Annotated in this window: 60 protein-coding genes and 1 tRNA gene (1 of these 61 cut by a window edge); 29 read left to right on the top strand and 32 right to left on the bottom strand. The window is 70.1% G+C overall.

Features of this window, described 5'->3' with window-relative positions:
- Nucleotides 1-766, bottom strand: the 5' end (the start) of a protein-coding gene (locus tag ABD841_RS24510; protein WP_344976269.1) for an ATP-binding protein. The gene continues 2210 nt to the left of window position 1, outside the view; only the first 766 of its 2976 coding nucleotides appear in the window; it begins with the start codon at nucleotides 764-766; its stop codon lies beyond the left edge, outside the window.
- Between the two features lie 433 nt (nucleotides 767-1199).
- The gene (locus ABD841_RS24505; RefSeq protein ID WP_344976267.1) at nucleotides 1200-3137 is read right to left on the bottom strand and encodes a hypothetical protein; all 1938 of its coding nucleotides are present in this window, start codon (nucleotides 3135-3137) and stop codon (nucleotides 1200-1202) included.
- A gap of 220 nt (nucleotides 3138-3357) precedes the next feature.
- Here ABD841_RS24505 and ABD841_RS24500 point away from each other — a divergent pair, with 220 nt between their 5' ends.
- On the top strand, nucleotides 3358-3681 hold the full coding sequence (locus ABD841_RS24500) for a hypothetical protein (RefSeq protein ID WP_344976265.1): 324 nt from the start codon (nucleotides 3358-3360) through the stop codon (nucleotides 3679-3681).
- Between the two features lie 57 nt (nucleotides 3682-3738).
- On the opposite strand, the gene ABD841_RS24495 is transcribed toward ABD841_RS24500, so the two are convergent.
- The gene (locus tag ABD841_RS24495; protein ID WP_344976262.1) at nucleotides 3739-4299 is read right to left on the bottom strand and encodes a TetR/AcrR family transcriptional regulator; all 561 of its coding nucleotides are present in this window, start codon (nucleotides 4297-4299) and stop codon (nucleotides 3739-3741) included.
- Between the two features lie 59 nt (nucleotides 4300-4358).
- Between ABD841_RS24495 and ABD841_RS24490 the strand changes: the two genes are divergently transcribed.
- Complete coding sequence (locus tag ABD841_RS24490) at nucleotides 4359-5687, top strand: DsbA family oxidoreductase (RefSeq protein WP_344976259.1); 1329 nt, start codon at nucleotides 4359-4361, stop codon at nucleotides 5685-5687.
- A gap of 157 nt (nucleotides 5688-5844) precedes the next feature.
- On the opposite strand, the gene ABD841_RS24485 is transcribed toward ABD841_RS24490, so the two are convergent.
- The 9 genes from ABD841_RS24485 to ABD841_RS24450 all read right to left on the bottom strand — a co-directional run bounded on the left by ABD841_RS24485 (nucleotide 5845) and on the right by ABD841_RS24450 (nucleotide 10616).
- A complete protein-coding gene (locus ABD841_RS24485) occupies nucleotides 5845-6141 on the bottom strand; it encodes a DUF1416 domain-containing protein (protein ID WP_344976256.1) in 297 nt (98 codons plus the stop codon).
- Complete coding sequence (locus ABD841_RS24480; protein ID WP_344976253.1) at nucleotides 6141-6980, bottom strand: sulfurtransferase; 840 nt, start codon at nucleotides 6978-6980, stop codon at nucleotides 6141-6143. The genes ABD841_RS24485 and ABD841_RS24480 overlap by 1 nt, the downstream gene beginning before the upstream one ends.
- 18 nt (nucleotides 6981-6998) lie before the next feature.
- Entirely contained in the window at nucleotides 6999-7397 is a 399-nt protein-coding gene (locus ABD841_RS24475) for a DUF4395 domain-containing protein (protein WP_344976250.1), read from the bottom strand.
- Between the two features lie 61 nt (nucleotides 7398-7458).
- Nucleotides 7459-7542 carry a putative leader peptide gene (locus ABD841_RS40910; RefSeq protein WP_425582033.1) on the bottom strand — a complete coding sequence of 28 codons (84 nt, stop codon included), beginning with the start codon at nucleotides 7540-7542 and terminating at the stop codon, nucleotides 7459-7461.
- A gap of 91 nt (nucleotides 7543-7633) precedes the next feature.
- On the bottom strand, nucleotides 7634-8050 hold the full coding sequence (locus ABD841_RS24470) for a TlpA family protein disulfide reductase (protein WP_344976247.1): 417 nt from the start codon (nucleotides 8048-8050) through the stop codon (nucleotides 7634-7636).
- Between the two features lie 115 nt (nucleotides 8051-8165).
- Complete coding sequence (locus tag ABD841_RS24465) at nucleotides 8166-8957, bottom strand: zf-HC2 domain-containing protein (protein WP_344976340.1); 792 nt, start codon at nucleotides 8955-8957, stop codon at nucleotides 8166-8168.
- A gap of 17 nt (nucleotides 8958-8974) precedes the next feature.
- Complete coding sequence (locus tag ABD841_RS24460; protein WP_344976244.1) at nucleotides 8975-9487, bottom strand: sigma-70 family RNA polymerase sigma factor; 513 nt, start codon at nucleotides 9485-9487, stop codon at nucleotides 8975-8977.
- Nucleotides 9488-9535: 48 nt separating this feature from the next.
- The gene (locus tag ABD841_RS24455) at nucleotides 9536-10216 is read right to left on the bottom strand and encodes an LmeA family phospholipid-binding protein (RefSeq protein WP_344976241.1); all 681 of its coding nucleotides are present in this window, start codon (nucleotides 10214-10216) and stop codon (nucleotides 9536-9538) included.
- A gap of 148 nt (nucleotides 10217-10364) precedes the next feature.
- Nucleotides 10365-10616, bottom strand: coding sequence for a MoaD/ThiS family protein (locus ABD841_RS24450; RefSeq protein WP_344976239.1), 252 nt, complete (start codon nucleotides 10614-10616; stop codon nucleotides 10365-10367).
- A 206-nt stretch (nucleotides 10617-10822) separates the two neighbouring features.
- Between ABD841_RS24450 and ABD841_RS24445 the strand changes: the two genes are divergently transcribed.
- Nucleotides 10823-11536, top strand: a complete 714-nt coding sequence (locus ABD841_RS24445; RefSeq protein WP_344976236.1) for a winged helix-turn-helix transcriptional regulator — start codon at nucleotides 10823-10825, stop codon at nucleotides 11534-11536.
- Between the two features lie 355 nt (nucleotides 11537-11891).
- Here the strand turns inward: ABD841_RS24445 and ABD841_RS24440 are convergent, their stop codons facing one another.
- Nucleotides 11892-13688: a bifunctional metallophosphatase/5'-nucleotidase gene (locus tag ABD841_RS24440; protein ID WP_344976232.1), complete on the bottom strand. Its 1797-nt coding sequence runs from the start codon at nucleotides 13686-13688 to the stop codon at nucleotides 11892-11894.
- A 131-nt stretch (nucleotides 13689-13819) separates the two neighbouring features.
- On the opposite strand from ABD841_RS24440, the gene mshD reads away from it, so the two are divergent.
- Complete coding sequence (mshD, locus tag ABD841_RS24435; RefSeq protein ID WP_344976229.1) at nucleotides 13820-14812, top strand: mycothiol synthase; 993 nt, start codon at nucleotides 13820-13822, stop codon at nucleotides 14810-14812.
- A 160-nt stretch (nucleotides 14813-14972) separates the two neighbouring features.
- On the opposite strand, the gene ABD841_RS24430 is transcribed toward mshD, so the two are convergent.
- The 3 genes from ABD841_RS24430 to dcd all read right to left on the bottom strand — a co-directional run bounded on the left by ABD841_RS24430 (nucleotide 14973) and on the right by dcd (nucleotide 17718).
- Nucleotides 14973-15977 carry an inorganic phosphate transporter gene (locus ABD841_RS24430; protein ID WP_344976226.1) on the bottom strand — a complete coding sequence of 335 codons (1005 nt, stop codon included), beginning with the start codon at nucleotides 15975-15977 and terminating at the stop codon, nucleotides 14973-14975.
- On the bottom strand, nucleotides 15978-16595 hold the full coding sequence (locus ABD841_RS24425) for a DUF47 domain-containing protein (protein ID WP_344976224.1): 618 nt from the start codon (nucleotides 16593-16595) through the stop codon (nucleotides 15978-15980).
- A gap of 547 nt (nucleotides 16596-17142) precedes the next feature.
- Nucleotides 17143-17718 carry a dCTP deaminase gene (gene dcd / locus ABD841_RS24420; protein ID WP_344976222.1) on the bottom strand — a complete coding sequence of 192 codons (576 nt, stop codon included), beginning with the start codon at nucleotides 17716-17718 and terminating at the stop codon, nucleotides 17143-17145.
- Nucleotides 17719-17825: 107 nt separating this feature from the next.
- On the opposite strand from dcd, the gene ABD841_RS24415 reads away from it, so the two are divergent.
- The 3 genes from ABD841_RS24415 to ABD841_RS24405 all read left to right on the top strand — a co-directional run bounded on the left by ABD841_RS24415 (nucleotide 17826) and on the right by ABD841_RS24405 (nucleotide 18629).
- Nucleotides 17826-17896 (top strand) — tRNA-Gly (locus ABD841_RS24415).
- 137 nt (nucleotides 17897-18033) lie between these two features.
- Nucleotides 18034-18264, top strand: a complete 231-nt coding sequence (locus ABD841_RS24410; RefSeq protein WP_344976219.1) for a DUF433 domain-containing protein — start codon at nucleotides 18034-18036, stop codon at nucleotides 18262-18264.
- Nucleotides 18261-18629, top strand: coding sequence for a DUF5615 family PIN-like protein (locus ABD841_RS24405; protein WP_344976217.1), 369 nt, complete (start codon nucleotides 18261-18263; stop codon nucleotides 18627-18629). The genes ABD841_RS24410 and ABD841_RS24405 overlap by 4 nt, the downstream gene beginning before the upstream one ends.
- Nucleotides 18630-18901: 272 nt before the next feature.
- Here ABD841_RS24405 and ABD841_RS24400 read toward each other — a convergent pair whose 3' ends face one another.
- Both ABD841_RS24400 and ABD841_RS24395 read right to left on the bottom strand, forming a co-directional pair.
- Nucleotides 18902-19201 (bottom strand): helix-turn-helix domain-containing protein, encoded by a 300-nt coding sequence (locus tag ABD841_RS24400; RefSeq protein WP_344976214.1) that lies wholly within the window; start codon nucleotides 19199-19201, stop codon nucleotides 18902-18904.
- Between the two features lie 5 nt (nucleotides 19202-19206).
- Nucleotides 19207-19551, bottom strand: coding sequence for a type II toxin-antitoxin system RelE/ParE family toxin (locus ABD841_RS24395; RefSeq protein WP_344976211.1), 345 nt, complete (start codon nucleotides 19549-19551; stop codon nucleotides 19207-19209).
- A 128-nt stretch (nucleotides 19552-19679) separates the two neighbouring features.
- Between ABD841_RS24395 and ABD841_RS24390 the strand changes: the two genes are divergently transcribed.
- The 7 genes from ABD841_RS24390 to ABD841_RS24360 all read left to right on the top strand — a co-directional run bounded on the left by ABD841_RS24390 (nucleotide 19680) and on the right by ABD841_RS24360 (nucleotide 22907).
- Nucleotides 19680-19985: a hypothetical protein gene (locus ABD841_RS24390; RefSeq protein ID WP_344976208.1), complete on the top strand. Its 306-nt coding sequence runs from the start codon at nucleotides 19680-19682 to the stop codon at nucleotides 19983-19985.
- A gap of 408 nt (nucleotides 19986-20393) precedes the next feature.
- Nucleotides 20394-20726, top strand: coding sequence for a DUF6247 family protein (locus tag ABD841_RS24385; protein ID WP_344976205.1), 333 nt, complete (start codon nucleotides 20394-20396; stop codon nucleotides 20724-20726).
- Nucleotides 20727-20972: a hypothetical protein gene (locus tag ABD841_RS24380; RefSeq protein WP_344976202.1), complete on the top strand. Its 246-nt coding sequence runs from the start codon at nucleotides 20727-20729 to the stop codon at nucleotides 20970-20972.
- Between the two features lie 95 nt (nucleotides 20973-21067).
- Nucleotides 21068-21430: a transposase gene (locus ABD841_RS24375; protein ID WP_344976199.1), complete on the top strand. Its 363-nt coding sequence runs from the start codon at nucleotides 21068-21070 to the stop codon at nucleotides 21428-21430.
- Nucleotides 21427-22005: an IS3 family transposase gene (locus tag ABD841_RS24370; RefSeq protein ID WP_344976196.1), complete on the top strand. Its 579-nt coding sequence runs from the start codon at nucleotides 21427-21429 to the stop codon at nucleotides 22003-22005. The genes ABD841_RS24375 and ABD841_RS24370 overlap by 4 nt, the downstream gene beginning before the upstream one ends.
- A gap of 216 nt (nucleotides 22006-22221) precedes the next feature.
- Entirely contained in the window at nucleotides 22222-22584 is a 363-nt protein-coding gene (locus tag ABD841_RS24365) for a type II toxin-antitoxin system RelE/ParE family toxin (RefSeq protein WP_344976193.1), read from the top strand.
- Nucleotides 22584-22907: a helix-turn-helix domain-containing protein gene (locus ABD841_RS24360; protein ID WP_344976190.1), complete on the top strand. Its 324-nt coding sequence runs from the start codon at nucleotides 22584-22586 to the stop codon at nucleotides 22905-22907. Before ABD841_RS24365 ends, ABD841_RS24360 begins: the two co-directional genes overlap by 1 nt.
- 435 nt (nucleotides 22908-23342) lie before the next feature.
- Here the strand turns inward: ABD841_RS24360 and ABD841_RS24355 are convergent, their stop codons facing one another.
- On the bottom strand, nucleotides 23343-23699 hold the full coding sequence (locus tag ABD841_RS24355; RefSeq protein WP_344976187.1) for a tyrosine-type recombinase/integrase: 357 nt from the start codon (nucleotides 23697-23699) through the stop codon (nucleotides 23343-23345).
- Nucleotides 23700-23866: 167 nt separating this feature from the next.
- On the opposite strand from ABD841_RS24355, the gene ABD841_RS24350 reads away from it, so the two are divergent.
- Nucleotides 23867-26977 (top strand): ATP-binding protein, encoded by a 3111-nt coding sequence (locus ABD841_RS24350; protein WP_344976184.1) that lies wholly within the window; start codon nucleotides 23867-23869, stop codon nucleotides 26975-26977.
- Between the two features lie 6 nt (nucleotides 26978-26983).
- Here the strand turns inward: ABD841_RS24350 and ABD841_RS24345 are convergent, their stop codons facing one another.
- Both ABD841_RS24345 and ABD841_RS24340 read right to left on the bottom strand, forming a co-directional pair.
- Complete coding sequence (locus ABD841_RS24345) at nucleotides 26984-27835, bottom strand: ABC transporter permease (protein WP_344976182.1); 852 nt, start codon at nucleotides 27833-27835, stop codon at nucleotides 26984-26986.
- On the bottom strand, nucleotides 27832-28803 hold the full coding sequence (locus ABD841_RS24340; protein WP_344976180.1) for an ATP-binding cassette domain-containing protein: 972 nt from the start codon (nucleotides 28801-28803) through the stop codon (nucleotides 27832-27834). Before ABD841_RS24340 ends, ABD841_RS24345 begins: the two co-directional genes overlap by 4 nt.
- Before the next feature lie 544 nt (nucleotides 28804-29347).
- Between ABD841_RS24340 and ABD841_RS24335 the strand changes: the two genes are divergently transcribed.
- The 3 genes from ABD841_RS24335 (at nucleotide 29348) to ABD841_RS24325 (ending at nucleotide 31423) form a co-directional block, all read left to right on the top strand.
- Complete coding sequence (locus tag ABD841_RS24335) at nucleotides 29348-30229, top strand: GNAT family N-acetyltransferase (protein ID WP_344976177.1); 882 nt, start codon at nucleotides 29348-29350, stop codon at nucleotides 30227-30229.
- A 501-nt stretch (nucleotides 30230-30730) separates the two neighbouring features.
- The gene (locus ABD841_RS24330) at nucleotides 30731-30946 is read left to right on the top strand and encodes a DUF6980 family protein (protein WP_344976174.1); all 216 of its coding nucleotides are present in this window, start codon (nucleotides 30731-30733) and stop codon (nucleotides 30944-30946) included.
- Nucleotides 30947-30991: 45 nt separating this feature from the next.
- Nucleotides 30992-31423 carry a hypothetical protein gene (locus ABD841_RS24325; protein WP_344976171.1) on the top strand — a complete coding sequence of 144 codons (432 nt, stop codon included), beginning with the start codon at nucleotides 30992-30994 and terminating at the stop codon, nucleotides 31421-31423.
- 1 nt (nucleotide 31424) lies between these two features.
- On the opposite strand, the gene ABD841_RS24320 is transcribed toward ABD841_RS24325, so the two are convergent.
- A complete protein-coding gene (locus ABD841_RS24320) occupies nucleotides 31425-31556 on the bottom strand; it encodes a hypothetical protein (protein ID WP_344976168.1) in 132 nt (43 codons plus the stop codon).
- A 622-nt stretch (nucleotides 31557-32178) separates the two neighbouring features.
- On the opposite strand from ABD841_RS24320, the gene ABD841_RS24315 reads away from it, so the two are divergent.
- Nucleotides 32179-32460 carry a hypothetical protein gene (locus ABD841_RS24315; protein ID WP_344976166.1) on the top strand — a complete coding sequence of 94 codons (282 nt, stop codon included), beginning with the start codon at nucleotides 32179-32181 and terminating at the stop codon, nucleotides 32458-32460.
- A gap of 563 nt (nucleotides 32461-33023) precedes the next feature.
- Here ABD841_RS24315 and ABD841_RS24310 read toward each other — a convergent pair.
- From ABD841_RS24310 to ABD841_RS24300, 3 genes are all read right to left on the bottom strand, one after another.
- Nucleotides 33024-34199, bottom strand: coding sequence for an alpha/beta hydrolase family protein (locus ABD841_RS24310; protein WP_344976163.1), 1176 nt, complete (start codon nucleotides 34197-34199; stop codon nucleotides 33024-33026).
- Nucleotides 34200-34527: 328 nt separating this feature from the next.
- Nucleotides 34528-34731 carry a hypothetical protein gene (locus ABD841_RS24305; RefSeq protein WP_344976160.1) on the bottom strand — a complete coding sequence of 68 codons (204 nt, stop codon included), beginning with the start codon at nucleotides 34729-34731 and terminating at the stop codon, nucleotides 34528-34530.
- A gap of 45 nt (nucleotides 34732-34776) precedes the next feature.
- Complete coding sequence (locus tag ABD841_RS24300; protein ID WP_425582031.1) at nucleotides 34777-35517, bottom strand: GNAT family N-acetyltransferase; 741 nt, start codon at nucleotides 35515-35517, stop codon at nucleotides 34777-34779.
- 423 nt (nucleotides 35518-35940) lie between these two features.
- Between ABD841_RS24300 and ABD841_RS24295 the strand changes: the two genes are divergently transcribed.
- Together ABD841_RS24295 and ABD841_RS24290 are read left to right on the top strand one after the other, a co-directional pair.
- Nucleotides 35941-36555 (top strand): hypothetical protein, encoded by a 615-nt coding sequence (locus ABD841_RS24295; RefSeq protein WP_344976155.1) that lies wholly within the window; start codon nucleotides 35941-35943, stop codon nucleotides 36553-36555.
- 410 nt (nucleotides 36556-36965) lie between these two features.
- Entirely contained in the window at nucleotides 36966-37256 is a 291-nt protein-coding gene (locus ABD841_RS24290; RefSeq protein WP_344976152.1) for a hypothetical protein, read from the top strand.
- A 90-nt stretch (nucleotides 37257-37346) separates the two neighbouring features.
- Here the strand turns inward: ABD841_RS24290 and ABD841_RS24285 are convergent, their stop codons facing one another.
- A complete protein-coding gene (locus tag ABD841_RS24285; protein ID WP_344976149.1) occupies nucleotides 37347-37937 on the bottom strand; it encodes a hypothetical protein in 591 nt (196 codons plus the stop codon).
- Between the two features lie 440 nt (nucleotides 37938-38377).
- Between ABD841_RS24285 and ABD841_RS24280 the strand changes: the two genes are divergently transcribed.
- Complete coding sequence (locus ABD841_RS24280) at nucleotides 38378-38758, top strand: ATP-binding protein (RefSeq protein ID WP_344976147.1); 381 nt, start codon at nucleotides 38378-38380, stop codon at nucleotides 38756-38758.
- A 47-nt stretch (nucleotides 38759-38805) separates the two neighbouring features.
- Nucleotides 38806-39390, top strand: a complete 585-nt coding sequence (locus tag ABD841_RS24275; RefSeq protein WP_344976144.1) for an STAS domain-containing protein — start codon at nucleotides 38806-38808, stop codon at nucleotides 39388-39390.
- Here ABD841_RS24275 and ABD841_RS24270 read toward each other — a convergent pair.
- Both ABD841_RS24270 and ABD841_RS24265 read right to left on the bottom strand, forming a co-directional pair.
- Complete coding sequence (locus ABD841_RS24270; protein WP_344976141.1) at nucleotides 39368-40324, bottom strand: anti-sigma factor RsbA family regulatory protein; 957 nt, start codon at nucleotides 40322-40324, stop codon at nucleotides 39368-39370. The two genes, ABD841_RS24275 and ABD841_RS24270, sit on opposite strands and share 23 nt — an antisense overlap.
- The gene (locus ABD841_RS24265; RefSeq protein WP_344976138.1) at nucleotides 40321-41133 is read right to left on the bottom strand and encodes an MEDS domain-containing protein; all 813 of its coding nucleotides are present in this window, start codon (nucleotides 41131-41133) and stop codon (nucleotides 40321-40323) included. Before ABD841_RS24265 ends, ABD841_RS24270 begins: the two co-directional genes overlap by 4 nt.
- A 305-nt stretch (nucleotides 41134-41438) precedes the next feature.
- On the opposite strand from ABD841_RS24265, the gene ABD841_RS24260 reads away from it, so the two are divergent.
- Both ABD841_RS24260 and ABD841_RS24255 read left to right on the top strand, forming a co-directional pair.
- Nucleotides 41439-42122 (top strand): hypothetical protein, encoded by a 684-nt coding sequence (locus ABD841_RS24260; RefSeq protein WP_344976135.1) that lies wholly within the window; start codon nucleotides 41439-41441, stop codon nucleotides 42120-42122.
- Nucleotides 42123-42173: 51 nt separating this feature from the next.
- A complete protein-coding gene (locus ABD841_RS24255; protein WP_344976132.1) occupies nucleotides 42174-42824 on the top strand; it encodes a thymidylate synthase family protein in 651 nt (216 codons plus the stop codon).
- A gap of 203 nt (nucleotides 42825-43027) precedes the next feature.
- Here the strand turns inward: ABD841_RS24255 and ABD841_RS24250 are convergent, their stop codons facing one another.
- Nucleotides 43028-44059: a hypothetical protein gene (locus ABD841_RS24250; RefSeq protein WP_344976337.1), complete on the bottom strand. Its 1032-nt coding sequence runs from the start codon at nucleotides 44057-44059 to the stop codon at nucleotides 43028-43030.
- Nucleotides 44060-45190: 1131 nt separating this feature from the next.
- Nucleotides 45191-47764: a GcvT family protein gene (locus ABD841_RS24245; protein ID WP_344976129.1), complete on the bottom strand. Its 2574-nt coding sequence runs from the start codon at nucleotides 47762-47764 to the stop codon at nucleotides 45191-45193.
- Nucleotides 47765-47839: 75 nt separating this feature from the next.
- Here ABD841_RS24245 and ABD841_RS24240 point away from each other — a divergent pair, with 75 nt between their 5' ends.
- The gene (locus ABD841_RS24240; protein WP_344976127.1) at nucleotides 47840-48790 is read left to right on the top strand and encodes a phosphotransferase; all 951 of its coding nucleotides are present in this window, start codon (nucleotides 47840-47842) and stop codon (nucleotides 48788-48790) included.
- Nucleotides 48791-50323: an amino acid permease gene (locus ABD841_RS24235; RefSeq protein ID WP_344976124.1), complete on the top strand. Its 1533-nt coding sequence runs from the start codon at nucleotides 48791-48793 to the stop codon at nucleotides 50321-50323.
- A 48-nt stretch (nucleotides 50324-50371) separates the two neighbouring features.
- Here ABD841_RS24235 and lipB read toward each other — a convergent pair whose 3' ends face one another.
- The gene (lipB, locus tag ABD841_RS24230) at nucleotides 50372-51010 is read right to left on the bottom strand and encodes a lipoyl(octanoyl) transferase LipB (RefSeq protein WP_344976121.1); all 639 of its coding nucleotides are present in this window, start codon (nucleotides 51008-51010) and stop codon (nucleotides 50372-50374) included.
- Nucleotides 51011-51060: 50 nt separating this feature from the next.
- The gene (locus ABD841_RS24225) at nucleotides 51061-51249 is read right to left on the bottom strand and encodes a PspC domain-containing protein (protein ID WP_344976119.1); all 189 of its coding nucleotides are present in this window, start codon (nucleotides 51247-51249) and stop codon (nucleotides 51061-51063) included.
- A 216-nt stretch (nucleotides 51250-51465) separates the two neighbouring features.
- On the opposite strand from ABD841_RS24225, the gene ABD841_RS24220 reads away from it, so the two are divergent.
- Together ABD841_RS24220 and ABD841_RS24215 are read left to right on the top strand one after the other, a co-directional pair.
- A complete protein-coding gene (locus tag ABD841_RS24220) occupies nucleotides 51466-53034 on the top strand; it encodes a M28 family metallopeptidase (RefSeq protein WP_344976116.1) in 1569 nt (522 codons plus the stop codon).
- A gap of 99 nt (nucleotides 53035-53133) precedes the next feature.
- A partial coding sequence (locus ABD841_RS24215; protein WP_344976114.1) for a M28 family metallopeptidase occupies nucleotides 53134-54181 on the top strand: 1048 nt, incomplete at its 3' end.

Below are 54181 nucleotides of genomic sequence, written 5' to 3'. Positions count from 1 at the left end.
TGCGCAGGCGGTAGGGGTGGTGGCTCATCTCCGCGGAGCCGACCAGCACCGGGGCGATCTGGCGCAGCTCCTCGGGCCCGGCGGCTCCGGCCAGCACCCGGACGTTCCAGAGCCCGGCCTCCCGGAAGGCGTCCAGCTCCTGCATGCGCCGTTCGGCCCGCTCGGCGTCGTAGCGGGAGCGCTCGGAGGCGTCACCGTACTGCCGGAGCACGTTGAGCTGGGTCCGCAGGTGCGCGACCTCGGCGTCCAGCAGGTCGGTCTGCTCGGCCACCACCAGCCAGGCGAACGGCCGGGACATGAGGGTGACCAGCGTCGACTCGAAGAGTGTGGGCCGTCTGACCCCGTCGGCGTCCGGCTCGCGGCGACCGCCGAGCGGCGGAGCCTGCCGCCCCGGGCAGACGGTCCAGGCGAGATCCGACAGGTCGCGCAGCCATTCGTCGCCGATCCGGACACCCCGGGCGCCGGCCGGGAACAGCAGCGGCTCGGGACCGCCGGGGCCGTGGTCGGTCTCGGTGGCGGCCCGGCGCGGCGGGCGCGGCGGGGTCAGCGGCCCCGCGTTGGTGATCAGCTCCAGCGGGGCGCCGGAGCCTCGCGAGAGCCAGCCCGCCACGAAGGGCCGCTTGCGCTGCGCCGCGGAGAGCACGGCGGGCAGGACCGTGACGAAGTCCCACTCGGCGGATGAGCTGCGCGAGGGTGCCGTGATCGCCTGGATCCTGTACCAGGGACCGGTCAGAGTATGGGGCGGACGGGACACACTTGGCTGCATTTGGTCTCCACCCGGGGGACCCGGCTCCAGGCCGGAGGGTTGACGCTTCACGGATCGCTCAGCCGTACCGGCCGACGGGGAATCGGGGGTGGGTCACCCCCGCGACCACGGTCGAACCTGCCCAGGGGATCGCACATCCGCATTGACCATCCCCTTACGACAAACGGACACTCCGTTGGCGCCCGCGCCGGCGTGGCCCCCGGAACGGTCTTCCCCGCCCCGGCCGGCGCACCCGGCCCCGGCACGGTCTTCCCCGGCGCGGTCCGCGCACCCGGCCCCGGCACCGCCGGGCCGGGCGGCGGGGCAAGCCCGACGGGCACGGTGAGTACGGCGGCTCCGGCAAGCCTGAGAGGCGCGGTGAGTACGGCGGGTCCGGCGAGCCCGGCAGGCACCGCAGACACGGCGGACACGGCCGACGCGACGCGCATGGCCGTCACTGGCGCCGACGCCAGTCGAGCCGGGCCGGAGGCGGGCCGAGGTTGGGCGGCGCCTCCTCGAACGGGCTCGGCTCGTGGGGCTCCGCCTTCTCCTGGACGCGGTCCAGCACGGCATCCCTGATCTCGTCGAACTCCCCCAAGGTCGTCTTGGGGAAGGTCAGTATGGCCGGGTTGGCGTCGGCGAGGCGGACCCGGCGGCCCTCCGCGGTGGCGTCGGTGACGATCACCGAGGTGGTGGGGAGCTGCTGGAGCTGGTGCGGCTCGACGAGGAACTCCCTGGAGCGGTGCAACACGCGCTCGGTCTCGCCCATCGCCTTGCTCGCGCGGCGGCCCCACTCGGTGGACTCGGTGATGTCCTCCTTCAGGTCCGCGCGGCCCACGTCGCGCTCGTCGTCGCCCTCCTCGGCGTGGCCGACCGTGGAGACGTAACCGCCGTCGACGCCGGCCCCGGCCGCGCTGATCGTCTCGGTGAGCTGGGCCAGTTCCAGCCGGTGTTCGGTGCCGACGTGCTCGCTGGCGACCCGGGCGTCCTCGGCGTTGCCCAGCCGCATGAACGCCACCGCCGCGTGGCCCCGGCCGAGCCGCTCCCGCACGGTGGGGGTGAGCGAGCGGTAGGTGAGCACCAGCCCGGTCCTGGACGTCTCGCAGGCGTCCATCAACCGGTCGAGCACGTCGCCGCGGAGCTTGTCCGCGCCCGCGACGATGATCGTGTGGTACCAGGGCCGCTCGGAGGCGGGCGACTGGCGCAGGATGTGGGTGAGCGCGGTGGCCACGTACGTGCCGAGAACACGGTTGCCGAACACGCCGGCCTGCCGGTCCATCGACACAACCCGCAAGCGCGCGGGCGGCAGCCGGACCGCCTCCGAGCCGAGGGTCTCCAGCTTGCGCAGCTGCGACTCCAGCGCCCACGCGCGCTCGATCACCACCCGGTCGCTGACGCCGCGGCCGAACAGGGTGCCGATCCGCTCCAGCTGGGTGGCGGTGATCAGGCCGAGCCTGAGGTCCTCGCGGGGGTCTCCGACCTGGGCCAGGGCCCGCAGCGCGGCGGTGACCTGGTTGATCGTGGCGTTCTCGCCGAGAACCTCCAGGACCCGCTCCAGGATCGCGTTGTCGAACGAGAGATCCCTGGTCGTGCGGTGCTCCTCGCTGACGCTCACCACGTGGGCGAGGACGTCGGCGAAGGCCTCGGGAGCCAGCGTGGCGCCCAGGTCGAGGCGGGGCAGGTCGACCGGGAGCACCCAGACCAGCGGGTCGTCGCCGCCCCGGCGGGCCAGCTCGATCAGGTCCTTGGCGACCGCGCCCTCGGAGAGGTCGAGCACCGTCAGGTGACCGCCGCTGTAGAGCCGGGTCGCGCCGAGCAGGGTGATCAGCGCCGACCAGCCGGGCAGGGTGCCACCGGCCACGTCGATCCGGTCGATCTCGTCGGGCACGGCCACCGCGTACCAGGTCAGCTGGCGGTCGAAGCGCTCCTTCTTCTCCGCCCACTCCCGGTAGCGGGCGGCGTGCTCCTCCTGGGCGTGGAACAGCTCCCTCTCACGCTCCTCGCGCAGGCGCCGGGCGGCCTCCTCACGCTCCCTGATCCGGTGACGGACCGCCCGGTCGCCCTGGTGGACCGCGTAGCTGCAGAACGCCGCGACGCCCCCGGCGGCGACCAGCCCGACCAGGGCGAACGACCAGCTCAGCAGCCCGGTGACACCGAGGACGAGGATCAGCGCGGCGAGCACCGCCATGAACGTACGGAAGATCTTGACCGGGCGGTTCAGCAGGTCCTCGTTGAGGCGCTCGCGGCGCACCCACTCGGGATCGACCGGTTCGGCGGGGTGCTCGACGGGGGAGGGGCGCTTGGGCGGCAGACCCGGATCAGGGTGCAGCAGAGCGTACTGCCAGCCCAGGTAGATCCGGTCCGCCTGGAGCTGCGCATGCTCAGGATGCACGTCCGCCACGGAACCTCCGCCATCGGGCTCTCGTCCGCCTCGGAGACAGCGTAAGAGTTGGACATCCTATTCGGGCAGCGTTCCCGCCAATCCACTGCATTTTCCCCATCTTTACCACTACTTAAGGGGTGAATGAGTCAGGTGAGGCGAAGGTCGGCGATCACCATCCGTTGCCGCGACTCCCCCCTCCGGTGGCCCTGCGAGGCGACGGCGCCCGGTCGTGGTCCCGCTCGCCGTCTCGGTCGTCGTCACCGGCCTGGGGATCACCGCCGCCCCCGGCGGGTTCGGCGAGGCTCCCGACCGGCCTCCCCCGCAGCCCGGCCCCGGCGCCGCCCCGGACCAGGGCCGGTTCTCCACCGCGTTCGTCCGGTACCGTACCGTGACCGTCCCCGACGTGTACGGCGGCCCGCCCAAGCACTTCGCGGAAATCGAATTCGAGGTCACCGGCAAAGGCGACGGGACCGCGACCGTCGCCACGACGGCCCGGTGGTCCGGCCACTCCGTTCGCGCCTCGGCGAAGGCGAACGGCGCGCCGGCACCGTAGAAGGCGTGAGCCGGCCGAGTCGGGGACCCGCGGCGGAGTTCCCGGGGTTCCCCCCGCTTACCGGCCCGAGCCGATCAGGTTCCAGGCCGTCGCGGCGATCTCCGCGGCGGGGCGGGGCGGGTGCTCCCCCAGCCAGTACGTGATGATCCCGATCAGTGCGCCCGCCACGTGGTGGGCGTGGATCTCCGGCGGCACGTCGTCGTGACCCGGGGGGCGGGAGCCGGCCGCGAAGGGGGTCCGCAGCCCGGCGACGAGGGCCTCGCGGAGGCGGGCGCAGAAGCGGGCGCTGCCGTAGGGGCCGAGCATCCGCCGGTAGAGCGGGGCACGCGCGCCGACGTGCTCGAACAGGGCGACCAGCGCCGCGGGCGCCGGGCCGGGCTCACGGTAGGGGCAGCGGGCGGCGTCGGCGGCCAGCTCGCCGACCGCCGTTTCCATCGCGTCCAGCACGAGGTCGTCGCGGTCGCGGTAGTGGACGTAGACCGTGGCCCGGTTCACCTCCGCCCGCTGGGCGATCTCGGCGACGGTGATCGAGTCGGGGTCGCGGACCTCGGCCAGCTCCAGGACGGCGGAACGGAGCCGGGAACGGGTCCTGCGGACTCGGGGATCGTCTTCTGGCACCTCCCAAGATTAAACGACACCTGTTGAATAAACGACACCCGTCTTTTGTTACACCGGCCATGAAGCGTATGGAAGTCTGGGCCGATCTGGTCTGCGCGTGGGCCTACATCGGCAAGCGGCGCATGGAGAAGGCCGGCTTCGGCGAGGATGTGGAGATCGTCTGGCGGCCGTACGTCATCGACCCGATGGCCCCGACGCCGTCCGAGCCGCTGGAGGAGGCGCTGCGCGACCCGGTCGCCGAGGGCGCCCTGCGGGCCTGCGCCCCCGATCTGACCCCGGCGGAGAACCGCGCCCGCGTGGCGCGCATCGCCACCGAGGAGGGCATCGGGGCGGGCGGCACCTGGACGCTCGGGGAGAGCGTCGGGGCGGGCGGCACCCGGACGCTCGGGGAGGATCCGCTGACCCGCCTCTGGGACGACTCCGGCGAACTGGACGCCCGGGGCCTCGCCGAACTCGCCGCCCGGGGCCCGGCCGGCCTGGTCGCGCAGGGCCCGGCCGAGCCCGCCGCACAGGGCCCGGCCGAATCCACCGTGCGGGGCCTCGGCAGGCCGGACGCGCGAGGGCTCGCCGGGCTGGACGTCCGGGAATCCGCGGGATCGGGCGACCGGGGCTCCGCCGGGCCGGAGGCTCAGGGCTCCGCAGGTGCCGGCGGGCCGGGCTGGGGCCCGGCCTGGCGGGCGAACACCTTCGACGCCCACCGGGTGGTCGCCCTCGCGTACGAGCGCGGCGGCGCGGCACTGCAGGACGCGGTCGTCGAGCGGATCCTGCGCGCCCACTTCGTCGAGGCCGCCGACATCGGCGACCGCGTGACGCTGGCGGCGCTCGCCGCCGAGGCGGGCCTGGACGGCATGGCCGAGGCGCTCGACCGCGGCGAGGGCGCGGCCGAGGTGCGCTCCCAGCTCCTGCGCGGCAAGGCCGCCGGGGTGGCCACCTCGCCGACCTTCGTGGTGGGCGACACGGCCGTCGCCGGGGCGCAGCCGCCCGACGTCCTCGCGGACCTGGTACGGAACGCCGCCCCGCAGCGCGAACTCCCGGACGAGGTCAGGCTGCTGCGGCAGGCCGAGTCGCTGCTGGACGCCCGTGATCCCCTGGGCGCCCTGCGAACCCTGGAGCCGCTGCTGGCCGAGCACGGCGACGACCCGTCCGTCCGCCTGCTGGCGGCCCGCGCCTACTTCGGCTCGGCCCAGCTCGGCCGGGCGCGGCAGGCGCTGGAATCGCTGCTGGAGCGCGCCCCGGGCGACCACTACGCCCGGTTCCTGCTCGGCAGGACGCTCGAACGCGCCAACCGCCATGCGGAGGCGCTGCCCCACCTCCGTCTGGCCGCGGCCATGTCCCCCGATCCCGCGTACACCGAGGCCGTCCGGCGCGTCGAGAACCGGGTCTCCTGACCCGGGCGGCCCCGTGGCCGGGGGCGGCGAGCGGGAAGGGGCACGAACGGGGCACGAACGGAAAAGGACCGGCTCTCCCCCAGGGGGAGGGCCGGTCCTCTTCGGGTGCCGGTTCTCTTCGTGAGACGGTCGGGCGACCGCGGCTCGGCGAGCCGGGTCAGACGGTCACGGCGAGCTGGGTGACCTCGCCCAGCCGGGCCTGGGCCGGGATGTCCTTGGTGACGCCGCCGCCCGCGATGATGCGGACGGTCCAGTCACCGGGGGCGGCGAAGAAACGGAAGACGCCCTCCTCGGACACCACGACCTCACCGGTGAACTCACCGGAGTGGTCGAGCAGCCGGGCGTAGGCCGCGCCCGCGCCCGTGACGATGCCCTGGATGACGGCCTGGTTCGCCAGGTCGATCCCGGCGGGAAGAGCAATGGTCTGCTCCGGAGCAGCGCATCCCTGAGTCATTATCGAGCCTCTCCCAGTTCGATCGGCACGCCCACCAGCGAGCCGTACTCGGTCCACGATCCGTCGTAATTCTTGACATTCGGCTGGTCGAGGAGCTCGTGCAGCACGAACCACGTGTGCGCGGAGCGCTCCCCGATGCGGCAGTAGGCGATGGTGTCCTTGCTGAAGTCGACACCCGCGGACTGGTAGAGGTTCTTCAGTTCCTCGTCGGACTTGAAGGTGCCGTCGTCGTTTGCGGCCTTGGACCACGGGATGCTGCGGGCGGTGGGCACGTGGCCGGCACGCTGGGCCTGCTCCTGCGGAAGGTGCGCGGGGGCGACCAGCTTGCCGGTGAACTCGTCGGGCGAGCGCACGTCGACCAGGTTCAGCTTGCCGATCGCGGCGAGGACGTCGTCGCGGAAGGCGCGCAGGGACAGGTCCTGGTCCTTGGCCTGGTAGTCGGTGGCGGGACGCTCGGGGACGTCCTTGACCAGCTCGCGGGAGTCGAGCTCCCACTTCTTGCGGCCGCCGTCGAGGAGCTTGACGTTCTCGTGGCCGTAGAGCTTGAAGTACCAGTAGGCGTAGGCGGCGAACCAGTTGTTGTTGCCACCGTAGAGGACCACCGTGTCGTCGTTGGCGATCCCGCGGCTGGACAGCAGCGCCTGGAAACCCTCGCGGTCGACGAAGTCGCGGCGGACCGGGTCCTGCAGGTCCTGCTTCCAGTCGATCTTCACGGCGCCACGGATGTGACCCTTGTCATAGGCACTGGCGTCCTCGTCCACTTCAACGAGGACGACACCGGGGGTGTCGAGGTTGGCCTCGACCCAGTCGGCGTCGACCAGGACGGCGGAGCGGCTCATCTTTCAGATCCTCCAGGATCATCTTGCGGCGGGTAGTAGACGGCGAACGATCAGGTACATCTCGCAGCCGAGACAGAAACCGAACGCGGCGTTGAGGAAGGCGGCGAAAAGCGCCGCCGCGATGGCGCCGAGGGCCAACGGCGTTGTCTGTGTCACGTATCCGACCAAGCCCACCAGGGCGAAGGTGAAGCCGACCCCCTGCGCGAAACGCGGCGGGGCGGCGTCCTCCAGCTCCTTCGGAGGGCTCTTCACTATCCCTTTGAAAATCATCCCGTACGGCGAGACGCCGAAGACTCCGAGTGCGAAGACCACGACCTGGGCGGCCAGCAGCCATACGCTGCCGGTGACCAGGACGATCGCGAGAACGACGGTGGTCACGCCCGCGCCGAAGCGCAGAGCTCTGGGATCGGCTTGCATCGCGTGATGCTCCTGAAGGGTGTGCAGATCGGTGCGGCCCGGCGGCCGCTTGAGATCGCCCTTAGGAAGCGCGACAGAGCGCCGTGGTCACGCGGCAGAAGTCGACCGCGCGCCGCTTCGTCAGCAGCTCTGTCGTGGAGTTCATGCCGACGACATTACCCCGGCGTTCCGCCATCTGTCACATCCCTGTCCAGTTTCTGAGACAGAAACGCTCATGAGGCGATAGGGTGCCCGGTTCACTCGCCCACCGCCAGTCCCAGGGCCCCGATCACGTCGGCCTTCCTGGGCTGGCCGGAAGCGCGCTTGACCACGCGCCCGGACGCGTCGAGGACGAGGACCGTGGGGGTCCGCAGGATGTTCAGCGACCGGACGAGGTCGAGCCGCGACTCCGCGTCGATCTCCACGTGCGCCACCCCCGGCACCATCGCCGTCACCTCGCCGAGGACCCGCCGGGTCGCCCGGCACGGCTGGCAGAAGGCGCTGGAGAACTGCACGAGCGTGGCACGCTCTCCCAGCTCGGCGTGGAGGTCGCCGGACGTCAGCAGTTCCACGTCACCCCTCACCTCGCGCGGCACCCCGTCGCGCCGCCGTAACGCCACACCCACGAGCGTGGCCAGGGCGAGCGTGACGAGCAGCACCGTCAAACCGGTCACAGACCACGACAACACACGTCCCCACCGCGCCATTCCCCGGGCGGTACGGGCGGCGCGGCGGGACACGGGCCCCGCGTGGCGCCCGGCCCCGCCGCGTCCGCACCCGACGCCGGTCTCACCTGACCGGGACGGTCAGCAGCACCCGGCCGGCCGCGGTGGTGATCTCGAAGGACGTGATGCCCTCGGGCGGGATCGTCGTGGTCCCGGTGAAGGCGCCGGACCTGTCGTAGGCGGCCCGGTCCACGATCCAGTTCCCGGCCGTCTCCCGGAACCCGCCGGCCCCGATCACGTCCAGCCGGCAGCGCGTGCCCTTGGCGACGCCGGAGAGCACGACCTTGACCGTGGTGGCCCCCTGCCCCGGGAACGCGGTCACCGTCGCGCGAACCGTGCCCGTGTCGTCACGGCCCTCGACCCGCACGGGCGGCGCTTCGAGTATGAGCGGCGCGTCACCGCCGGGCTCCTTGGCCGCCCGGGAACTGTCGGGAAGCCTGGACGGGGCGGCCTCCGTCCCGAGGGCGGCGTCGCCCTCCCGGTCGCCCTGGCCCGCGGCCGACTCCGGTGCGGCCGCCGTCGAGGCCGTGTCCTGCCGGGACTGGGTGGCGACGGTCCACACGACGCCGCCGCCGAGCCCGAGCAGCGCGACCGAGGCGGCCAGGGAGAGCATCAGGCGGGTCACCCGGCGCCGCCGTCTGGCCTTGGCGCTGAGCAGCCGGTCGAGCACCGCCGTGGGCGGGCTCGCCACCTGGGCCACGTCGTCCTCGGACACCCGGCCGAGGAACGCGGCGACCCCGTTCAGCTCCTCCGCCTCGGCCCGGCAGCCGGCGCACTCGGCGAGATGCGCCTCGACGAGCACGCGCTCCTCCGGGTCCAGCGCGCCGAGCGCGTAAACGCCGAGCGACATCCGCATTTCGTCACAGGTCATCATCATGGCGCGAGCCCCCGCTCCTCCAGCGCCAGCTTGAGCGCCCGAAGGGCGTAATACGTGCGCGACTTCACCGTTCCAGCGGGGATACCGAGCGCCTCGGCGGCCTCCTTGACCGATTTCCCCTGGTAGTAGACCTCCGCGAGCACCTCACGGTGCTCCGGCCGCAGCGCGGCCAGCGCCTCGGCGACGGCCCACGATTCCACGGCCCGCTCCAGCTCGTCGTCGGCGGGCACCACGGCGAGCGCCTCGTCCCCCGTCTCCGGGGGGCGTGACTTACGCGCCCGGTGCTGGTCGACGACGAGGTTACGGGCCACTGTGAACAGCCACGCGCGGATGGAACGGCCGGCGAACGCGTCCGGATGGCGCCAGGCCCGCAACAGCGTCTCCTGCACGACATCCTCCGCTCTTCCCGGATCCCCCGTCAGCCGCAGGACGTAGCCGTAGAGCGGCCCGCCGTGTTCGTCGAAGAGCGCTCTGACGAGCTGCTCGTCTGCGGTTCCGGCTTGGCTCACATCCTCACGACGTACGGAAGGGCGGGGCGGTTCAGACACGGGAGGAGGTCAGCCTCGGAGCGGGACGTCCGCGGCCTCGCCGGAGATCCGGATGCCGCCGGCGACGGGCCGCACGTCGGTCACCTTGAGGTCGAACGGCAGACCCTTGATGGGGATGCGGTAGGCGATGAACCGCTCGGGCTGGGGCACGGGGATGCCGCCGCCCAGCGTCACCTTCTCGGGAACGAACTGCACCCCGTCCCTGACGATCTCGACCTTCATGGTCGCCTTCACGGGCACCTTCTGCCCCAGCACGGTGATCTCCCCGCTCACGTTGAGCCCGCCGCCGTCGACATCGACCTTGATGCCCTGGGGCGCCCGCTGGTTGAGCGTCTCCACCGGGACCACCACCGCCCCGGTCACCCGTCCGGCCCGCATGTCGAGCCGCTGGGGGTCGAGCACCAGGTCCTCCAGCGGGGCGACGAGGTCGTACAGCGTGAAGTCGACGCTCGACAGGCGGACGCCGCCGACGGTCATCGGCCCCACGTCGACCTTGACCTCCTCGTAGCGGCCGTTGATCGCCTGGGTCAGGAACGGGATGCCCTCGATGGTCACCTCGGGCGGGGCGTCGAGGTCGTACTTGGCCGTGGCGCGCGTGGCGATCTCGCGCTGGACTCCGGCGACGGCGACCCGGTCCAGGATCACGACGAAAACGAGAAGCAGGATCAGAAAAGCGATCAGCTTGCGCATCTGACTCCCTGTTCGCAGGCAGGCTCCGGGGTGGAGCCACGCGCGGCACATCCCCTGGCAATCTTGTCCGAAACGGCGTTCCAGCGATAGCACCCGGCCGGACGCGTGGCCGACCCCGGCCCGGCACATGGCCGGTCCCGGCCGGACGTCACCCGCCCGCGAAGGGGGGAAGCACCTCGACCGTCGCGCCGTCCGTGAGGACGATGCTGTCGTGCGGGCGCCTGCCCACCGGGTCGCCGTTCACCAGGAACGACGACCGGCGCACCACGCGGGCGAGCTCCTCGCGGTCAAATGTGATTTTCGTCATCAAATCGGCAAGAGTCGCCGCCTCGAAGGGCTCCTCTGCGACGCCTGCCGCATCCTTGGCAGCCGCCCAGTAGCGGATAAGGCCCGTCGCCATCTGTGGATCAGCTCCTTGTGTGCACGTACGGTTACTATGCCATTACGGCGAATCCACCGGGGAAACGAGTGTTCACCAGGTGGACGTCCGCTGGACGCTTCATCCCTGTGGGTTATCCTCACCTACTACGGGACCTGGGCGACGTAGCCCCCGGGTCCTTACGTGTTTGTACGGCCATCGCCGACATGACGCGGGAAGGAGGCATCGTGAGCAATCTCCTGCTGCTCACCAACGCCCTGGAGCCCTCCACTGAGGTCCTCCCGGCGCTGGGGCTGCTGCTGCACTCGGTTCGGGTCGCGCCCGCGGAGGCATCCGCGCTGATCGACGCCCCGCCCGCAGACGCGATCCTGGTGGACGCGCGCCGTGAGCTCGTCCAGGCCAAGAGCCTGTGCCGGCTGCTGCGCACCACCGGTGTCGCCTGCCCCCTCGTGGTGATCGTCACCGAGGGCGGGCTCGCCGGGCTGACCGCCGAGTGGGGCGTCGACGATGTCATCCTCGACAGCGCCGGCCCCGCCGAGGTCGAGGCACGGCTGCGGATGGCGGTCGGCAAGCTGAACCTGTCCGCCGCAGAGGAGGTGCCCGACGAGATCCGCAACGGCGACCTCTCGATCGACGAGGCCACCTACACGGCACGGCTGCGCGGCCGTGCGCTGGACCTGACCTTCAAGGAGTTCGAGCTCCTGAAGTACCTGGCGCAGCACCCCGGCAGGGTCTTCACCCGCGCCCAGCTCCTCCAGGAGGTCTGGGGGTACGACTACTTCGGCGGCACCAGGACCGTCGACGTCCACGTCCGCCGCCTCCGCGCCAAGCTCGGCGCCGAGTACGAGGCGCTGATCGGCACCGTCCGCAACGTCGGCTACCGTTTCGTGCCCGAGCGCGGCAGCGAGGGCTCCGAAGACCGCGAGCCCGCCCGCCGCTGACCTTCCCCAGCCCCCACGGCCCCGCCCGGAGACGGGCCCGCCAACCGGCTCCGGTTCCGCGCCACACGACCGGATCCCGCGTCCACGCGACCCGGGTTCACGCGCCCGTCCGGTCCGGCCCCGATTCCGCGCCCCTCCGACCTGACCGCTGCCCGGGTGACCACCGCCCCCGGGCCCGCCGGACGCCGCGAGGACCCACGGCCGCGAACACCTGCGAAAGGCCCACCGGATACCGTCCGGTGGGCCTTTCGCGTCGTGCCGTGAAGCCGTCTCGCACAGAGCCGCCGAGCTGCGGGCCGCAGGGCGACGGTGGTGTGGGCGCCCTACGGCCCCGTGGGACGACGCCGGCGCCGTCCTACGGCACGACGGTGATGTGGTTGGGGACGGGGGGCGTGATCGACGGGTTCGCCGCGAAGTAAGCGGCGAAGGCGTCGATGTCGAGCGGCCCGCTCCACAGGTCGGTGCCGTCCCTGAAAGCGAGGAACGCGTCACCGCCGCCGACGAGGAAGTTGTTCGCGGCGACCCTGATGGTCTGGGTGTCGGTCACGTCGACACCGTCGATCTTCATGTTGGAGACCTTGGACCCCCACGGCGCGCTCGCGCTGTAGGTGTAGGTGAAGTTCGACGACGGCTGCAGGATCTTGGTGAAGGCCTGGTTGTTGGGCCCGCCGGTGAACTGCTGCTCCAGGACGGTCTTGAGCTGGGCCCCGGTGAGCGTGACCACCTGCAGGAGGTTGTTGAACGGCTGCACCGCGAAGGCCTCGCCGTACGTCACCACACCGTCGCCCTCACCCGCAGGCGAACCCGCGTAGGTGAGGCCGGTGCGCACGCCGCCCGGGTTCATCAGGGCGATCTGGGCGTTGCCGCCGGTCTTGGCCGCGACGAGCTGCCCGTCGGCGATGAGGTTGCCCAGCGGCGACTCGCCGGAGGCCGACGCGGTGTTGGGGATGTCCGCGGTGATCTTGCCGATCGGCTTGTTGGCCACCGACGCGACGCGGTCCTTCCACGTCTGGACGAACGCGGAGATCTCCGGGTCGGGGGTGACGGTCCGGGTCACGACCTGGTTGTCGGCCACAACCGAGGACCGGACGACGTCACGGGTCTTGACGTCCACCCGGAAGTCGACCTTGGTGATCACCCGGCCGAACGAGCCGCCCTGGCTGTAGAGGCGGGTGCCGCCCTTGGGGTCGGTCACGGTGCACAGGTAGGCCTGGTGCGAGTGACCACTGAGGATCATGTCGATCTCGGCGTCGACCTGCGTGGCGATCCGGTTGCCCGCGCCCGGCTGGGCGCTGCAGGCGTCGGGCGACTGGCCCGCGGTGACCTGGTCGCCCTCGTGCACCAGCACGACCTGGGCCCTGACACCGACGATCCTCAGCAGCTTGGACGCGACGTTGGCGGCCTTCACCTCGTCGATGAACTCCAGGTCCTTGATGCCCTCGGCGGTGACGATGTTGGGGGTGGTCTGGGTGACGAGGCCGATGAAACCGATCGGCACGCCGTTCATCCAGCGGATCGCGACCGGGGGCAGGGCGGGGATGCCGTACTCCTTCAGGAGATCGCGCAGCGCGGTGGTGTTCTTCCCGCCCAGGGCGTCCAGCGCCTGCCGTTCCGCGCTCTGCGTCGGCCGCTTGAAGATGACGTTCGCGCCCAGGTAGCTGTAGTCGGCGCCCTTCCACTCACCGGCGGGCGAACAGCCGTCCACCGGGTGGCAGCCACCGTTCATGATTCGCCTCAGCTCGGCGTAGCCCTCGTCGAACTCGTGGTTGCCCACGGCCGAGGCGGTGACACCGACCTTGCCGAGGAACTCCACCGACGGCTCATCGTGGAAGGCCGCGGAGATCAGGGGGGTGGCGCCGATCAGGTCGCCCTGGGCGACCTTCAGCGTGTTCTTGTCCGACATCTGCTTGAGGTGGGTGGCCGCGTAGGCGGCGCCGCCCGCATCGACGGTGGCACCGGTCTCGTCGACCATGCGGCCGGAGGAGCCCGTCGGCGGTTCGAGGTTGCCGTGGAAGTCGTTGAGGGAGAGCAGCCGGACCGGCACCGTCTTGGGGGGTGTGTTACCCGCCTCGGCAGGTCCCATCGCGAGGACGCAACCGGCCCCGGCGAGGACACCTGCCATGGCGAGCCGCTGGAAGGAGCGAGACATCATGGACCACGACATTAAAGGGAGCGTCTATGCATGGAATGTCCGAGAGGTAACGATTCACCCGGCAGGTAAATGACACCTTTTGCCAGTCCCCGGTGAATACCCGGAATGCGGCCCCGCCTAGAGTCCAGAACATGAACGTGCGCGTGGAACACCGGGGACGACTCGGGGAACAGCAGGTGTCCGACGTCCTCGCGGTGGTCGAGGCCGCCACCGAGGCCGACGGGGTCAGACCCCTCAACGAACATGTCATGCTGCACCTGCGTTACGGCGGCGACGAGCGCGCCAGGGCCGTGCTCCTGTACGACGGGGACGACCTCGCCGGCTACGCGCACGTGGACCCGACCGACCCCGTCGAGGGGCCGAGCGGCGAACTGGTGATCCACCCGGCGTTCCGGCGGCGCGGGTACGGGCGGCGGCTCCTGGAGGCCGTACTCGACCAGACCGGCGGGCGCCTGCGCCTGTGGGCCCACGGCGGGCACCCGGGCGCCGAGGCCATCGCCGCGGCCACGGGATTCACGAAGGTCAGATCCCTGTGGCAGATGCGCCGCTCCCTGTTCTCCGCGATTCCCGGCTACAAGCTTCCCGAGGGCGTACGACTGCGCACGTTCGAGCCCGGAACCCCCGACGAGGGGGCCTGGGTGGCGCTCAACGCCAGAGCCTTCGCCCGTCACCCCGAGCAGGGGGCCTGGACCGTCGACGACCTGAAGCGCCGCGAGCAGGAACCGTGGTTCGACCCGGCGGGTTTCTTCCTCGCCGTACGCCCCGGCACGGACGCCGTACGACCTGACGGCCCCGGCACGGCCGGCGGTACGGCGGAGGCGGCGGGGGCGGCTCCGGCCGGGGCGCACGGCGACCGGCTGGCGGGGTTCCACTGGACCAAGGTGCACGGTGACGGCGAGCACGCGCACGAACCGATCGGCGAGGTCTACGTGGTCGGCGTCGACCCCGCCGAGCAGGGCGGCGGGCTGGGCAGGTCACTCACCCTGGCGGGCCTGAACCACCTGCGCTCCCGGGGCCTGGCCCAGGTGATGCTGTACGTCGACGAGAGCAACGCCGCGGCGATCCGCCTCTACGAGGGACTGGGCTTCACCCGGTGGGACGTCGACGTGATGTATCAGAAATAAGCGGCGCCCGGGAAGGAGCCGCGGTCCGGAAAGGAACGCGGCGCGACCTCCCCGACACGAGAGAACGCCGGCCGGGGTGATCCCCGGCCGGCGTTTCCCGTTTCCTGAGCGGCTTTTCGGCCCCTGGGCGATTCCCCGGTCGTCCGGGGGCTTCTCCCGGCTACTCGATCAGCCAGTGGAGCACGAAATAGGACAGCGCGGCGACGACCGCGGCGGCCGGGATCGTGAGAACCCAGGCGGTCACGATGTTGCCCGCGACGCCCCAGCGCACGGCCGACAGACGCTTGGTGGCGCCGACACCCATGATGGCGCTGGTGATCGTGTGGGTGGTGGAGATGGGGGCGCCGAAGCCGATGGCCGCGGTGTAGAGCACGGTCGCCGCGGCGCTCTCCGCGGCGAACCCCTGCGGAGGATCGAGCGCGATGATCCGGCGACCGAGCGTCCGCATGATCCGCCAGCCGCCCGCGTAGGTGCCGAGCGAGATGGCCGTGGCGGCGGCGAGGATGACCCACTGCGGGATCGGGTCTCCGTCGTTCTGGTATCCGCCGACCACGAGCGCCAGGAAGATCACACCCATGGTCTTCTGCGCGTCCTGCAGCCCGTGGCCCAGGGCCATGGCCGCCGCGGAGACGGTCTGCGCGTGGCGGAAGCCCCGGCTGGTCTTCGCGGGATGGGAACGCCGGAACGCCCATAGAATGGCGATCATGATGAGCCCGGCGAGGCTGAAGCCGACCACCGGAGACAGGATCATCGGGATGACGACCTTCTCCACGACCCCGTCCCAGTGGACGGTGCTCGCCGAGGCCAGCGCGGAGCCGACCAGGCCGCCGATCAGCGCGTGACTGCTGGAGGAGGGGAGACCGAAGTACCAGGTGATGATGTTCCAGGTGATCGCGCCGATGAGACCGGAGCCCACGATGACCAGGCCGTGGGTCCCCTGGGGGGCGTCGATGATGCCCTTGCCGACGGTCGCCGCCACCTGCGTACCGAGGTGGGCGCCCAGGAAGTTCATCGCCGCGGCCATGAACAGGGCGGCCCTCGGCGTCAGCGCACGCGTCGAGACCGAGGTCGCGATCGCGTTCGCGGCGTCATGGAAGCCGTTGGTGTAGTCGAACACCAGCGCCACGACCACCACGCCGATGACGAGTGCGAGCGTGAGATCCACTTAGCTTTCCTTGACCGCGATCGACTCGATCGTGTTGGCCACGTGCTCGAAGGCGTCGGCAGCCATCTCCAGCTGGTCGATGACCTCCTTCATCTTCAGGACGGTCAACGCGTCGTACTCGCCGCCGAAGAGCTTGGCCAGGAGACGGCGGTAGATCTGGTCGGCCTGGTTCTCCAGACGGTTGATCTCGATCCAGTACTCGTTCAGGTTCTTCATGGAGCGCAGCCGGGGCATGGCCTCGGCGGTGAGCTCGGCGGCACGTTCCAGAACCTCGACCTGGCGCACGACCTCCTTGGGGAGGTGGTCGATCTGGTACAGGACGATGAGGTCGGCCGCGGCCTCCATGTAGTCCATCACGTCGTCGAGGTTCGAGGCGAGACGGTAGATGTCCTCGCGGTCGAAGGGCGTGATGAAGCTCTCGTTGAGCCTGTTCATGATCGCGTGAGTACGCTCGTCACCGGCGTGCTCGCACGCCCGCATCTTCTCGGCCAGGGCTTCCCTGTCCGAGCCGTCACTGATGATCTCGACCAGCAGACGGGACGCTGTGACGAGGTTGTTCGCCGAGTCGGCGAACAAGTCGTAGTAGCTGTCCTCACTAGGCGTGAGACGCAGGCGCACGTCGTTCTCCAGATGTGCGGGGATGGTCCGCAGAGAAGGGTACGGGTTACCAGCGGAAATGCGAACTTCACCCGCTAGACACTCACTCTTCCTGCTGTCGCTACCCAGAGTGCGCCGGGTGACACGCAGCTCGAGGGGGTCTTGTGGGCATCTTTCCGGTGACCGTTTTGCTGATTTTCGGGCACATTATGCCTAAGTCAGGTCACATCAAGGACTCTCCGCCCCGGAGCGCGGTCCGGGGCGACGCCCGTACCTCCCTGGGGATCCCGCTCCCGCCATGTTCCGTGTGGGATCCATCGAGGCCAGCCCGGGACCGGCGGCCTCGGCGGACAATCAGGGTGATTTCCATCACGGAGGCCCACTAAACCGCGTTCCGGGCCGACATAACAGCCCCACCCCCGCCCGGAGGCTTCCCGGGGCTCCACCGCCCTCCGGACTCCGCAGGACCCCGCGCCTCCACCCGCACCCCCACAGGACCCCGCACCCCCACCGGGACTCCCGTCGGTTCCCGTCACAACGCCCTCGCCGACCCGCCGGCCTTCAGCCTTCAGATCGGCGTCCGGTGGAAGTTCAGGTAGGACCGGCTCGGCGTCGGCCCTCGCTGCCCCTGGTAGCGCGAGCCGTACTTCTCGGAACCGTAGGGGTGCTCGGCAGGCGAGCTGAGCCGGAAGAGACAGAGCTGACCGATCTTCATCCCCGGCCACAACTTGATCGGCAGCGTCGCGACATTGGACAGCTCCAGCGTGACGTGCCCGCTGAACCCCGGATCGATGAAACCGGCCGTCGAGTGGGTCAGCAGGCCCAGCCTGCCCAGCGAGCTCTTCCCCTCCAGCCGGGAGGCGATGTCATCGGGAAGGGTGATGACCTCGTACGTGCTCGCCAGCACGAACTCCCCCGGGTGCAGGATGAACGGCTCGTCGTTCTCCGGCTCGACCATCCGGGTGAGGTCGGGCTGCTCGATCGACGGATCGATGTGCGGATAACGGTGGTTCTCGAAGACCCGGAAATAGCGGTCCAGACGCACGTCGACACTGGACGGCTGGATCATCTCCGGGTCGAAGGGGTCGATCTTGACCCTCCCGGACTCGATCTCGGCGGCGATGTCACGATCGGAAAGCAGCACGTGAGGCAACCTACCAACGCCACGCAACCCAAAAGCCGAGAATCTTGCTCCCGCGGACGACCAGACCCGCCCGAGTATCCGCTACAGTAGTGACGCGGCGCACCGCTGCGGGTGTAGTTCAATGGCAGAACATCAGCTTCCCAAGCTGACAGCGCGGGTTCGATTCCCGTCACCCGCTCTCATCTCAGAAGCCCAGGCCATCCGGTGGATTCGGACCTGGGCTTCGACTTTTCCCAACCGCTTGTGGCCTTGCTGCCGTATCTCGGTCGCTGGTGCGGAGCCGACCTGGCAGTATCGGGAGGGAGGGGAGACACCATGAACTTCGACCGGATCACCGCCGAGCCCGACAAACTCGAAGGTAAGCCCTGCATCCGCGGTCTGCGCATCACCGTCGAGACCGTTGTCCGGCTTGTCGCCGCCGGGTGGACGTTCAACGAGATCCTGGCGGACTATCCCGATCTGGAGCGCGAGGACATCAAGCAGGCGCTGGAGTACGCCGCCGCCTCCACCAACGTCCACTTCTACAGCCTCCGAGAGCCGGCGTGAACTTCCTGATCGACGAGAACCTCTCACCCCGCGTCGCCGAGCTGCTGACCAAGGCCGGCCATGACGCTGTACATGTTCGCGATCTACAAGCGACGAGCGCCCCAGATTCCACGATCATGACTCTGGCCGCCGCGGACGGCCGGGTCATCATCTCCGCGGACACCGACTTCGGCGCTCTTCTGGCTCACGCCCGCGCGACGGAGCCCTCGGTCGTTCTCGTAAGGGAAATCTTGGAGCTTCGGCCGCCGGACTTGGTGGACATCGTCCTCGAACACCTCGACGTCCTCGAACCGCATCTTGAGACCGGTGCGATCGCCGCATTCACCACGACAGGGATACGCGTCCGCGCCCTCCCTCTCCGTTGAGGACCATCATGATCCGTGTGCCAGATCCGTGCCAGAACAGGCGGGGAACCACGGTCACTCACGGGAAATCGACCCGCCCTGACCTGCGCCCCCGTTTTCCCAGCTCAGCCCATCAAGGTCAGTAGATCATTCCCAAGCTGACAGCGCGGGTTCGATTCCCGTCACCCGCTCCACGTTCAAAGGCCCAGGTCGGGCGAGAACCCCGGCCTGGGCCTTGGCCGTTTCCAGCGCTACTTTGGCATCTCGCAAGTCCGAACATCGCTCCGGTGAGATCAGCTCGCCTCGCGCAGCGGTTGGAACTGAACGCTCAGCCGCATCTCCAGAGCCTCCGCCAGTCGCTCCAGCATCGGGATGGTCGGCATCGTGCCTCCCGCTTCGAACCGCGCCACCGCCGGCTGCTTCAGCCCTGTGCGCTCAGCCAGCTCGGCCTGAGTCAGCCCCAGTTCCTCACGGCGCAGCCGTACCGCCTCGCCCAGCTCGAACCGGATCCTGGCCGCTTCATATGCCGCTCCCGCACCGGGACGGCTCATGATCTCAGCCTTCTTGTCGGCCCACGTCCTGCGCTCACCCATTCCGCTCACTCCTCATCTGCGGTGTGGGCCTCAGCGATGCACCGCTGCATGACCCGCCACGCACGCTCAATCTCGGCGGACTCGCGCATCCGCTGCTTGCGGAACACCGTCAGCAGGATGATCCGCCTGCCCAGGGCGATCCAGTACGTGATCCGTACCGCCTCTCGGTGGAGGTGGAACCGCAACTCGCGCAGCTTGCCACGGAGTTGACGAGTGTAGGGCTCGTCGAGCAGAACGCCGCGCTCGGCCAGCAGGTCGACGTAGAAAACCGCCGTTTCCTGGTCTTCCTGATCAAGCGTGGCGAACCACTCATCGACCTCTGGCTCCAGTTCCACCTCTCCCCAGTTCATAACACGGACGTTATAGCGTGAGCAAGTGCCGCACCCGGAGAACGCGAAACCTAGTTTCCTCCGGGGGATGGGAACAGGCAGAGCGTAGGGAAGTGCGCCGCCTCTCCCTGCCGTGTCACGATGACGCCATGTTCGAGGTGATCAACTGGAGAGGCCACCTGCGCGTGACCAAGCAGGTCGGCGCCGAACGGATGATCGCCAGGATGGGCGCGGCCCTGGGAGAGCCCTTCACTCTCCTGTCCTATCAGCGTTACTGGAAGATTCCCGAGCTGGCCGAGGTACAACTGACCTCTCCGCTCGGGGTGCAGGAACCGCAGGAAGCCGTGTTCCGCACGATGCTCGCCGCCCAGAGAGTCGCCGGCCCATGGTCCGCGTCACCTACCACATGTTCGGCGATCGCCTTGACTTCGAAGGAGTCGCTGCCAAGACGGTGAGTACTCACTTCACTGTGCCCGGCGTCGAGTGGCTTTTGTTCTCTGTGACCGCCGACGAGCCCACGCCCTGCCCCGAGCAGGAACAACCCGCATGATCCTCGTGCCATTAGCGTGCCATTAGCCAGGGTGACGAAGGGTCAACCACGGTCACTCACGACCGGCCCCACGCCCAGCTCAGCCGCTCTACGAGGCGCGATCGATGCACTTCCCAAGCTGACAGCGCGGGTTCGATTCCCGTCACCCGCTCCAGCGATGAAGGCCCAGGTCAGGACAGAGATTCCCAACCCGGGCCTTGATCGTTTCTGGAGCCTGCCAGCCGTCTCCTCGGAAGTTCATCGCCAGTGTGGTGAAGCCGGAGGTCTCTCCCCCCTCCTCTGTAAGCTCATAGCCAGCGAGAGGAGCCACCACATGACCGCGCAGCCAGAGGACTTCCCCGCTTCCATCCCGTCGGCACCAGAGAAGAACCTGCGTTCCATCCGCGCAGCTCTGGTGACGTCTCAAGACCGAGAAGCGTTCGACACCGGGCTCAAAGCCGTACTCGACGAGGTCCGGGTCAGCCTGGATCTCAGCGTGCTGAACGCCTTCGTCCACCGCTGGTGGATCTCTGCATGCGACTCGATGAAGGACCCCGAAGGACGCCGCCAGATGCACGCCAGGGCTGAGCAGATCACTGCCGATGAACCATCCCGCCGGGGGAAACCGTGGCGTGAAGTTCTGACGGAGCGTGGGATCGAACTGTAGGTGTACCAGGTCCTGCTCGACCCGATCGTCGAGGGGCAGATCGCCGAGCTCCCCGAGGAAGCCTTGCGTCCGCTCGCGGAGCTGCTCGCCCTCCTGGAGATCGCGCCATGGAGCGGGCAACCGTACAACCCCGCCAATCCCAAGGCGAACATGCTCACCCATGCCTTCGGCGAACGGGGTCTCGCGACGTACATCGTGCTGGACGAACAACGCGAGGTCTGCCTCATCCGCATCGAATGGCCGTAACGGCTTTGCACTCGGACCCGATCACCCGCTCCCACTTCACATAGGTACTGAGCTTCCCCTCGTAGCGTGGAGATCGAACCGGGAGAGGTTTGGTCGTGGCAGGTACCACGCGGCGTCGCTTTGATCCGGAGCTCCGGGCCGGAGCGGTGCGGATCGTCAAGGAGACCGGCAAACCCGTCGCGCACGTCGCCCGGGATCTGGGGATCAACGAATACACGCTGCACAATTGGATGCAGATGGACCGGCACGCCAACGGTCAGGTCGGCGGTGGAGGTGGCACGCTGAAGGAGTCCGAGCAGGAGGAGCTGGCCCGGCTACGGGCCGAGAAGGCCGAGCTGGCGCGGGAGCTCGCGCGGGAGAAGGCGGCCTGGGCCAGGGAGCGCGCCGAGCTGGAAGACGAGCGTGATGTGCTCAAGCGCTCGGTGGTCTTATGGGTTCGAGAGGCGATGGGCCGGTGAGCGTGGCGGCCTTCATCCGCTGCCAGAAGACCGAGTACGGCATCAGTCACGTCATCTCCTGCCAGGCGCTGGGGGTCTCCCAGTCCTGGTTCTATAAGTGGAAGGACCGGGCCCCGACGTCGCGTGAGCGGCGGCGCGCTGATCTGGATGCGGCGATCGAGGAGTGTTTCACCGCTTCCGGCGGCACCTACGGCTCCCCGCGCATCACCCGTGACCTGCGGGAAGAAGGCTGGAGGGTCTCGGTCAACACGGTCGCGGCGCGGATGGCCGAGCTCGGCCTGGCCGGTCGGGCACGCAAGAGGTCGCGCTCGCTGACCCGTCAGGGCAAGCGGCCGGCCGCGCCGGACCTGGTGCGCCGCCGGTTCACCGCGGTCGCGCCCGCACCGGGTTGCGCCTGGCGGCAGCATCGGGAACGGGGTTGCTCAGCGGCACTCGAACGGGTTGACCCCCCACGGATCGTGGTGCGGCTCGCCGTGCTCGCGCAGCTCGATCTGGTAGGCCCGCCAGATGTCGGCCTCACTCAGCGGCACCGGGGCGCGGTGGCGCAGGCGTCCGGTGGGGCCCGCTCACGATAGGCGCGGCGGAAGGCGGCGTAGGTCAGGGCGGGCTCGGCCAGGCGGCGGCGGTGCTCGGCGCGCCGGTCAGCGCGGGTTCGATTCCCGTCACCCGCTCCAGTACCGAAGGCCCGGCTCAGGACCATGATCCGGAGTCGGGTCGTGATCGTTTTTGAAGTCCGGGCTGGTTTTCCCGTTCGCGCCGACTTACCATCGAAGGTATATACCATCAAGGGTATGTTCGAGGTCGCGTTGGAGCCCGAGGTGGAGGCATGGTTGGCGGAGTTGCCGTTCGGGCAGTTCCAGCGTGTGATGGCGAAGGTGGACCGGCATCTCGTGGAGAGAGGCGGTCTGCCGGACGGCGATCACGTCAAGAGTCTGCGTGATGGTGTCAGCGAGTTGAGGTTGCCCCTCGGGGAACGGTCTTGGCGGATCACGTTCTGGAGGCCTGGGGGCAGGGCGATCGTTCTGCTCACGGTGTTTGCCAAGACCCGCAACGGGCCGCAGCATGATGACGTGGATCGCGCGGTCGCGGCGAAGAAGACTTGCCGGCTCGAACATGACATGACCGTCACCCATGTGTTCGACAGGAGGTCATGATGGCTGGACACAGTACGTGGAAGACGCTGAAGGCCAAGCGGCTTCTGGAAGCGGGGGCCGAAGAGCACTCTGAGTACACGCGAGCCGTCCGGGACATGGATCTGGGGGACAGGCTCCGTGAGGTTCGTGTGGCGAGGAACCTGACTCAGGCCGAGGTCGCCAGGCGGGCAGGGATCTCCCAGCCGGCTCTGTCGCGTATTGAGCTGGGCGGGGGCGTGCCGACGCTGGAGATGCTTGACCGGATCGGCAGGGCGATGGGTGTTCGGTTCACCATCTCCGTGGGAGACGACCAGGCGGAACAGATCGATCTCCTGGCCGGTTAGCCGACTGGGGCAGGCGGAACCCGGCAATGTGTTCAAGGCGTTGAGCTGGGCTGATTCTGTGTCGTCCTCTTTATGGTGTCCTTGGGTTCGTTGGTCTTGGGTTTGTTGATCCAGGCGGGACCGGGCAGGTCGGGCGGGGAGGGATGAGCAGGCGGGGTGCGTGCCGCGCGGGCAGCACCAGGCCGCGGGCTGATCGTCGGGCCATCAGACAGGATGACGAGGGGTCGACCGCGGTCACTCACGACCGGTCGAACGCCCAGGTCAGCCGCTCTACGAGGCGTGATCCACGCACTTCCCGAGCTGACAGCGCGGGTTCGATTCCCGTCGCCCGCTCCACACTCAAAGGCCCAGGTCATGGACGGTTTCCGGACTTGGGACTTGATCGTTTCCGGGGTCTCCTCGATCTTCCGTGCAGTCAACGCAGTTAACGTGCAATCAGCTCACGGGAGCGAGCACCCCGGCTGAGCCGTTCTCGTCGCCGTCCCGCTTCTCCGACTGCCCGTCGATCGCGTCCGTGATGGCCTTGTCCGCGCCCCGTACGGCATGCCGGTAGATCATCGCCGCGCACACATTGTCGTGTCCCGGACGGGCCGCCAGGTCCTTGAGGCCCGCCCCCGACTCGGCGGCGAGCATGTTGCCCGTGTGGCGGAGGTCATGGAAGTGGAGGCCGGACAGGCCCGTCTCCTTGACCACGTCCACCCGGCGCGTACGGGTGTTGGGGCCGTAGGGCGCGGGCTGCGTCCTGTGCGTCCACGCGGCCGGCTCCGGAGACCCGGGAGTCCGTATGGTCATGGCCGCGCTTCTCTCCTTCGCAGCGTGTGCAGCGGAGGAGAGAAGCGCGAATATCTGATCCTGTTGGTCGGAGGTCCATCCCGAGGTGAATCCGTCGATCGTGCTGTGCGCCTTGCGGGTTGAAGGCGAGAACGGGTGGATGGTTCGGCGAAGCCTAAACTTGGGCCATGCCGATCTACCTGAGCCTGCTCGACGGTGTGCGGTGGCGGGGGCAGCCGGTGGTCGGCGAGAGGGCTCAGGCGCTGCTCGCCGCTCTCGCGCTCGCCTGCCGGACCGTGAACGCCGAGCGGCTCGCCGCGGAGGTGTGGGGGGACGACGAGCCGGCCAATCCGGCGAAGGCGCTGCAGGTCCTGGTGTCCCGGACCAGGTCGGTCGTGGGGTCGGAGGCACTGGCCACGGAAGGGGGCGGCTACCGGCTCGAGGTTCCGCCCGACCGGGTCGACGTCGGCCGGCTGCACGGTCTGGCGGGCCGGGCGCGGGCGTTGCTCGTCGAGGATCCGGCGGCGGCGGCCGCGGCGGCGGAGGAGGCGCTCGCGCTGGGCGCCGGGGCGCTGCCCCCGGAGGGCGGCGGCCCGCTGGCCGAGGTGCGCCGGCGCGCGGAACGCGACCTGGCGTCCGCGCGGGTCGTGCTCGCCCGGGCCCGGAGCCGGAGCGGCGACCACGGCCCCGCCCTGCCCGGACTCGAGGAGGCCGTGCGCGTCCACCCCGAGGACGAAGGGCTGCTCGCCGACCTCCTGCGCAGCGAGGCGGCGGTGCGCGGGACGGGCGCCGCGCTGGATCGCTTCGAACGCTACCGATCGGACCTGCGTGAGCGGATCGGCACCGACGTCGGCCCGGAGCTGCGGCGGGTCCACCGGGAGCTGCTGGCGCTCGACAGCCCCGTACGTGCCGGCGTGCGGTTCGACACGACTCCGCTGCTCGGCCGCGACGACGACCTCCGGCGGGTGCGGGCGCTGCTCGCCACGTCCCGGGTGGTCTCGATCCTCGGCCCGGGCGGCCTCGGCAAGACCCGTCTCGCCCATGCCGTCGCCCGCGAGGCCCCGCAGCCGGTGGTGCACTTCGTCGAGCTGGTCGGCGTGACCGCGCCCGAGGACCTGGTCGGTGAGGTCGGGTCGGCGCTCGGCGTCCGTGACTCGGTGACCGGACGCCGCACGCTCACCCCGCGGCAGCGCGCCGACGTCCGCGCCCGGATCGCCCAGCAGCTCGACCTGGCCCCGACGCTGCTGGTGCTCGACAACTGCGAGCATCTGGTGGAGGCGGTCGCCGACCTGGTCGCCTATCTGGCCGCGACCGCACGGGAGCTGCGTGTCCTCACCACGACCCGCTCGCCGCTGGCGATCGCCGCCGAACGCGTCTACCCGCTGCCGCAGCTGGGAACCGACGACGCGGTCGAGCTGTTCCGCGACCGCGCGACCGCGGCCCGGCCAGGTGTGCGCCTCGACGAGGAGGACGTGCGCGCCGTCGTGGCCCGCCTGGACGGCCTTCCGCTCGCGGTTGAACTGGCTGCCGCGAAGGTGCGGGTGATGTCACCGGTCGAGATCGCCCGCCGGCTGGAGGACAGGTTCGCGCTGCTGCGTGGCGGCGACCGGAGCGCCCCCTCACGACACCAGACGCTACTGGCGGTGATCGACTGGTCCTGGAACCTTCTCGGCGAGCGGGAGCGCCTGGCTCTGCGCCGCCTCTCGGCCTTCCCGGACGGCTTCACCCTCGACGCGGCGGAGGAGGTGCTCGGCGGCGACGCTCTCGGCGACGTCGAAGAGCTCGTGGAGCAGTCCCTGCTCACCGTCGTGGAGACGACCGACGGCGTCCGGTACCGCATGCTCGAGACGGTGCGCGAGTTCGGCCGGATGCAACTGGACGCGGCCGGCGAGACCGCCGAGGCACGGGCCGCCGTGCACGGGTGGGCTGTCGGGTACGCCGGCAGGCACGGCGTCCGGCTGTACTCGCCGGAGCAGATCGACGCGATGGACCGGTTGCGTTCGGAGGAGACGAATCTCGCCGACATCCTGCGTGAGGCCCTCGCCGACTCCGACCCGGAAGCGGTGGTGGTGCTGTTCTCCGCGCTGGGCGGCTACTGGTCGATCCGCGGAGACCATCCGCGCGGCATCGTCCTCACCCCGGCCGTCGCCGCCGCTCTGACCGGTTGGACGCCGCCGCCCCGGCTCCTCGACCGGGCCCGGGTGACCCTGAGCATGGCGCTGCTCAACACCGTCATCGTCCCCTCCGAAGAGACCGGGACGTTGGCGCGGCTGCTGTCCGGGCTGGGCGCCGACTCGGCGAACCCGGCCGTCCGGGCGCTGGTGACCGTGTTGCTCACCACGGTGTCGGACTCCGAGAACGGCTACGACGAGCTGATCGCCGATCCCGACCCGCTGATCCGCAGAACCGCGCTGCACTGGCTGAGCCACGGCCGGGAGAACGCCGGCGATCCGGCCGGCGCGATCGAAGCGGCCCGGGCCGCCCTCCAGCTCGCCGACGATGACGGCGGTCCCTGGCACCGGGCGGTGCTGCACGCCCAGCTGGCCGGCCTGTACGCGCAATCCGGCGACTCCGCGTCGGCCTCCGGGCACGCCGCCGAGGCGCTTCCGGTGCTCGAACGTCTCGGGGCGGTGGAAGACGCCGCCCAGATCCGTGCCGTCCTCGCCATGGCGGCGCTCGTCGAGGGTCGCCGCGACGAGGCCGCGCGGATGATCGACGACCTGGAGGCGCTCGCTTCCCAGGGCACCTACGCCGAGGTCCTGGCGGTCGTCGTCGGCAGAGCCCAGCTGGCCCTCGTCGACGGTGACATCGCCGAGGGACTGCGGCGGCACCGCGAGGCCGCCGAGGCTCTTCGGAACCTGCGCGCCCCGGGCGCGCCGGACGGTTCCACACCGTGGACCCTCGTGGGCGAGGCCGTCGCGCTCTCGGCGTTCGCGCAGTACGGCGAGGGCGACGACGGCGCGGACCTCTTCGAGCCGCTGCGGGCCAAGGTCCTGACCGTGCTCGGCCCGGACCACACGTTCAGGGACTACCCGATGGTGGGGATGGTGCTCGCCGGGCTGGGCGTCTGGGGCCTGCTGAAGGGGGCGCCGCCCGCCGAGGACGCGGTCCGGCTGCTCGTGCTCGCCGACCGGTTCGCCTACAACCGGTTCGCCCCGACGATGCAGTGGCCGGTGCTGTCCGCACACGCCGAACGGGCCGCCTCCGGTGTCATGTCCCGCATCGAGGCCGAATACGGCCGGCGGCGCGGCCCCGACCTGCTGGCCGAGGCCCGCGCCGTCCTGGAGCGGATGGTCTGACACCGTCTACATCTTCCGGGAGTACGAGCGGACCGCCAGCGGGGCGAACACCGCGACGACGACCACGCAGCCGATGACCGCCCAGCCGACCTCGGCCGTCACGGTCCCGTCGTTGAACAGGTCGCGCACGGCGGAGACGACGTGCGACACCGGGTTGACCTTCACGAACGCCTCCAGCCAGCCGGGCAGCGTCTCGGCGGGGACGAAGGCGTTGGACAGGAAGGTGAGCGGGAACATGATCATCATCGAGATGCCCTGGACGCTCTGCGCCGAACGCGCCATCGTGCCCAGCCAGGTGAAGATCCACGCCAGCGACCAGCCTGCGAACACGGTGAGTGCGACACCGCCGATGCAGCCGAGCACGCCGCCACCGGGGCGGTAACCGATGAGCAGGCCGGTGACGAGCGTCAGCACCGACGCGATGCCGTAACGGATCAGGTCGGCGATCATCGGGCCGGCCAGGGGGGCGATCCTTGCGATCGGCAGGGACTTGAAGCGGTCGAAGACCCCCTTGTCCATGTCTTCGCGCAGCTGCACGCCTGTCGCCATGCAGACCGTCAGGGCCGTCTGGGCGAGGATGCCGGGGATCAGTACCGGGAGGTAGTTCGACACGCTGCCGGAGATCGCGCCGCCGAAGATGAACGCGAACATCGCCGTGAACAGCAGGGGCTGGACGAGGACGTCGAAGAACTGCTCGGGCTTGCGGCGCATCTTCTTCAGGGCTCGCCATGCCATCGCCAGGGTCTGGACCCAGGTCTCTTGGAGCGAGCTGCGGGACGTGGTGCGGGCGACCACGGCGGACGGGTCGATGCGCCGGGGGTCGAGGGGGGTCGGGGTCGGGGTGCTCACGGTGGTCATCGGGCCGCCTCCATCCGGGGTTCGTCGTCGGCGCCATGGCCGGTCAGCGCCAGGAAGACCTCGTCCAGCGTCGGTTTGGCGACGCTCACCGAGGAGATGCCGAGGCCTGCTTCCCGCAGGCCGATCAGGACGTCCGCGGCCCGGTCGGGGTCGGGGAGGGGAATGTTCATGCGTCCTGACTCCGGGGTCAGGACCGGGTCCTCGCCCAGCAGCCGGCGGACGACGTTCGCGGCCAGGGCGGTGTCGGAGCCGTCTGCGAGGCTGAGCTGCAGGGTCGAGTCACCGACCTGGGTCTTCAGGGCGTCGGGGGTGTCTTCGGCGACTTTCCGGCCTCGGTCGATCACGGCTACGCGGTCGGCCAGCTGGTCGGCTTCGTCCAGGTACTGGGTGGTGAGGAGGATCGTGGAGCCGTCGGTGACCAGCTCGCGGATGGTGTCCCACATCTGGCCTCGGGTTCTCGGGTCGAGACCGGTGGTGGGCTCGTCCAGGAAGATCAGCGGTGGGCGGGTGATCAGGCTTGATGCGAGGTCCAGGCGGCGGCGCATGCCGCCGCTGAACTGGGACAGGGGACGGTCGGCCGCCTCCTGGAGGCCGAAGCGTTCGAGTAGGCCGCCGGCGATGGTCTTGGCTCGGGTGCCGGTCAGGCCCTGTAGACGGGCGAACAGCCAGAGGTTCTCCCGGGCGGTCAGATCCTCGTCCACCGAGGCGTACTGGCCGGTGACGCCTACCAGCTGCCGGATGCGGTGAGGTTCCCGCCGGACGTCGACGCCGAAGATCTCCGCGTGGCCGCCGTCGATCGGGAGCAGGGTGGCGAGCATTCGGAGCGTGGTGGTCTTGCCTGCCCCGTTGGGGCCCAGAACTCCGAAGATCTCGCCTTGCCGTACGTGAAGGTCGATTCCGTCCACGGCTCGGAAGTCTCCGAAGTCCTTGACCAGACTGTCGGCCCGGACGGCGCTGAGGTCCGCCATGACGCGTCTCCTCTCTCCGCCGGGTACCTCCCGGCGTCCGAGGAGAGTTTCCGTGTCCTCGGCTTCGTCGCGGCTTCACGCTGGTTTCACTCCTGACCTGGCGGTTTCATCGGCTCCGGTGTCCTCCTCCGCTGTCGTCGGGCCGTTACCGGGCCGTCGGCCATGGCGGCGAGGGGTCGGCCGCGGTCATTCACGACCGGCCGAACGCCCAGGTCAGCCGCCTTACGAGGCGTGATCCACGCGCTTCCCGGGCTGACGGCGCGGGTTCGATTCCCGGCACCCGCTCCACGCGCAAAGGCCCAGGCCAGGATGCGAAGTGGGCCGCCCGGATGCGCACCGTGCCCGTGTCGAGGTCAAGGGCGGCGCGCCGCGTCGCCTCGCGGCCCTGCGTCCGCTCGGCGGCCGGGCATGCGGCCTGGGGGCGGTCCCGGCCGCCGGCGGCCCGGGCCGCCCATCGCCCATCGCCCGGGCGCGTGACCTCACCCTGTTGCCACCGAACTCCGTACCAGCCGCGTCGGCATTCCGCCGGGCAGAATGATCGACTATGACGGTGATGATGCGCCGATACGGTGGCGCTCCCGATCTGCGGGCGATGCAGGAACTCACACAACGCCTGTGGTCGCTCGCAAGTCCTCACCACGTCGGCGATCTGGCGTGGGGCCGCTTCATGTACACGCCCGACCAAGCCGACTGGCCCATCGCTCTCTGGGAAGACCGCGGCCGTGTGATCGCATGGGGCTGGGCACAGTTCCCCGACGACCTCAGGCTCCAGGTCGATCCCACCTATCCCCGGCTACTCGACGAGGTCCTCGACTGGCTCGACGAACTCGCCGCAGGCAACCCCCGCGAGATCAACCCGCTGGACAGCCAGAAGGAGGTACAGACGGCTCTGCTCCGCCGTGGATACCGACGGCAGGAGAGCGGCCCTTACTTCGCCTACCACATGCGGGATCTGGCCGATCTGCCCGCGGTCGTCCTGCCGGAGGGGTTCACCGCCCGTGCCGTCGCCGGCGAGGCCGACCTGAACCAACGCGTGGCCGTGCACCGGGCCGCGTGGAACTCGACCCGTGTCACCACCGACTCCTATCGAGCCGTCATGGCCGCCTGGCCTTACCGCCCGAACCTGGACTGGATCGTCGCGGCTCCCGACGGCCGTTCCGTCGCGAACTGCCTGATCTGGTGCGACGACGCCAACAAGGTCGGCCTCATCGAACCCGTCGGCACCCATCCCGAGTTCCGCCGCCTCGGCCTGTCCCGCGCCGTGTGCCTTGCCGCCCTCCACGCCCTCAAGGATGTCGGGGCGACCACCGCGATCGTCTGTCCCCGCGGGGATCCCGCCTATCCGATTCCCCAGCGCCTCTACCGCAGCCTCGGCTTCAGGCCGTACGACCGCACACGTACGTACACCGGAGCAGGCCGACGATGATGTGCTGACCCCTCGGACACAGCCGCGACCGAGTCACGGCGGGATCGACATGAGAAACAGCGTCTCCGGCGGGGGCGCTCCGGCTCCGGGATGATCAGGCGGGCGGGGTGCGCGCGGGCAACACCAGGTCGCGGGCTGATCGTCGGGCCATCGGACAGGGTGACGAGGGGTCGACCACGGTCGTTCACGACCGGCCCGACGCCCGGCTCAGCGCCCCCGCAAGGCGTGATCGACGCACTTCCCGGGCTGACGGCGCGGGTCCGGTCCCCGTCGCCCGCTCCACGCACGAAGGCCCGGGTCACGGACGGTTCCCAGACCGGGCTTGATCATTTCTGACTCTCCGGTCTTCCCGGGCCATCGGCCTTCGTCCAGGATGGTCACCGCGACTCATGATCTACCCGCCGGAGCCCCGTCCTGTCGGCGGACCGTCTCCGAATCGGCGGACCGTCTCGGAATTCGATCGAGTGGCGCGCCGGTCTCCGTCCACGAGAATCTTGCCCCGTGGACGAGCACTGCTGTGAGTTGATGACCAGCCAGATCGTGCGGCACTGCGACGATCACGAAGATCCGTTCGACTGCCCGGACGCCCTTGTACGGTTCGATGCCGGGTCCCGGGAGTACGGCCTGATCATCCATGACGGCGGGACCTCGACCATCGGCATCGCCTTCTGCCCCTGGTGTGGGAACCGCCTCCCCGCTTCTCAGCGCGATCATTGATTCGCGGAGGCGCCGTCAAAGGCGTGCGCCGGTACCCGCCTCACCATGGAAGCCGAACTGGAGGAACGCGTGGCCGACGAAGCGCTCTACCTGAGGTTCCAGGCCACCGCCCGCGATCGACGAGGGCGCTTCCCCGGGGTGTTCGGGCTGGTCAACATCCTGGCGTCCAGGGGGAAGCTGACGGAGGAGCAGGAGCGCTTCAGGCGGACGAACAACGACTGGTACGACGCGAACTTCACCAACCCCTCCGATGTCGACCCCACGGTCTACGACCACGACCTGAACCCGGGGGCCGCCGCGTGGTTCAAGGCGTCGGCGCACGTGTTCATCGAGCGGGTCCCCGGCTACCTGGAGATCCTCGCCGCGCACGGCGTCGGCTGCGAGGCGGTGTACTCATCCGACCCGGGAAGGATCGTCTACGAGGACGATCACCAGATCGTCGTGATCCCCCACCACAGGGACACGACGGTGCCGTGAGTCACGCGATCGGGTAGGCGTCTTCCAACTCGTGACGGCCGGCCGGGAGCAGCACCTCCACCACGGCCAGAGCCGTACCCGAGGCTTCGCGGACCGCGCCGTGGACGGTCGGCAGCGGCGTGTTCTCCGGCATGCCGAGCCGCTCGGCCTCACCGCTCGCGGGGGCATGCGGGCGGTGATCTGCTCCGCCGCGCGGTCGAACCGCATGCCCTTGGCGCCCTCTGCAGGCGCACTGTCCGGCGTCACACATCGAAGCTCAGGCAGGCCCAGCCGGCAGGGCGAACAGGCGCCGGCACCGAACCGGTACGAGAATCACCTCTCCGGCGCCGGATTCTGCGCTCTGCCTCCTCGAAGGCCTTACTGCCGTTGTTGCACATCATCCTCGTGAATACCGCGGATGGTTGATCGATATCTGCATCATTCGTTTGACGCCAAAATTTTGTTGAACGTGTTCCATGTACTTCTGTATCCCGATGACGCAGGGCGCCCGATGAAGACGTCCGAAGGATCGAAAGGGAAGGCGGTGAAACCGAACGGCACACTCGTCACAGCATCGGCCGTCGGTGCGGTTGGACGACTGTGCGTCCGGGCCGTTCGGGTCTGTCCCGAACGCCTGAGCGTCCGGCGACCGCGGGATACGGGCCGTTCGACTCCGTCATGAACGGATCGGACGGCGAAGAGCGGCTCACACGACAACGCCGTACTACGGAAATTCGACTCTCACGGTCTCCGGAAACAGAGCAGAGGATTCCCCCATGAAGCTCAAGGTTACTGTTCTCGCCGCTTGCGCGGCCCTCGCGGCATTCCTGCCCGCGGCCCCCGCCTCGGCCGCACCGACCGGGGCGGCGACCACGCTGGCGGTCAAGTACATCACCGACTACGCGCCCGCGTACCGCACCGAGGCGGCGAGGGCAGAGGCGAAGCGCACCTGCCAGCAGGCCGGCGCGAATTACATCTACTACAACCCCCAGTGGCGCACTTTCTTCTGCTCCTGGGACGGCAACGGATGGCGGTGGCTCCTGTTCGTCAGGAATTAGCCGCCGGGTGGACGGGGCGCATCAGCGCTTCGCTGTTGCGCCCCGTCCGCGCCTCCGGGACGCGGGTTACCGGCTTCGCGGGCTTGCTGATCTTTGGTTCACGGAGTTACGGCGGCTTGAGGACCAGGCCAGGGCCGTGCTGCCCCGTTGTGCCAGGGCGCGGTGCCATCGGTTGGCCGACATCCGGGTGCCCTGCGGCTCTCTGGCGACGTGGGGCCCGGCGTAGCCGCGGGCGAACGACTCGGCCGCGCGCAGCCGTACCCGTTCGTGCCCGGCTCGGTGTCCGGCGGTCGGCCCGCCGCCACGGACGACGGGGCGGCCACCTCGCGGCCTTCGTCGGCCTCGCCGCCGCGCCCGTTCACTACCGCCGCCTCGCCGGACGAGCCGACCTCTCACACCGCCCGCACCCGTCACCACAGCCGCCGCATGAGCTCTGACCGTCCCGGACGGTGACATCGGAAGCCTGGAAACGACGGAATCCCGCCCGGTCAAGACGATCGGACGGGATCTCGTCAGCGTCCTCCGGCCGTCTCAGGAACGGTCCGCGGTGGTGACGGCGGGTCTCACTTCCAGAACTTGACCTCGGGGAAGGTCCCGGAGGGCCCGTCCAGCAACCGCTGGTCGCGCCCGCGCAGGTGCCGGTCCATGAAGGCGGCCACGTAGGCCCGGGTGATCTCCAGCTCCCTGGCCGACTGCTTGGTCAGCAGCGGGTAGTCCGTGAAGGAGGCATGGTCACCGCCTTCCACCGTGAGCCAGCGCTTCCAGTCTGTCATGCGCGCCCAGTCGCGGCCCCAGGTGAAGTCCTTGCCGCCCGGCTCGTGCACCTCGCCCGCGCCCATCAGCATGAACGGCCGCGCCAGGCCCTTGTCGGGGATGGGCACGAAGAAGGTGCCGTCCATATTGATCCCGGCGCGCACGCGCGGGTCCTTCAGCATCGTCCACGGTGTGCTGGAGCCGCCCAGCGAGTGTCCGGCCATGCCGATGCGCGAGCGGTCGATGAGTCTGGCGCCCTTCCACACCGGGTGGCGCCCGAGCAGCCGGTCGAGGACGAACGACACGTCCGCCTGCCGTCCCTTGACCGCCTTGTCGCCGAACTTCCAGGCGTCGGCTTCCTGCTCCTTGCAGGCCACGCAACCGGCCAGCCGGCCGCCGGGCAGACTCGTGCCGTACGACTCGTGAACGTGGTCGATGCCGACGACCACGTAGCCCCGGCTGGCCAGTTCCTCGGCGAGGCTGGTCAGCGACGAGCGCGACATCGTGAACCCGGGCGAGAGCACCACCAGTGGCAGCGTGCCCTTGCGCCCAACCGGACGGGCCCCGGTGACGGCGTGGGTCCTGATGCCGCTGACCACCTCGCTCGGGACATCGGTGATGTTCTGCCCCTTCAGCAGGGCCGCGGCTTCCTCGTCGGTCATGTATGGGGCGGACCGGCCGGCACCCTTCTCGGCGGGGTACCACAGCGAGACCATGAGCTCCCTGGTCTTCGCCGTGGGCACCCAGGGGTCGGGGCGGCTGCGGTCGACCAGGTGCAGGCTGACCGTCCCCATCGACTGGGATCCGGTCGGCGCGGGTAGCTCCAGGCTCTTGTCCGGGACGGGCTCTGCTTGCGCCAGGCCCGCGGCCTGGGCCGCTCGCGGGGAAGCGCTCTCGGCCTGGGCCGGCACGGCTGCGAGGAGGGCGAGCAGGCTCGCGGTGACGGCGCCCGCGGCACAGGCACCGCGCATGATCTTTATTTTCATGCCGCCTATGCTCTCGATGCCGCCGTGGCCCCGCTTCGGTCGAATGTCCAGCTCCACGTGCGACTTCGGGATGGTCCGAGTCCGCCGTGGATCGCAGTGACGTGGCCGCGAAGACGGCCGGCACGGCCGCCACCGCGCCGATTCCCGCGGGGGCGTTCGGGGAGGTCCTCCGCGCGGGTCCGTGCGGCAGGGGCAAAGTAGCCGCGGGCTACCAGGAGCTTCCAGGCGTTTTCCCATAAATAGGGCGGCTGGCTAAAGAAAGCCCCGTATCGCCCAATGCATGGCCTTATCCACTGTCATATTCGCATCACTTCCCCGGTGGGCCCGGTCAGAGGGTCTGCGGCGTATGACGGCCCAGGACGCGAGAGATGACCGTCTCGGCGGGCCTTCCGAGCACTCGCTCCAGGTCAGGGGTCTGCTGTTCCAACGCACCCGCGCGGACCTGGGCGTTTATCCAGCTCATCGGGCCCGGCCCGGTGTCCGGCACCTCCCGGGCCGTCCGCTGTGCGGCGACCTTGCGCATCGCCTGCATCGACGAGTGGCTGTGACCATGTTCGAAGGAGGTGAAGCCCGAGGCTCACCCCGCGATGCGGTAGTGGTAACCGCATATTTCGCCGAACCCCATCCGCTCGTACAGCCGGAGAGCCGGGATGTTGTCGCGCTCCACCTGGAGATACATGCGGTCGGCCCCGTGTGTCCCGGCCCAGGCGGCCAGCGCGGCGAGCACGTCGCGGGCCGCGCCTTTCCCGCGCGCCTCGGGAAGCGTGGCCATGCCGAACACTCCCGCCCAGCCGGTGTCGGCGACCGCGCGGCCCACCGCGAGGACATCGTCCCCGATCATCACGCAGGCGTAGGCACACGGCCGCTCCACACGACCGAGCAGGTCCCACTCGGAACGAGGGTCGCCACCATGGCCGTGCACAGCGTGCCAGGTTTCGAACCACGCGCGTGTCGGGCGGTCGTCCAATCGAACCCGCGGCGAGCCCGCCGGTGCCTGTTCCAGGACCCGCGCGGCCGACGCCACCTGCAACGACACCGGGCTCTGCCGGCGGTAGCCACGCTCCGCCAGAACTGTGTCGAGCCCTTCCGGGCACGCTCCCGGACTGATCTGAAACCGCGCGGCCGCGCCGTGACCGGCGTAGAACTCCTCCGCTCCGACGACCCTGCGCACCAGTTCGCCCCGCCTGGCATCACGGTGGGGCAGCACCGTTCCCACCCACCAGGCACAGCTGGGGGTATGGCGCAGCCACCACCCTTCGACATCCGTGATGTGCTCGGCCGGGAGAGCCCGGGCCGCTCTCTCCTGTAGGCCCCTCACCGTTTCCGAGCTGCTCGTGGCAGACGGCACCGACACGCACGCCCCCTCCCAGAACCGGCAGGTATCGGACACCTACCGATCCTGGCGTACCGACGACCGCTCACGAAACGCGCCCCAGCCTGTCGGCGACGACCCGGTCCCGGTCCTCGGCCGTATGCGTCATCACAGCCCCGGCGGACGTCGCGGGGCCGCCGGCTCGGCCCCCCGCCCGGCCCGCCGCCCGGTCGGCGGCTCGCGCGGGGCGAAGCGGGGACCGGCGGGCCCCGGGGCTCGGCGCGGTCGGCGCGGTTCGCGGTCGGCGCGGGCCTCCACCCGTTGCTCTCCGGGCCCGGGGCGGCGAAATCAGTGGATCGTCCCCAATATGATCATTTGCGTGGCTAAGCTGCCGTCCACGTCTCAATGTCTCGGGGAAAGGCTTGACCGGTGCTTCGCCACGGTACGCACATCGGCGCGATCGCGCTCACGTTCCTGATCGGACTCGGAGCCGAAGCCTCCTGGGCCGCCACGGCCATCCCCAAGGGGTTCCTGCTGACCGAGGCCCGGGCGACGGCCCCGCAGAGCGAGGACGACCGCAACGAGATGTGGTGGACGGTCAGCAGCCGGATGGCTCAGCCTCTGGAGGTGAACCCCTGCGGCGCGAAGAAGTACGGCGACGGTCGCACGGCGATGCGCACGATCAGGCTCAAGACGTCCGCGCCCGCTTCGTCGAGCGAGCAGCTGGTCCTGTACAAGAGCGTCAACGCCGCCAAGGCCGCGCTGGACAAGCTCCGCACCGATGTACGGCGTTGCGCGAAGGGCGAGAACGGCTACCGCTACTCGGCCAAGCCGTTGCGTATCGGTGACGACGCCGTGTGGGTGAAGTACTCCAAGCGCACCCAGAAGAACGAACTCCACGGCTCCTTCGCCGCAGTCGCCCGCCGCGGCAAGGCGCTGATCATCTACACCCGGGACGGGGGTAGTTATACGGCCGGCTCGCTCACGGGGCCGGCGAAGACGATGGCCGCGAAGGTCTGCAAGATCTCCGGCGTCTGCGCCTGACAGCTCACCCCCTCGGGGGCCGCGGCCGGGGATCCGCTCGACGCCGGGACTCACCCGCCGTCCTGGGCGGCCGACGGCCCGCCAGGACGGCGAGGGCGCCGTCCACGGCCGGTCCGGGCATCCCGCGAGCGGCGGGCGAGAACGCCATGGGGACGGGGCGGGCGAGAGCGCCGTAGGGGCGGGGCCCGCTCGGCCGCGTCGCTTTTACCCCGCCGCAACGGCCGCGACAGAGCTTTCCGCAACCCTGACCCTTCATTAGCAGGCCGGGGATCGACACTCATGGCAGCCGAAATCTAGCGTTATCGCAAATCCGGATTCATGACAGATCTCGGCCTGCCCGCCGTCAAAGTCGGCCGAGTGAAATTCCGAGACCCCCGCGATCAGCGATCTCCGCCAGAAAGGGGCCGGCCATGCTCGGAAAACTGTTCACCGTTGGCGCCCTGACCGCCTCGACGCTCATGGCTCCGGCCGTCGTGGCCGCCGCGCCCCTTCTCACGCCGTCCGGGGCGGCGGCGTCGGTGGCGACGAGCACGGGCGAGAACGCGTCCCCTGCGGTCGCCGCCGCGCCGACCGAGTGGAAGAGGGGGCAGTCCTTCCCCAACAGGGAGAGTTGCCTCTCCTACGGAGACGAGGGACACCACGGCCGGTGGAAGTGCAGTCAGGAGGGTGACTCCTGGGCCTACTGGTACTGGAATTCCTGATCGGAGACGCCGGCCGCCGGTTCAGCGGTCCCGTCCGGGCCGACTCCGCAGAGGAGCCGGCCCACGGAACGATTCGCCTGGTGGTGGGGGTTACTTACCCGGACGGTCGTGCTGCTCGTCGCGCTCGTTCTCCGGAGCGGGCTCGTCGTGCTTCTTCACGTCCTGCGGCTCAGCGCCCTTGCCCTTGCCCTTGTCCTTGCCCTTGTCCTTGTCCTTGCCCTTGCCCTTGTCCTTGTCCTTGCCGATGACGGTGAACTCGGCCGTGGCGGTCTCACCGCCCACGGTGACGGTCACCGTCTGCTCGCCGGGCCTGGCGGTCACCGGAACGGTGAGGGCCTTCGACGCCTTCTGCCCCTTGATGACCACCCGGTAACTCCTGCCCTCGGGGCTCTTCACGGTGGCCGTGGAGCCGTTCGCGGCACCCCGGGCGACGATCGACACCATGTAGGAGCCGCCCTGCTTGACCCGCTCGGGGTCGACCGAAACCTTGAGCGAGACCACACGGCGAGTCTCGTGCCGGTCACCCGCGTCCACGGAGCCCTTGGCGGGCTCCGGTTCGGCCTTCACGACGGCCGCGGGAGCCTGCGGGCGGCCGCTGTCCGCGAACGCGCCACCCGCGAACGGAACGGTGATCAGGGTCGCGCCGAGGACGGTGACGGCAAGAGGCTTGGCGAAGCGCATTGGTCGATTCCCATCACGAAAGGCCCGGCCGAATCTTTCATCCGGCTCACGGAGGCCGTTCACACCCGAGCACTCTGCAGCCGGAACCTGAAATCAATCTGAGATCGGCCTGATCCTTCTTCGCCGGGAGGGGAGGTTCGCCGGAGGGCTGCGGGAACCGCACCGCCGCGGCGGCGGGAGGGCGGGATCCGGCGCCCCACACCCTCGCGTACCCCGGCAGAACCCCCCTGACCTGCGATGGATGGGGGACTGGAGTCAGATCCGAGAAGCCGGGAAGGGCGCCGGACGGCCCCCGAAACGCCTCTCATGAAATCCACAGATCACTCATCTTCTTCATAGAGAATTTCTCATACACGCCCGGAGGGCCATCCGACCGGGATTCTCGACCTGTGATCCGAAACACATGAACTTCCGCAAAGAAAGCACAGTTCTTTTTCGGGATGTGCTCAGGAATTCCTCAGCGACGGCGCCGGTCCCGGAGGACGCCCGTCCGGCCGCCGCCGTCGGCCCCCTCGCGCATGCCCGCCTCACCCCGCCGAGTCCTCCCACGCTCCGCCCCCGCCCGGCACCACGTCACCGCCTCGATCCACATCGAGCCGGACGGGCTGACCCTGCGGGTGTACGACGACGGGCCGGGCATCCCGCAGGAGGTGCTTCCCCGGGTGTTCGGCCGGTTCGCCCGCGGCGACGGTTCGCGCTCCCGGCAGCCCGCTGCCGATCAGGCGTTTCCCCCGTTTCCCGGTGGCCGGGCGACGGAAATCACTGCCGGTTACACTGGGGTTCGCCGTCGTCCCGGGCTGCCGGATCTCCGTACCTGGTAGGACGGAGGGAACACCCGCCCTGTGAACCGCGGGTCAAAGGAGTCTGCATGCCAGCCGAAGGTGCGAACGCGCTCTCCATCTCGTCCGGGTCACGCGGGGCTGTCATCGTGGTCCACGCGAGCGGCGAGCTCGACTACGACTACGCACCGGCGTTCCGGCGGGAGCTGACCCAGATCTGGGGTCTGGGTCAGGACGCCGCGCCTCCGCCACCGCTACGGCGGTCGCGCTACGGCCCGCCGAACCTCCCGTCGCCGGGGTCCGCCGTCTCCCCGCTTCCCCCTCTCCCACCGGGAATCCCCTCGCCCGCGGAAATCCTCCCCCTTCCGGAGACCACCTCGCCCGCGGAAATCCTCTCCCTCCCGGAGACCACCTCGCCCGCGGAAATCCTCACCCCGCCGTGGGTCATCCTCGATCTCTCGGGGCTCACCTTCTGCGACTCCACCGGCCTGGCGGAGCTGCTGTGGACCCTGCGCCGCAGCCAGGAGGCCGGGATGCACCTGGTCCTGGCCGGGGCGAACCGGACGCTGTGCCACATGCTGGCCACCACCGGGCTCCTGCCCTATTTCACACTCGCCACCTCGGTGGAGGAGGCGCTGGAGCAGGCGGAGGTCAGGACGGCGGAAGAATGGTGACGTGCAGGCGGACGGTGGTGCCGCTCTCCGGCGTCGAGCGGATCTCCACCAGGTCGCAGAGCTGGTGGACCAGCCACAGGCCCCGCCCGCCCGGCAACTGAGGAGTGGGGCGGCGGCGCCCGGCCATGGGGTCGTCGATGACTCCGTCGTCGTGGAACTCGCAGACGAGTGTGCCCTGCCGCACCCACGTGCGCAGGGTGCCGTGCCCGCCGCCGTGGGTGATGCTGTTGGCCGCCACCTCGGTGACCGCGACGAGCGTCTCCCGCAGCCGCTCACCGCCCAGGCCGTGCTGCACAGCGCACGCGGTGACCCTCTCCCGCACGGCCGCCAGGTCACCGCGCCCGTAGGGGAACTCCTCGGACGGGTCGCAGGCCTTCTCCAGTTCGTCCCAGGCGAAGGGCTCGTCGACGTAGGCGTCGGAGGCACGGTGGGCACCGCTCTCCATCACGTAAGGGTGGCACCGGCTGATCTTGCGCATCTCCTCGGGATCGACCGTGCCGGTGTCGTACGGGCAGAGCAGCCACCACGCGGGCGAGCGGGTGAAGGCGAGGTTGAGCAGCCACTCGTGGTAACGGATTTCGGCGATCTCCGCGGCACCGCGCCCGATCCAGCCGGTCTCGCCGATGCCGCGCACACCCCGGCCCCGGCCCGCGTGCTCGACGACCCACCGCTCCCAGGCGGGGATGAGCCGGGCGGGGTTACGGCCGAGCACGGCGGTGTCCATGAACAGCACCCGGGGGTCGGAGCCCACCGGCTCGGCGCGGAGGATCTGCTCCCTGTCCTGGGGCACGGAGACCAGGACGATCTCGTCGGCGGCCAGCGCGTCGTGGATGAAGGACAGCGCGCCGGAGAGGAACTCCTCCTCGCCCGAATAGGAGTAGAGCTCATGGCGCAGGCCGTCGGCGCGCTCCCCCCGAACGGTCTCGGCGCTCATCGTGCCAGCTCCACGGGTACATCGTAGGTACCGTAGCCGAGCATCTCCCAGCACAGCCGCACGGTCGCGTTGGCGCCCTCCACCGTGATGCGGCGGACCCGGGAGTGGGTCGCGGCCTCCACGAGCGCGCGCATCCCGGCGGCGTCCATCAGCTCCAGCTCGTCGAAGCGGAGCCGGAGTGTCGGAGCGAGCGCCGCCGCGGTGACCAGCGCGGCCCTGAACACCTCGGCGCCGTCGGCGTCGACCGCCCCGCACACGCTCCAGACACCCGGACCGGAGTTGTACATCCGGAACGACGGCGCCGACCGTCTCGGCTCCGATTCGAGCTCCAGGTGGTGCACGCAGGCCACGTGGCCGAGCGCGGCGCCGAAGCGGTCGCCGCCGTACGCGCAGACGACGATGGCCTCGCGGTCGGCGACGAACTCGTCCAGGCGGAGCTCGTGGGCGAGGAGCTCGTCCACGTCCACCCCGGGTGGCACCAGCTCGTCCATCACGGCCAGCACGCGCAGGGCCCGGTAGCCCTGGCGGCCTGCCCTGTCGGCCTCGCGCCGCACCAGGCCGAGCATGGAGCCGATGCCGGCGGCCGCGTCGGCACCGGCCGAGCGCGGGTCGACGACCACCGCTCCCCGTGTCCCGCCGGTGAACGCGGACGTGTCGAGCAGCGACCCGACGATGACCACCTTGTCGCCGAAGAGCTCCCCGTCGGCCAGGAACGTGGAGGTGACCGCCTTGTACCCCTGGTGGCCCAGCGCCGGGTCGACGATCCAGCACACGTGCTCGCCGATCTCGACGGGGTCGAGCGTCGGCATGGTCCCCGACCTCCGCACCGTGAACTCACCTCGCCTCGCTGCGACGCCTCCCGCGGTAGCCTAACGGCCCCGCGACGGTCGTCCCCGACCGTACGGCCCCTTACCCACGGCCCGGCGTGAAACCCGCGCTCCCCTTCGGAACCCGTGTCTCCCCGGGGCCCGCGGCGGGGCGGGACGCCTCCGGAGAAGTTCTGAGACGTATGTCAGAGAAAAGCCCTCATTAGCCTGACAACTGGGTCAATATCTTCTTACTGGGAAGTCCACTCCCTGGAAAGTGGGTCCCGATGCGGAAGATGTTGCCGCGGATGAGCGCGGAGTCACTGCCCGAGAAGCTGGACGAGCTGCCCGTGGAGCCCAGGGAGTTCCTCGCCCTCGTCTCTGTGGACTTCACCGGGACCTACCAGGTCTACCTCGCGGCCAAGGACGAACGCATCAAGATGACGCGGCTCTCCATGAGCCTGCTCGCCGCCCCGTTCGCCGCCGCGATCGCGCTCGCCAGCTCGAAGGTCGTCAACCCGGTCGCGCTGACCACCTGGCACGGCGTGCCGTGGTACCTGTTCGCGACGATCGCCGGGTTCGGGCTGCTCAGCGTGGTGCCCTTCCTGCGGCTGATCGAGGCGGTCAACGCGCACATGCGGACCGCGCGGGCGCTCAACAACTTCCGCCTGCTCTACGTGGTGCAGCTCAAGGACCACTTCTCGGCGCTCGGCTGGACCCCCAACCTGCCGGTCGACCCCCGCTACCCGGAGACGTACGCGCCGCTGGCCTGGCCGGGGATCAACGTGATGATGCTGGCCCTGGTCAACAGCGCCTACATCGCGGTGGGCGTGCTCGGCCTGATCGGGGCCGCGCCCACCGCGGCGCTGCTGCTGGTGATCATCGGGCTGGTCTCGCTGATCCACTACTTCCTCTACTACGTCCGCGCCAACGTCTCCCGGCAGCGGCGGCTCCCACACAACCCCTTCCATTTCCCCAACGTGGAGACCTGAATGCCCGACCTCCTCAGATTCCCGTCTTGTGGGGAGACGTGGATCTGGCTGATGCGACACGTGAGAGACAACGGCGGGCCCGCCCTGGACGACCGGGGCCCGATCATCGAAGCCCCGGCGGTGCTGTTCGAGATCACCGGGCTGACCTGGGACGATCCGGTGCTGAAATGCTACGGGGACACGGGGAAGATCCCGCTGTACTCCGGCAAGTTCACCGAGCGGGCGATCATCCCGCCGTTCAAGTACAGCTACGGCGGGCGGCTCCGCCAGCTCCTCGGCGTCGACCAGCTCGGCTGGATCGCCGACGTGCTGCGCGCCAAGCCGTACTCCAAGAGCGGCTGGATCTCCCTGACGGTCCCCGGTGAGTCTGCGGACGCGGTGCCCTGCCTGACCAGCCTGGCCTTCCGGCTCCGCGCCGGGCGACTGGTCATGACCGCCGCCTTCCGATCGCAGAACGCGTTCACGGCCTACCTGAACTACGTGCCGCTGCGTAGTATCCAGACGGAGGTCGCGGACGGCCTCACGGTGGGCTGCGGGTCGATGAGGGTCTTCGTCGACGTGCCTCACATCTACGCCGCGGACGAGGCGACGGTCGAGGAGATCCTCCAGCTGTCGGAGCACGATGGGCTCGGCGAGGGAGAGTCGGCACCGGGACCTGCTCGTCGATCCGGACGGGACCGTGGTCGGCTACGCCCGGACTGAGCGGCCGGCACTCCACGAGATCCACCACCGGTTCTTCCGTACCGGCCCGGCGGAGTTCGTCGGGCGGTTCCACGCGGCCGACGAGCCGCTCCGGGCGACCTGCCGCGAGCGCCGGGTGAGCCTGGCCGGGACTTCTGCCGGGTGAACCGGACCGGGGCGTCTCCCGCCCCGGCATCGCCGGGCGCCGCAGCCGGTGCCGACCATCAGTGGCTGTGCCCGTCGGCGCCGTGCCCGTCGGAGTCGCTCCCGCCGGCGTCGCGCCCGCCCGTGGGGGTGGGAGCGGGGGACGGGGTCGCGTCGGCCTTCTCGCCGGGCTCGGTGCCGGACCCGCCTCCGACGCCCGGCACGGTGGCCGCGGTGAACTCGGCGGTGCGCACGGTGCCGGCGTGCTGGAAGTCCAGGAAGAGCCGGTACGTCCCCGCGCTGGGCACCTCGGCGTGGAAGGTGATCCCGGGGCCGGGCGCGGTGCGCCCGTCGCCGGGCTCGCCGTCGGGGTGCACGTGCAGGTAGGCCAGGTCACCGTCGCGCAGTGCGACCAGGTGGCCGTACGCGCCCAGGTAGGGCTGCAGGTCGGTGACCGGCCTGCCGTCCTTGGCGACCGTGAGCGTGAGCCTGCTCATCCGCCCGGGGACGAGGTCTCCGGCGAGGGTGACGGCGTAGTCGCCGACCTCGGCCGTCCGCGCGGGGACCGGCAGCGGCTCGGGCCGGTAGTCGCCCGCCGCCGCCAGGTCCATGCCGAGCGTCATGCCGCCCGCCCCCTCCGGGGCGAAGTCGGCGAACGCGCGGTACTCCCCCGCGGCGGGGAGGGTCAGGGGGACCGACCAGATCCCGTCGCCCTTCTCGACCGGGTGCAGGTGCTGGAAGCCGGTCAGGTCGCGGCGGACCACGATGAAGTGGAGCCTCTTCCCGTGCTGGGTGGTGAACCGGGTGACCGGGTGACCGTCGGGGCCGATCACCGAGAAGCGGAAGTCGGCCCGTTCCCCCGCCTTGACCTCGCCGGTCTCGGGCAGGAGTGTGTATCCCCCCTGGGAGATCTGGAGCCCGCCGGGCACGGTGGCCGGGCCGGGGCTCACCGGGGCCGCCGCGGTGGCGGTCTCACCCCGATGGCCCGCGCCGTGGGGGGTCTCGACCGCCACCTCGCCGATCGGGCCCACCACCCGGCCCGCTCCCAGGGCCCCGCCGAACACCACGGCCAGCCCCAGCGCGTACGCGCCCACCTTGATCGCGCCGTTCATCTTCCCCTCCTTCATACCCACAGGGGGTATTTTATCGCTCGACCACAGTGCCACAAAACATCCCTTCACGCAACCCCCCAGGGGTATATGAGGGGTCGTACCGTTCTGCCTGGCCGGATTCACCCGGCTTCGACTACGAGGTTGAGGACACTCCCGGCTGCCGGGCCGCGCCCGGCATGAGGGTCGCCGCGATCCGTCGGGACACGCCGCGTCATCCGTCATCGGTTCCAGGCGGAATCCAGGCCCCGGTCACGCGGCCGCCCGCGGTACCGGCGCCGGTGCCGGCAGGCGAGCCGGCGGACTCCGGCAGAACCCCGCCTGCCGCGTCTCTTCGAGCGAGCTGACGGTCTCCAAGGTCGAGGACACGGCCCTGACCGTGCGGTGAAAGGACAACAGCGAGGACGAGGACTCCTTCGAGCTGTACGTCACCGACCTCGACACCGCGGAGCAACAGGTGCAGACCGTGCCGCCGAAGGCCGGAAAATGGCAGGTCGACTGTCGCGTCGAGGGCTTGAGATCGCCGGGCGACCATCTGATCAGGGTGCGACCCGTCCGGGAGAACGCTACGTCGACATGATGGACCAGTTCGACGAGGTCATCCGGCTCGGCCGGATCCCCCAGACACAGCTCCACCAGGTGAACCTGCGGATCTCCGCGCTGAGCTCCAGTTCGACAGCGGGAACGGGGAGATCTTCGCCGACAGGATCAGCAGTGGCAGTCCCGTCAGCAGTGGGGCGCCCAGGTGCTCGAAGAGCCAGTACACGGTCGAGGCGCCTGGTGTGCCCGGTGAGGTGTAGATCGGGTACACCGATCAGGCGCCCAGGAAGCCGTTCAGCACCCGTCTACGAGCGCGATCACAACGGCCACCGGCGTCACGGGCAGCACCGGCGCGGGTCCTCGCAGGTAGGCAGTGTGCCGCACCAGATTCTCGCCGTTTGTCACGATACGCATTGTTGCTCGCTTGTCGGCCTACGAGATTCCGGCGGGGGCCTGCGGGGACCGGGCGGCCGGTCACGGGGTGCGGCGGAAGGCGCGGAGGCTGTCCGCGGGGGCGGCACCGCGGCCGGCGGCGAAGCGGTGGCGCGGGGTGTCGGCGCCGCCGTCCGCGGAGCGACGCCGACCCGCGGACCGTCAGGACGGCAGGCGGCGGACGCGCTCGGCGGCCGGGTCGTACAGCGGCTCGGCGGCGACGGCGGCGCCCACCCAGGTGACGGTGACGCGGACCTGGACGCGCTCGCCGGCCGCGGTGCCCGCGGGCAGGTAGGCGTAGGCGATCGAGCGGTCGACGCGGTGGCCGTACCCACCGCTGGTCACCCGCGAGGCCGGCCGGCCGTCGACGCGGACCGGCTCGCCGCCGAGGCACACCTGGCGGGAGTCGTCCAGGACCAGGCAGAACAGGCGCCGGGCGGGTGACCCGGCGGCGTCCAGGGCGGACCGGCCGACGAAGTCCTTGTCGCGGGCGACCGCGAAGCCCAGGCCGGCCTCGTGGGGGGTGGTCTCCGGGGTGATGTCCAGGCCCCAGACCCGGTAGCCCTTCTCCAGGCGCATCGAGTCGATGGCGCGGTACCCCGCCGGGCGCATCCCGTACGGCGTACCCGCCTCGACGAGCGTGTCCCACAGCGTCAGCCCGTACTCCGACGGGCAGTACAGCTCCCAGCCGAACTCGCCGACGAACGTCACCCGCTGGGCCAGCACCGGGACGTTGCCGACGCTGATCTCCCCGGCTTTCATGTAGCCGAAGGTCAGGTCGTCGCCGGAGACCGAGCCGAGGATGTCGAGCGCCCGCGGCCCCCACAGGCAGTAGCAGGCGTGAGCGGAGGTGACGTCTCGGACGTCGAGCCCGCGCCCGCGGAGCCAGGCGGCGTCGTGGACGCCGAAGGCGGTCCCGGTGACCAGGCGGAAGCGGTCGTCGGCCAGGCGGGTGACGGTCAGGTCGGCCTCGATGCCGCCGCGCCCGTTGAGGAGCTGGGTGTAGACGACCGAGCCCACGGGCCTGTCGAGCTGCCCGGCGCACGCCCGCTGCAGCCCCTCCAGGGCGCCGGGACCCGACACCTCCAGCTTGGCGAAGGAGGTCTGGTCGAACAGGCCGGCGGCGTCCCGGGTGGCCAGGCACTCCTGGCGGACGGCCGGGGACCAGATCCGGCCCGCCCATCCGTCCGGGCGCGCGTCATGGCGGCCCGTCCCGCCCGGGACGGCACCGAGCGCGGTGCCGGATCCCGTGCCGGCCCCTGCGCCGGGCGCGGTGCCGGGCACGGCGTCGGAAACGGTGCCGGGCGCGGCGTCGGAAACGGTGCCGGGCGCGGCGTCGGAAACGGTGCCGGACCCCACGCCGGACACGGCGCCGGGCACGGCGTTGGACTCGAACCAGTTGACCCGCTCCCAGCCCGCCTTCTCGCCGAACGCCGCCCCCAGCTCCACGTGCCGCACCCACGCGGGGGAGCGGCGGAGCGGCCGGGCCGCGGTGCGCTCCTCCCCCGGGTAGACGATGTCGTAGTACTTGGAGTAGGAGTCCAGCGCCCTGGCGCGGGCCCATGAGGCCGAGCGGGCGTGGCCGCCGAAGCGGCGCAGGTCCATGCCGAACACGTCGTACTCGGGCGAGCCGTCCACGATCCACTCGGCCATGACCTTGCCCACGCCGCCGGCCGCGGCCAGGCCGTGGACGCAGAACCCGGCCGCGGCCCAGAGCCCGCGCACCGGGGTCTCGCCGAGCAGGAACTCCCCGTCGGGGGTGAACGCCTCCGGTCCGTGGACGACCTTCACGATCTCGGTGCGGCCCAGCTCGGGGACCCGCCGCACCGCCGAATCCCACGATTCTTGAAATTTCGGCATATCGGCTGGAAAGAGGGTCCGAGGCTCAGCCAGCGGGGTGGCCGTGTCCCAAATCTCGGGATTTCGGATATATCCACCGACCAAAATCCCGCCACCCTCCTCGCGAAAATAAACGATGTTGTCCGGATCCCGGACCGTGGGCATAGAGGAGGAGACCTCGAAAGGTTCGGTGACGACATACTGGTGTTTGATCGGTACGACGGGGATGTCCACCCCGGCCAGCCGCCCGACCCGCCCGCTGGCGGCACCCGCCGCGACGACCACGGTCTCCGCCCGGACCGACCACTCCTCGCCCCCCGTGGCGAGCCGGACCCCGGAGATCGCGCCGCCCGCCACGTCGAGGCCCGTCACGCGGGTGCCGGTGAAGATCTGCACGCCCAGCTTCTCCGCCCCGGCGGCCAGTGCCCTGGCCAGCAGCGCGGGGTCGAGCCACCCGTCCCCGGGCAGCCAGAGCGCGGCCCGCACGTCGTCCGTGTGGAGCAGCGGGAGCATCTCCCCGGCCTCCCGGCCGGAGAGCATCGCGAGATCCAGGCCGTAGGTCTCGGCGGCCCCGGCCAGCCGCAGCGACTCCTCCACCCGCTCGGGCGTGGTGGCCAGGCGGAGCCCGCCGACCCCGCGCCAGCCCGGGTCGAGTCCGGTGAGCTCGGCCAGCTCGGGGTAAAGGCCGGCCGAATACATAATCATTTTGGTCTGGGTGACGGTGGAGCGGAGCTGGCCCACGAACCCGGCCGAGTGCCAGGTGGTCCCCTCGGTGAGCCCGTGCTGCTCGACCAGGACCACCTCGGTCCAGCCGAGCCTCGCCAGGTGGTACGCGACGCTGGAACCGGCCACCCCGCCGCCGATCACGACGGCCCGCGCAGAGCTGGGAAGTTTCAAGGTCCGCAACCCCTCTGTAACAACGTGTCCGCAGAATCGGATCAATGGTCTGAAGGTAGGCCAAAGGAGTGCGGCATGCCAGATGCTCTAGAGGACGTCCGCAAATGGGCCGGACAGCCCGTAACCGAGACTCCGATCAAGGGTGGGCTGAGCCACCGGATCGCGCGGCTGGACACGTCCGACGGGCAGACCTGGCTGTTGCGTGTGCTGGATCCGCGCGTCTCGGCGGCGGGTCTGGGCATCCCGCTGGAGCAGGAGATCGCCAACACCCTCCGCGCGGCCGACGCGGGGGTCGGCCCGAAGGTGCTGCACCGGATGCCCGGCGCGCTGCTGCTGGAGTATCTCGACGGCGTCACCCTCGACGCGCACGCGGTACGGACGCTCCCCGGCCCCGTCGCGGCGGCCTGCCGCCGCCTGCACGCCGGGCCCAGGTTCGTCAACGACTTCTCCATCTTCCGCAAGCTCGACGAGTTCCTCGCCCTCTGCCGTACCCACGGGCTGAGCGCTCCCGACGGGTACGAGGACTGTCTGCCCGCCGCGGCGGAGATCGAACGGGCGCTGGCGGCCGACCCGCTGCCCACCGTGCCGTGCCACAACGACCTGCTGCCGCAGAACTTCATCCGGTGCGGCCCGGAGGTCAGGATCGTCGACTACCAACTCTCCGGGAACAACGACCCGGCCTTCGAGCTGGGCGACATCGCCGCCGAGGCGGACTACGACCCGGACCTGACCGCCCGGCTGACCCGGGCCTACTTCGGCGAGGACGATCCGCGCCTCGCCTCCCGGGTCCGGCTCAACCTGATCATGTCCAACCTGACCTGGACCCTCTGGTTCGCCGTGCACCACGGGCTGCTCAAGGAGCAGGCCGCCGACGCCGGCTTCGACTACGACGCCGAGGCGGCCGACAAGTTCGCCCAGGCCGTGCGGGATCTGAACGACCCCGCGTTCGGACGGCTCATCGATGACGTCCGGGGCGTACGCCCCGGATCCCCCCCACCCCCCGCACCACCGCGCAAGGAGGCTTGAGTGACCAAGCCAGTACCGGCCAAGATCGACGAGGACGCGAAACGGCTCGCCGAACTCGGTTACAAGCAGGAGCTCGCCCGGACCTGGAGCGGCTTCTCCAACTTCGCCATCTCCTTCTCGATCATCTCCATCCTGGCCGGCTGCTTCACCACCTTCGGCCAGGCCTGGAACAACGGCGGCCCCATCGCCATCTCCTGGGGATGGCCCCTGATCTCGATCTTCATTCTGATCATCGGCCTCTGCATGTCGGAGCTGGTGTCGGCCTACCCGACCGCCGGGGGCATCTACTGGTGGGCGGCCAAGATGGGCAGGCCGGTCCACGGCTGGTTCACCGGGTGGTTCAACCTCATCGGCCTGATCGCGGTGACGGCCTCGGTCGACTACGGCTGCGCGACGTTCCTGAACATCACCCTCAGCCGGTTCATCCCGGGCTGGACGCCCGACCTGACCAGCACGTTCGTCCTGTTCGCGGTCATCCTCGCGCTGCACGCGCTGATCAACGTCTACAGCCACCGGCTGATCTCGGTGCTGCAGAACGTCTCGGTGTGGTGGCACGTGTTCGGCGCCGCGGCCGTCGTGCTGATCCTGGTCTTCGGTCCCGACTCGCACCAGTCGATGTCGTTCGTCTTCACCGAGACGATCAACAACTCCGGTTTCTCCGACTCGTCCTACTGGTTCTACGTGCTCCCGCTCGGCTTCCTGCTCACCCAGTACACGATCACCGGCTTCGACGCGTGCGCGCACGTGTCGGAGGAGACCCAGGGCGCGTCCACCGCCGCCGCCCGGGGCCTGTGGCAGTCGATCTTCTACTCGGCGATCGGCGGCTGGATCCTGCTGCTGGCCTTCCTGTTCGCGGCCACCGACGTGGAGGCGGTCAACAAGGCGGGCGGCTTCGTCGGCGCCATCTTCGACAGCGCGCTCCCCGGCAACCTGGCCACGGCGATCTTCGCGATCTCCACCATCGGCCAGTTCTTCTGCGGGATGAGCTGCGTGACGTCCATGTCCCGGATGACCTACGCGTTCTCCCGCGACGGCGCCGTCCCGGGCTGGCGGCTCTGGTCGAAGGTGGACGCCAACCGGACCCCGGTCAACGCCATCGTCTTCGGCTGCGCCGCCGCCCTGGTTCTCGCCCTCCCCGCCCTGTACGAGGCCCCCGGCGGACTCCCGCTGGCCTTCTACGCGGTCGTCTCGGTGGCGGTCATCGGCCTGTACATCGCCTTCGCGATCCCGATCTGGCTCCGGCTGCGGATGGGCGACGCCTTCCAACCGGGCCCCTGGACGCTGGGGTCGAAGTACCGGGTCATGTGCTGGATCGCCCTCGTCGAGATCGTCATCGTCTCGGTCTACTTCGTCATGCCGCTGGTCCCCGCGGCGGTGCCGTTCAGCGCGGACTTCACCTGGACCGCGGTCAACTACGCGCCGATCGTGGTCGGCGTGATGGTCCTGGGCGTCGGGCTGTGGTGGGCCCTGTCGGCCCGGCACTGGTTCACCGGGCCGCGCCGCACGATCGACGAGAAGGAGTGGGTCGGCTGACCGGCTGACCGGCTCCCGGGGGACGGCCGTCCGGTCGTCCCCCCCGCGTCAGCTCGCTTCGAAGGCCTCCGCCACCGCCGCCCGGACCCGGTCCATGGACGCCGCGGCGGGGGCCTCCCGCTGCAGCGACGTCATGTCGACCTCCGGCATGCCGCAGGGCACCGCCCAGTCCCACGGGGTCAGGTCGCCGTCGACGTTGAGGGCGAACCCGTGGCTGGTCACGCCCCGGCTCTGCCGCATGCCGATCGACACGATCTTGCGGCCTGTCTCGCGCGTCCACACGCCCGTCAGCAGCTCCGAGCCGGGCGGGGTGTCGCGGCGCTCGGCCGGCACCCCCAGCGCCCCCAGCGCCTCGACGAGCCGGAGCTCGACCTCCCGGACGTAGTCGACGATGCCCTCACCCTCGCCGAGCTTGACGATCAGGTATCCGACGAGCTGGCCGGGACCGTGGTAGGTGAGCTGCCCGCCGCGGCCCGTGCTCACGACCGGGATGCCGTGAGACGGGTCGGGCAGGTGCTCCTGAAGGGTGCGCCTGCCCACGGTGTAGACCTGGGGGTGGCTGAGCAGCCAGAGCGTGTCGGGGCGCTCGTCACGCTGCCGCTGACCGACCAGGTCGGTCATCTGCTCCATCGCCTTCTCGTAGTCGACCAGGTCGTCCTGGATCAGGGACAAAGGGCGTTGCCTCATGCCCCCAGCTTATTTTCCCCGGCGGGTCGCCGGCGTCCCGGGGACGGTCGTCAGTAACGGACCGCCGCCGGCGCCTTGGGAACGAAGATCCACATGAGCACGTAGACCACCCAGAGCGGCCCGGGGATGAGGGAGAGCAGCAGCCACAGCACCCGGACGAGCGTGGGCGACCAGCCGAGACTCTCCGCGATCCCGCCGCAGACACCGGCGATTATCTTGTGGTTTCTCGAACGGTGCACTTCGTTTCCTCCCGAATCGGCGTTCTTCATCAGGTCAAACGAATGGCCAAGAAGGGCGTGTTCCCCCGGTGACCCTGAGAAAACCCTGACAGGGTCAGCTTCATAACTATTCGCGCAACTCCCCGTTACGGACTCTAGGCGGGGACGGTTGATCACGGTACTTTCCGCCTTGTACGCCATAGGGGACCCCCCTTTCGTTCCACCCCGAGGAGCGTTATGCGCCTGACGTTACGACGCAGCATGGTCCGGGCCGCCACCCTGGCCACGGCCGTCGCTCTCCCCCTCGTCCTCACCGCACCGGCGGGCGCGGTCACCACCACGCCGGACGTCCCCGACGTCCTCGCCAACGTGCTGGCGAGCCAGATCAAGGGCAAGAACGTCAAGAAGCACCTGGACAAGTTCCTGGAGATAGCCCAGGCCAACGGCGGCAACCGCGCCGCGGGCACCCCCGGATACGACGCCTCCCTCACCTACGTGCAGAACAAGCTGCGCAAGGCCGGATACAAGACCTCCACCACCGACGTCGAGTTCCCGATCTCGTGGGAGGAGTTCAGCCCTCCGGTGCTGGAGCAGAAGGCCCCGGAGGCGAAGACCTACGCCACCCCGGCCGACTTCGTGACCGTGACCTCCTCCTCGGGCGGTGACGTGACCGCGGAGGTCCAGGTCGTCGACGCGATCATTCCGCCGCCGCCCACCCCGAACACCTCGACCGCGGGCTGCGAAGCCTCCGACTTCGCCGGGTTCGTCCCCGGGCGGATCGCGCTGATCCAGCGCGGCACCTGCCCGTTCGTCGACAAGGCCACCAACGCCAAGGCCGCCGGCGCGGCCGGTGTGATCTTCTTCAACGAGGGTCAGCCGGGCCGTACCGACCCGTTCGCCTTCGACATCGTCGAGTGGCGCTTCGGCTTCCCGATCGTGTTCACCAGCACGGCCGTCGGCCTGGACCTGGCCGACAGCCCGAACACGACCGTGCGCCTGAAGGTGGACGCCAAGACCACGGTCGGCCAGACGAAGAACCTGATCGCCGAATCCCGCTGGGGCAAGCCCGGCGAGGTCGTGATGGTCGGCGCCCACCTCGACAGCGTGCCCGAGGGCCCCGGCATCAACGACAACGGCTCCGGCAGCGCCGCCGTCCTGGAGACCGCGCTGAAGCTGGCCCACGTGCCCACCAAGAACAGGCTGCGCTTCGCCTGGTGGGGCGCCGAGGAGCTGGGCCTGCTCGGCTCGGAGCAGTACGTCGCGGGCCTGTCGCAGGCCGAGCGGGACAAGATCAGGCTCTACCTGAACTTCGACATGGTCGCCTCGCCGAACGACGCCACCTTCCTCTACGACGGTGACGACTCCGACGCCGAGGGCTCCCCCGCCGGTCCCGCCGGGTCGGCCGAGATCGAGAAGCGCCTGGAGGCCTTCTACACCAAGCGCGGCCTGCCCTTCGAGGGCACGGACTTCGACGGCCGCTCCGACTACGGGGCGTTCATCGCCAACGGCATCCCGGCCGGCGGCATCTTCACCGGCGCCGAGGTCATCAAGACGCCCGAGCAGGCCGCGAAGTTCGGCGGGACCGCGGGCGTCGCCTTCGACCCCTGCTACCACTCCGCCTGCGACGGCATCGACAACATCAACGCCGCCGCGCTGGAGCGCAACTCCAAGGCCGTGGGCTACGCCACCGCGTTCTACGCCTACGACCTGTCGTCCATCCCCGACCGTGACGCCGCGGCCGCCGCGAAGGCCGCCGCCCGGACCGCCGCGCCCGCCGCGCCCGTCCACGGGGAGGCCGCCCGCTAGTCACGGCGGCCACCAAGCGCACCACCACGCTGTACGGCGCGCACCCGCCCCGGGTGCGCGCCGCTCGGGGGACCCCCGCACCCTCCCCACCCGAGGAGCATGATGCGCAAACTGTGGACAACGGGCATGGCGGCGATCCTGGCCATCCCGCTGGCGTTCACCGCACCGACCGCACCGGCCGCGTCGGCCGCCGCCCCACCGGACATCCCGCTGGCCGCCGTGAAGGCACACCTCACCCAGCTGCAGTCCATCGCCACCGCCAACGGCGGCAACCGCGCCCACGGCCGTCCGGGCTACCTCGCCTCGGCGAACTACGTCAAGAACCTGCTGGACGGAGCCGGGTTCACCACCACCCTGCAGTCGTTCACCTACAACGGCGCCACCGGCTACAACGTCATCGCCGACTGGCCGGGGGGCGACCCGAACGACGTGCTCATGGTCGGCGCCCACCTCGACAGCGTGGCCGCCGGACCCGGCATCAACGACAACGGCTCCGGCAGCGCCGCCATCCTGGAGACCGCCCTGGAGGTCTCCCGCCAGGGCCTGTCGCCCGCCAAGCACCTGCGCTTCGCCTGGTGGGGCGCCGAGGAGCTGGGCCTGCGCGGCTCCCAGTACTACGTGACCAACCTCCCGGCCGCCGAGCGGGCCAGAATCAAGGGCTACCTGAACTTCGACATGGTCGGCTCCCCCAACGCCGGCTACTTCGTCTACGACGGCGACGACTCCGACGGGGTCGGCTCGGGCCCCGGTCCGGCAGGCTCCGCGCAACTGGAGGCGACGCTCCAGGCGTACTTCACCTCGATCGGCGTGCCCACCCGGGGCACCGACTTCGACGGCCGCTCCGACTACGGGCCGTTCATCAACGTCGGCATCCCCGCCGGGGGCACGTTCACCGGCGCCGAGGGGATCAAGTCCAGCGCCCAGGCCACCCTGTGGGGCGGCACGGCGGGCCAGGCGTTCGACCCGTGCTACCACCGGGCGTGCGACACCACCGCGAACATCGACGACACCGCGCTGAACCGCAACGCCGACGCGATCGCCCACGCGGTGTGGACCATCGCCACCGCGGTGCCCCCGGCCGTCGTCTGGCAGGACACCTTCGAGACGGCCACCGGCTGGACCGCGAACCCCGCGGGCACCGACACCG

This window comes from Streptosporangium fragile (genome assembly GCF_039534445.1).
GTDB lineage: Bacteria > Actinomycetota > Actinomycetes > Streptosporangiales > Streptosporangiaceae > Streptosporangium > Streptosporangium fragile.
The sequence above is the reverse complement of the archived record's forward strand: the minus strand, read 5'-3'. Positions and strand labels throughout refer to the sequence as shown.

What these genes read in the sequence shown, in the direction of transcription:
- ABD841_RS40910 (WP_425582033.1), bottom strand. Translation starts at nt 7,542, where the DNA reads ATGAACTCCACGACAGAGCTGCTGACGAAGCGGCGCGCGGTCGACTTC.
- ABD841_RS24315 (WP_344976166.1), top strand. Translation starts at nt 32,179, where the DNA reads ATGAAGCTCAAGGTTACTGTTCTCGCCGCTTGCGCGGCCCTCGCGGCA.
- ABD841_RS24280 (WP_344976147.1), top strand. Translation starts at nt 38,378, where the DNA reads ATGTGCTCAGGAATTCCTCAGCGACGGCGCCGGTCCCGGAGGACGCCC.
- ABD841_RS24350 (WP_344976184.1), top strand. Translation starts at nt 23,867, where the DNA reads ATGCCGATCTACCTGAGCCTGCTCGACGGTGTGCGGTGGCGGGGGCAG.
- ABD841_RS24485 (WP_344976256.1), bottom strand. Translation starts at nt 6,141, where the DNA reads ATGACTCAGGGATGCGCTGCTCCGGAGCAGACCATTGCTCTTCCCGCC.
- ABD841_RS24265 (WP_344976138.1), bottom strand. Translation starts at nt 41,133, where the DNA reads ATGCCGACGCTCGACCCCGTCGAGATCGGCGAGCACGTGTGCTGGATC.
- ABD841_RS24440 (WP_344976232.1), bottom strand. Translation starts at nt 13,688, where the DNA reads ATGATGTCTCGCTCCTTCCAGCGGCTCGCCATGGCAGGTGTCCTCGCC.
- ABD841_RS24290 (WP_344976152.1), top strand. Translation starts at nt 36,966, where the DNA reads ATGCTCGGAAAACTGTTCACCGTTGGCGCCCTGACCGCCTCGACGCTC.
- ABD841_RS24390 (WP_344976208.1), top strand. Translation starts at nt 19,680, where the DNA reads ATGTTCGAGGTGATCAACTGGAGAGGCCACCTGCGCGTGACCAAGCAG.
- ABD841_RS24240 (WP_344976127.1), top strand. Translation starts at nt 47,840, where the DNA reads ATGCCAGATGCTCTAGAGGACGTCCGCAAATGGGCCGGACAGCCCGTA.
- ABD841_RS24255 (WP_344976132.1), top strand. Translation starts at nt 42,174, where the DNA reads ATGCGACACGTGAGAGACAACGGCGGGCCCGCCCTGGACGACCGGGGC.
- ABD841_RS24250 (WP_344976337.1), bottom strand. Translation starts at nt 44,059, where the DNA reads ATGAACGGCGCGATCAAGGTGGGCGCGTACGCGCTGGGGCTGGCCGTG.
- ABD841_RS24285 (WP_344976149.1), bottom strand. Translation starts at nt 37,937, where the DNA reads ATGCGCTTCGCCAAGCCTCTTGCCGTCACCGTCCTCGGCGCGACCCTG.
- ABD841_RS24340 (WP_344976180.1), bottom strand. Translation starts at nt 28,803, where the DNA reads ATGGCGGACCTCAGCGCCGTCCGGGCCGACAGTCTGGTCAAGGACTTC.
- ABD841_RS24400 (WP_344976214.1), bottom strand. Translation starts at nt 19,201, where the DNA reads ATGGGTGAGCGCAGGACGTGGGCCGACAAGAAGGCTGAGATCATGAGC.
- ABD841_RS24450 (WP_344976239.1), bottom strand. Translation starts at nt 10,616, where the DNA reads ATGGCGACGGGCCTTATCCGCTACTGGGCGGCTGCCAAGGATGCGGCA.
- ABD841_RS24310 (WP_344976163.1), bottom strand. Translation starts at nt 34,199, where the DNA reads ATGAAAATAAAGATCATGCGCGGTGCCTGTGCCGCGGGCGCCGTCACC.
- ABD841_RS24305 (WP_344976160.1), bottom strand. Translation starts at nt 34,731, where the DNA reads ATGCAGGCGATGCGCAAGGTCGCCGCACAGCGGACGGCCCGGGAGGTG.
- lipB (WP_344976121.1), bottom strand. Translation starts at nt 51,010, where the DNA reads ATGAGGCAACGCCCTTTGTCCCTGATCCAGGACGACCTGGTCGACTAC.
- ABD841_RS24465 (WP_344976340.1), bottom strand. Translation starts at nt 8,957, where the DNA reads ATGCGGATGTCGCTCGGCGTTTACGCGCTCGGCGCGCTGGACCCGGAG.
- ABD841_RS24345 (WP_344976182.1), bottom strand. Translation starts at nt 27,835, where the DNA reads ATGACCACCGTGAGCACCCCGACCCCGACCCCCCTCGACCCCCGGCGC.
- ABD841_RS24385 (WP_344976205.1), top strand. Translation starts at nt 20,394, where the DNA reads ATGACCGCGCAGCCAGAGGACTTCCCCGCTTCCATCCCGTCGGCACCA.
- ABD841_RS24220 (WP_344976116.1), top strand. Translation starts at nt 51,466, where the DNA reads ATGCGCCTGACGTTACGACGCAGCATGGTCCGGGCCGCCACCCTGGCC.
- ABD841_RS24360 (WP_344976190.1), top strand. Translation starts at nt 22,584, where the DNA reads ATGGCTGGACACAGTACGTGGAAGACGCTGAAGGCCAAGCGGCTTCTG.
- ABD841_RS24320 (WP_344976168.1), bottom strand. Translation starts at nt 31,556, where the DNA reads ATGCCGGAGAACACGCCGCTGCCGACCGTCCACGGCGCGGTCCGCGAA.
- ABD841_RS24410 (WP_344976219.1), top strand. Translation starts at nt 18,034, where the DNA reads ATGAACTTCGACCGGATCACCGCCGAGCCCGACAAACTCGAAGGTAAG.
- ABD841_RS24335 (WP_344976177.1), top strand. Translation starts at nt 29,348, where the DNA reads ATGACGGTGATGATGCGCCGATACGGTGGCGCTCCCGATCTGCGGGCG.
- ABD841_RS24355 (WP_344976187.1), bottom strand. Translation starts at nt 23,699, where the DNA reads ATGACCATACGGACTCCCGGGTCTCCGGAGCCGGCCGCGTGGACGCAC.
- ABD841_RS24325 (WP_344976171.1), top strand. Translation starts at nt 30,992, where the DNA reads ATGGAAGCCGAACTGGAGGAACGCGTGGCCGACGAAGCGCTCTACCTG.
- ABD841_RS24455 (WP_344976241.1), bottom strand. Translation starts at nt 10,216, where the DNA reads ATGCGCAAGCTGATCGCTTTTCTGATCCTGCTTCTCGTTTTCGTCGTG.
- mshD (WP_344976229.1), top strand. Translation starts at nt 13,820, where the DNA reads ATGAACGTGCGCGTGGAACACCGGGGACGACTCGGGGAACAGCAGGTG.
- ABD841_RS24480 (WP_344976253.1), bottom strand. Translation starts at nt 6,980, where the DNA reads ATGAGCCGCTCCGCCGTCCTGGTCGACGCCGACTGGGTCGAGGCCAAC.
- ABD841_RS24365 (WP_344976193.1), top strand. Translation starts at nt 22,222, where the DNA reads ATGTTCGAGGTCGCGTTGGAGCCCGAGGTGGAGGCATGGTTGGCGGAG.
- ABD841_RS24270 (WP_344976141.1), bottom strand. Translation starts at nt 40,324, where the DNA reads ATGAGCGCCGAGACCGTTCGGGGGGAGCGCGCCGACGGCCTGCGCCAT.
- ABD841_RS24490 (WP_344976259.1), top strand. Translation starts at nt 4,359, where the DNA reads ATGAAGCGTATGGAAGTCTGGGCCGATCTGGTCTGCGCGTGGGCCTAC.
- ABD841_RS24475 (WP_344976250.1), bottom strand. Translation starts at nt 7,397, where the DNA reads ATGCAAGCCGATCCCAGAGCTCTGCGCTTCGGCGCGGGCGTGACCACC.
- ABD841_RS24275 (WP_344976144.1), top strand. Translation starts at nt 38,806, where the DNA reads ATGCCAGCCGAAGGTGCGAACGCGCTCTCCATCTCGTCCGGGTCACGC.
- ABD841_RS24260 (WP_344976135.1), top strand. Translation starts at nt 41,439, where the DNA reads ATGAGCGCGGAGTCACTGCCCGAGAAGCTGGACGAGCTGCCCGTGGAG.
- ABD841_RS24395 (WP_344976211.1), bottom strand. Translation starts at nt 19,551, where the DNA reads ATGAACTGGGGAGAGGTGGAACTGGAGCCAGAGGTCGATGAGTGGTTC.